The 57,671-nt window shown below is 41.4% G+C and carries 58 protein-coding genes (1 of these 58 running past the window's edge); 19 read left to right on the top strand and 39 right to left on the bottom strand.

Annotation, left to right across the window (positions count from 1 at the left end; genetic code table 11):
* Positions 1-343, bottom strand: the beginning of a protein-coding gene (locus tag DLD82_RS08530; RefSeq protein ID WP_109940696.1) for an aminotransferase-like domain-containing protein. Its footprint begins 848 nt before the window's first position; only the first 343 of its 1,191 coding nucleotides appear in the window; the start codon lies at positions 341-343; its stop codon lies beyond the left edge, outside the window.
* Positions 344-423: 80 nt separating this feature from the next.
* On the opposite strand from DLD82_RS08530, the gene DLD82_RS08525 reads away from it, so the two are divergent.
* Positions 424-1,152: a S8 family serine peptidase gene (locus DLD82_RS08525; RefSeq protein ID WP_109940695.1), complete on the top strand. Its 729-nt coding sequence runs from the start codon at positions 424-426 to the stop codon at positions 1,150-1,152.
* Between the two features lie 8 nt (positions 1,153-1,160).
* Here DLD82_RS08525 and DLD82_RS08520 read toward each other — a convergent pair whose 3' ends face one another.
* From DLD82_RS08520 to DLD82_RS08495, 6 genes are all read right to left on the bottom strand, one after another.
* Positions 1,161-2,504 carry a pyridoxal phosphate-dependent aminotransferase gene (locus tag DLD82_RS08520; RefSeq protein WP_109940694.1) on the bottom strand — a complete coding sequence of 448 codons (1,344 nt, stop codon included), beginning with the start codon at positions 2,502-2,504 and terminating at the stop codon, positions 1,161-1,163.
* 26 nt (positions 2,505-2,530) lie between these two features.
* Positions 2,531-2,830, bottom strand: a complete 300-nt coding sequence (locus DLD82_RS08515) for a DUF4389 domain-containing protein (RefSeq protein ID WP_109940693.1) — start codon at positions 2,828-2,830, stop codon at positions 2,531-2,533.
* Between the two features lie 11 nt (positions 2,831-2,841).
* On the bottom strand, positions 2,842-3,357 hold the full coding sequence (locus DLD82_RS08510) for a hypothetical protein (RefSeq protein ID WP_109940692.1): 516 nt from the start codon (positions 3,355-3,357) through the stop codon (positions 2,842-2,844).
* Between the two features lie 10 nt (positions 3,358-3,367).
* Positions 3,368-4,948, bottom strand: a complete 1,581-nt coding sequence (locus DLD82_RS08505) for a PKD domain-containing protein (RefSeq protein ID WP_109940691.1) — start codon at positions 4,946-4,948, stop codon at positions 3,368-3,370.
* Positions 4,949-5,153: 205 nt separating this feature from the next.
* On the bottom strand, positions 5,154-5,672 hold the full coding sequence (locus DLD82_RS08500; RefSeq protein ID WP_109940690.1) for a GNAT family N-acetyltransferase: 519 nt from the start codon (positions 5,670-5,672) through the stop codon (positions 5,154-5,156).
* A 22-nt stretch (positions 5,673-5,694) separates the two neighbouring features.
* Positions 5,695-6,198, bottom strand: coding sequence for a MarR family transcriptional regulator (locus DLD82_RS08495; protein WP_109940689.1), 504 nt, complete (start codon positions 6,196-6,198; stop codon positions 5,695-5,697).
* A 114-nt stretch (positions 6,199-6,312) separates the two neighbouring features.
* Here DLD82_RS08495 and DLD82_RS08490 point away from each other — a divergent pair, with 114 nt between their 5' ends.
* Together DLD82_RS08490 and DLD82_RS08485 are read left to right on the top strand one after the other, a co-directional pair.
* Positions 6,313-6,765, top strand: a complete 453-nt coding sequence (locus DLD82_RS08490) for a GNAT family N-acetyltransferase (RefSeq protein ID WP_109940688.1) — start codon at positions 6,313-6,315, stop codon at positions 6,763-6,765.
* 249 nt (positions 6,766-7,014) lie between these two features.
* A complete protein-coding gene (locus DLD82_RS08485) occupies positions 7,015-10,221 on the top strand; it encodes a tetratricopeptide repeat protein (RefSeq protein ID WP_181391338.1) in 3,207 nt (1,068 codons plus the stop codon).
* Positions 10,222-10,264: 43 nt separating this feature from the next.
* On the opposite strand, the gene DLD82_RS08480 is transcribed toward DLD82_RS08485, so the two are convergent.
* On the bottom strand, positions 10,265-10,789 hold the full coding sequence (locus tag DLD82_RS08480) for a protein-tyrosine phosphatase family protein (RefSeq protein ID WP_109940686.1): 525 nt from the start codon (positions 10,787-10,789) through the stop codon (positions 10,265-10,267).
* Positions 10,790-10,966: 177 nt separating this feature from the next.
* Here DLD82_RS08480 and DLD82_RS08470 point away from each other — a divergent pair, with 177 nt between their 5' ends.
* Positions 10,967-12,391 carry a hypothetical protein gene (locus DLD82_RS08470; RefSeq protein ID WP_146199738.1) on the top strand — a complete coding sequence of 475 codons (1,425 nt, stop codon included), beginning with the start codon at positions 10,967-10,969 and terminating at the stop codon, positions 12,389-12,391.
* A gap of 8 nt (positions 12,392-12,399) precedes the next feature.
* Here DLD82_RS08470 and DLD82_RS08465 read toward each other — a convergent pair whose 3' ends face one another.
* Positions 12,400-12,921, bottom strand: coding sequence for a zinc ribbon domain-containing protein (locus tag DLD82_RS08465; RefSeq protein ID WP_109940683.1), 522 nt, complete (start codon positions 12,919-12,921; stop codon positions 12,400-12,402).
* Between the two features lie 223 nt (positions 12,922-13,144).
* On the opposite strand from DLD82_RS08465, the gene DLD82_RS08460 reads away from it, so the two are divergent.
* On the top strand, positions 13,145-13,309 hold the full coding sequence (locus tag DLD82_RS08460; protein WP_109940748.1) for a rubredoxin: 165 nt from the start codon (positions 13,145-13,147) through the stop codon (positions 13,307-13,309).
* A 91-nt stretch (positions 13,310-13,400) separates the two neighbouring features.
* Positions 13,401-15,797 carry a sensor histidine kinase gene (locus DLD82_RS08455; protein WP_109940682.1) on the top strand — a complete coding sequence of 799 codons (2,397 nt, stop codon included), beginning with the start codon at positions 13,401-13,403 and terminating at the stop codon, positions 15,795-15,797.
* Between the two features lie 25 nt (positions 15,798-15,822).
* Here DLD82_RS08455 and DLD82_RS08450 read toward each other — a convergent pair whose 3' ends face one another.
* Both DLD82_RS08450 and DLD82_RS08445 read right to left on the bottom strand, forming a co-directional pair.
* On the bottom strand, positions 15,823-17,316 hold the full coding sequence (locus DLD82_RS08450) for a PAS domain S-box protein (protein WP_109940681.1): 1,494 nt from the start codon (positions 17,314-17,316) through the stop codon (positions 15,823-15,825).
* A 123-nt stretch (positions 17,317-17,439) separates the two neighbouring features.
* Complete coding sequence (locus tag DLD82_RS08445) at positions 17,440-17,850, bottom strand: ribonuclease HI family protein (RefSeq protein ID WP_109940680.1); 411 nt, start codon at positions 17,848-17,850, stop codon at positions 17,440-17,442.
* Positions 17,851-17,894: 44 nt separating this feature from the next.
* On the opposite strand from DLD82_RS08445, the gene DLD82_RS08440 reads away from it, so the two are divergent.
* Complete coding sequence (locus tag DLD82_RS08440) at positions 17,895-18,527, top strand: LysE family transporter (RefSeq protein WP_109940747.1); 633 nt, start codon at positions 17,895-17,897, stop codon at positions 18,525-18,527.
* Between the two features lie 227 nt (positions 18,528-18,754).
* Here DLD82_RS08440 and DLD82_RS08435 read toward each other — a convergent pair whose 3' ends face one another.
* Together DLD82_RS08435 and ppk1 are read right to left on the bottom strand one after the other, a co-directional pair.
* Entirely contained in the window at positions 18,755-19,240 is a 486-nt protein-coding gene (locus DLD82_RS08435; RefSeq protein ID WP_109940679.1) for a hypothetical protein, read from the bottom strand.
* Positions 19,241-19,424: 184 nt separating this feature from the next.
* Positions 19,425-21,557 (bottom strand): polyphosphate kinase 1, encoded by a 2,133-nt coding sequence (ppk1, locus tag DLD82_RS08430; RefSeq protein WP_109940678.1) that lies wholly within the window; start codon positions 21,555-21,557, stop codon positions 19,425-19,427.
* A 142-nt stretch (positions 21,558-21,699) separates the two neighbouring features.
* On the opposite strand from ppk1, the gene DLD82_RS08425 reads away from it, so the two are divergent.
* On the top strand, positions 21,700-22,485 hold the full coding sequence (locus DLD82_RS08425; protein WP_109940677.1) for a cache domain-containing protein: 786 nt from the start codon (positions 21,700-21,702) through the stop codon (positions 22,483-22,485).
* Positions 22,486-22,488: 3 nt separating this feature from the next.
* Here DLD82_RS08425 and DLD82_RS08420 read toward each other — a convergent pair whose 3' ends face one another.
* From DLD82_RS08420 to DLD82_RS08410, 3 genes are read right to left on the bottom strand one after another with little or no spacing between them, the layout of a single operon-like run.
* A complete protein-coding gene (locus tag DLD82_RS08420) occupies positions 22,489-23,187 on the bottom strand; it encodes an ABC transporter ATP-binding protein (protein WP_109940676.1) in 699 nt (232 codons plus the stop codon).
* Positions 23,188-24,396 (bottom strand): ABC transporter permease, encoded by a 1,209-nt coding sequence (locus DLD82_RS08415; protein ID WP_109940746.1) that lies wholly within the window; start codon positions 24,394-24,396, stop codon positions 23,188-23,190.
* A gap of 4 nt (positions 24,397-24,400) precedes the next feature.
* Entirely contained in the window at positions 24,401-25,639 is a 1,239-nt protein-coding gene (locus tag DLD82_RS08410) for a COG1361 S-layer family protein (protein ID WP_109940675.1), read from the bottom strand.
* A 631-nt stretch (positions 25,640-26,270) separates the two neighbouring features.
* Between DLD82_RS08410 and DLD82_RS08405 the strand changes: the two genes are divergently transcribed.
* Positions 26,271-29,165 carry a methyl-accepting chemotaxis protein gene (locus DLD82_RS08405; protein WP_181391337.1) on the top strand — a complete coding sequence of 965 codons (2,895 nt, stop codon included), beginning with the start codon at positions 26,271-26,273 and terminating at the stop codon, positions 29,163-29,165.
* 40 nt (positions 29,166-29,205) lie between these two features.
* Here DLD82_RS08405 and DLD82_RS08400 read toward each other — a convergent pair whose 3' ends face one another.
* The 3 genes from DLD82_RS08400 to DLD82_RS08390 all read right to left on the bottom strand — a co-directional run bounded on the left by DLD82_RS08400 (position 29,206) and on the right by DLD82_RS08390 (position 34,693).
* Positions 29,206-32,139: a PAS domain S-box protein gene (locus DLD82_RS08400; protein ID WP_109940673.1), complete on the bottom strand. Its 2,934-nt coding sequence runs from the start codon at positions 32,137-32,139 to the stop codon at positions 29,206-29,208.
* A gap of 163 nt (positions 32,140-32,302) precedes the next feature.
* A complete protein-coding gene (locus DLD82_RS08395; protein ID WP_109940672.1) occupies positions 32,303-34,243 on the bottom strand; it encodes a heavy metal translocating P-type ATPase in 1,941 nt (646 codons plus the stop codon).
* Between the two features lie 21 nt (positions 34,244-34,264).
* Positions 34,265-34,693, bottom strand: a complete 429-nt coding sequence (locus DLD82_RS08390) for a MarR family winged helix-turn-helix transcriptional regulator (protein ID WP_109940671.1) — start codon at positions 34,691-34,693, stop codon at positions 34,265-34,267.
* Positions 34,694-34,889: 196 nt separating this feature from the next.
* Between DLD82_RS08390 and DLD82_RS08385 the strand changes: the two genes are divergently transcribed.
* The 3 genes from DLD82_RS08385 to DLD82_RS18570 all read left to right on the top strand — a co-directional run bounded on the left by DLD82_RS08385 (position 34,890) and on the right by DLD82_RS18570 (position 36,705).
* Positions 34,890-36,152, top strand: coding sequence for a PAS domain-containing response regulator (locus DLD82_RS08385; protein WP_181391336.1), 1,263 nt, complete (start codon positions 34,890-34,892; stop codon positions 36,150-36,152).
* Between the two features lie 129 nt (positions 36,153-36,281).
* Entirely contained in the window at positions 36,282-36,464 is a 183-nt protein-coding gene (locus DLD82_RS08380) for a hypothetical protein (RefSeq protein WP_109940669.1), read from the top strand.
* A gap of 97 nt (positions 36,465-36,561) precedes the next feature.
* Positions 36,562-36,705 (top strand): hypothetical protein, encoded by a 144-nt coding sequence (locus DLD82_RS18570; RefSeq protein WP_181391335.1) that lies wholly within the window; start codon positions 36,562-36,564, stop codon positions 36,703-36,705.
* 308 nt (positions 36,706-37,013) lie between these two features.
* On the opposite strand, the gene DLD82_RS08375 is transcribed toward DLD82_RS18570, so the two are convergent.
* Genes DLD82_RS08375 through DLD82_RS08350 form a run of 6 tightly spaced genes read right to left on the bottom strand, consistent with a single transcriptional unit; the run spans position 37,014 to position 41,450 of the window.
* Positions 37,014-38,243: a metal-dependent transcriptional regulator gene (locus DLD82_RS08375; RefSeq protein ID WP_109940668.1), complete on the bottom strand. Its 1,230-nt coding sequence runs from the start codon at positions 38,241-38,243 to the stop codon at positions 37,014-37,016.
* Complete coding sequence (locus DLD82_RS08370; RefSeq protein ID WP_181391334.1) at positions 38,173-38,535, bottom strand: helix-turn-helix domain-containing protein; 363 nt, start codon at positions 38,533-38,535, stop codon at positions 38,173-38,175. Before DLD82_RS08370 ends, DLD82_RS08375 begins: the two co-directional genes overlap by 71 nt.
* The gene (locus tag DLD82_RS08365) at positions 38,528-38,977 is read right to left on the bottom strand and encodes a hypothetical protein (RefSeq protein WP_109940666.1); all 450 of its coding nucleotides are present in this window, start codon (positions 38,975-38,977) and stop codon (positions 38,528-38,530) included. The genes DLD82_RS08370 and DLD82_RS08365 overlap by 8 nt, the downstream gene beginning before the upstream one ends.
* 3 nt (positions 38,978-38,980) lie before the next feature.
* On the bottom strand, positions 38,981-40,969 hold the full coding sequence (gene feoB, locus DLD82_RS08360; RefSeq protein WP_109940745.1) for a ferrous iron transport protein B: 1,989 nt from the start codon (positions 40,967-40,969) through the stop codon (positions 38,981-38,983).
* A 7-nt stretch (positions 40,970-40,976) separates the two neighbouring features.
* Entirely contained in the window at positions 40,977-41,201 is a 225-nt protein-coding gene (locus DLD82_RS08355) for a FeoA family protein (RefSeq protein ID WP_109940665.1), read from the bottom strand.
* Positions 41,202-41,207: 6 nt separating this feature from the next.
* Complete coding sequence (locus tag DLD82_RS08350; RefSeq protein WP_109940664.1) at positions 41,208-41,450, bottom strand: FeoA family protein; 243 nt, start codon at positions 41,448-41,450, stop codon at positions 41,208-41,210.
* Between the two features lie 400 nt (positions 41,451-41,850).
* Between DLD82_RS08350 and DLD82_RS08345 the strand changes: the two genes are divergently transcribed.
* The 7 genes from DLD82_RS08345 (at position 41,851) to DLD82_RS08315 (ending at position 49,377) form a co-directional block, all read left to right on the top strand.
* Positions 41,851-42,465 (top strand): hypothetical protein, encoded by a 615-nt coding sequence (locus tag DLD82_RS08345; protein ID WP_146199737.1) that lies wholly within the window; start codon positions 41,851-41,853, stop codon positions 42,463-42,465.
* A gap of 224 nt (positions 42,466-42,689) precedes the next feature.
* Positions 42,690-43,427 carry a hypothetical protein gene (locus DLD82_RS08340; protein ID WP_109940662.1) on the top strand — a complete coding sequence of 246 codons (738 nt, stop codon included), beginning with the start codon at positions 42,690-42,692 and terminating at the stop codon, positions 43,425-43,427.
* A gap of 143 nt (positions 43,428-43,570) precedes the next feature.
* Positions 43,571-44,338, top strand: a complete 768-nt coding sequence (locus DLD82_RS08335) for a hypothetical protein (protein WP_181391333.1) — start codon at positions 43,571-43,573, stop codon at positions 44,336-44,338.
* A 136-nt stretch (positions 44,339-44,474) separates the two neighbouring features.
* Positions 44,475-45,242, top strand: a complete 768-nt coding sequence (locus DLD82_RS08330) for a hypothetical protein (RefSeq protein ID WP_146199736.1) — start codon at positions 44,475-44,477, stop codon at positions 45,240-45,242.
* A gap of 139 nt (positions 45,243-45,381) precedes the next feature.
* A complete protein-coding gene (locus DLD82_RS08325) occupies positions 45,382-46,143 on the top strand; it encodes a hypothetical protein (protein ID WP_109940659.1) in 762 nt (253 codons plus the stop codon).
* Between the two features lie 150 nt (positions 46,144-46,293).
* Positions 46,294-47,049, top strand: a complete 756-nt coding sequence (locus tag DLD82_RS08320; RefSeq protein WP_146199735.1) for a hypothetical protein — start codon at positions 46,294-46,296, stop codon at positions 47,047-47,049.
* Positions 47,050-48,018: 969 nt separating this feature from the next.
* A complete protein-coding gene (locus DLD82_RS08315; RefSeq protein WP_146199734.1) occupies positions 48,019-49,377 on the top strand; it encodes a thrombospondin type 3 repeat-containing protein in 1,359 nt (452 codons plus the stop codon).
* Between the two features lie 385 nt (positions 49,378-49,762).
* Here DLD82_RS08315 and DLD82_RS19555 read toward each other — a convergent pair whose 3' ends face one another.
* The 14 genes from DLD82_RS19555 to DLD82_RS08270 form a co-directional block, all read right to left on the bottom strand.
* Positions 49,763-49,903, bottom strand: coding sequence for a DUF6444 domain-containing protein (locus DLD82_RS19555; protein WP_369333091.1), 141 nt, complete (start codon positions 49,901-49,903; stop codon positions 49,763-49,765).
* A gap of 232 nt (positions 49,904-50,135) precedes the next feature.
* Positions 50,136-52,106, bottom strand: a complete 1,971-nt coding sequence (locus DLD82_RS08310) for a PEGA domain-containing protein (RefSeq protein WP_181391332.1) — start codon at positions 52,104-52,106, stop codon at positions 50,136-50,138.
* Positions 52,107-52,416: 310 nt separating this feature from the next.
* Positions 52,417-52,548, bottom strand: a complete 132-nt coding sequence (locus tag DLD82_RS19335; protein WP_281267999.1) for a hypothetical protein — start codon at positions 52,546-52,548, stop codon at positions 52,417-52,419.
* A 30-nt stretch (positions 52,549-52,578) separates the two neighbouring features.
* On the bottom strand, positions 52,579-52,752 hold the full coding sequence (locus tag DLD82_RS18565; protein ID WP_181391331.1) for a hypothetical protein: 174 nt from the start codon (positions 52,750-52,752) through the stop codon (positions 52,579-52,581).
* A 359-nt stretch (positions 52,753-53,111) separates the two neighbouring features.
* Positions 53,112-53,366 (bottom strand): type II toxin-antitoxin system MqsA family antitoxin, encoded by a 255-nt coding sequence (locus DLD82_RS08305; RefSeq protein WP_109940655.1) that lies wholly within the window; start codon positions 53,364-53,366, stop codon positions 53,112-53,114.
* Positions 53,363-53,698 (bottom strand): DUF4258 domain-containing protein, encoded by a 336-nt coding sequence (locus DLD82_RS08300; protein WP_109940654.1) that lies wholly within the window; start codon positions 53,696-53,698, stop codon positions 53,363-53,365. The genes DLD82_RS08305 and DLD82_RS08300 overlap by 4 nt, the downstream gene beginning before the upstream one ends.
* Before the next feature lie 218 nt (positions 53,699-53,916).
* Positions 53,917-54,507, bottom strand: coding sequence for a hypothetical protein (locus DLD82_RS08295; protein WP_181391330.1), 591 nt, complete (start codon positions 54,505-54,507; stop codon positions 53,917-53,919).
* Positions 54,508-54,675: 168 nt separating this feature from the next.
* Positions 54,676-55,728, bottom strand: coding sequence for an endonuclease NucS domain-containing protein (locus DLD82_RS08290; protein WP_109940653.1), 1,053 nt, complete (start codon positions 55,726-55,728; stop codon positions 54,676-54,678).
* 62 nt (positions 55,729-55,790) lie between these two features.
* Positions 55,791-56,069, bottom strand: a complete 279-nt coding sequence (locus DLD82_RS08285; RefSeq protein WP_109940652.1) for a Fic family protein — start codon at positions 56,067-56,069, stop codon at positions 55,791-55,793.
* Between the two features lie 27 nt (positions 56,070-56,096).
* On the bottom strand, positions 56,097-56,264 hold the full coding sequence (locus tag DLD82_RS18560; protein WP_181391329.1) for a hypothetical protein: 168 nt from the start codon (positions 56,262-56,264) through the stop codon (positions 56,097-56,099).
* A gap of 42 nt (positions 56,265-56,306) precedes the next feature.
* Positions 56,307-56,663, bottom strand: coding sequence for a HepT-like ribonuclease domain-containing protein (locus DLD82_RS08280; protein ID WP_109940651.1), 357 nt, complete (start codon positions 56,661-56,663; stop codon positions 56,307-56,309).
* Positions 56,650-56,961 carry a nucleotidyltransferase family protein gene (locus DLD82_RS08275; protein ID WP_109940650.1) on the bottom strand — a complete coding sequence of 104 codons (312 nt, stop codon included), beginning with the start codon at positions 56,959-56,961 and terminating at the stop codon, positions 56,650-56,652. Before DLD82_RS08275 ends, DLD82_RS08280 begins: the two co-directional genes overlap by 14 nt.
* A 156-nt stretch (positions 56,962-57,117) precedes the next feature.
* Positions 57,118-57,270 carry a hypothetical protein gene (locus DLD82_RS18555; protein ID WP_181391328.1) on the bottom strand — a complete coding sequence of 51 codons (153 nt, stop codon included), beginning with the start codon at positions 57,268-57,270 and terminating at the stop codon, positions 57,118-57,120.
* Entirely contained in the window at positions 57,260-57,571 is a 312-nt protein-coding gene (locus DLD82_RS08270) for a hypothetical protein (RefSeq protein WP_109940649.1), read from the bottom strand. Before DLD82_RS08270 ends, DLD82_RS18555 begins: the two co-directional genes overlap by 11 nt.
* Positions 57,572-57,671: the final 100 nt, after the last annotated feature.

Genomic DNA, 57,671 nt, shown 5'->3' with positions numbered 1-57,671 from the left:
CCAGGTCAAGAGATTGTTGTGATCCGTTTACAATCTGGATCTCGTCCGGATTAATGTCAAGTCCAAGCCGCCTTTTATATCGTTTGGATATTTCTTCCCTAAGAGGAAGGTATCCGTCTGTTGTTGTATACTGAAGGGCGTTTTTACCTTGTTCTTGAAATACTCTGTCGGCAGCAGCTTTTATCCCCTCCAGATCAAAAAACGATGCATCCGGAAGCCCGCCCGCGAATGAGATTAGTCCGGGAACTGCCGAGATCCTGAATAATTCATCAAGAAATGAAACCGGAAGATGGTTCATGCAGGAAGCAAACCGATAAGTTGGCTTCCCTTCCCGTAAACTCATGTTGAAAGGTTGACTTTATAGCTGGAAATTCTTTTGATGTACAACAAGCCTATTATCTCACAATCTCCAATATCCTCATTATGCACAAGTCAATTGGTCTGGTGCTGGTTTTGGGGTTTGTAATCCTCCTCGGAGTATATGTCTTTGCTGATGGCAATACTCAGGTTTCTAAGGGGGGTAACGATGTAACGGATCCAGTAGATGCGGTAAACAATACCACTATGCAGTCTGAAATTCTTGTACGATTCAACCCGGATCTCTGGAATACCACTGCGCTGCAACATGCAGCACAAGCATCCCACGAGTATATTGGCGCAACTGTTGAGATGGATTATGAGGATCTGGGTCTTGATGGTCTTCAGTTGGTATTGCTTCCTCCCGGAATGACCGTTGAGGAGGGAACAGCGTATTATGAGAGTCTTCCGTATGTCCTGTACGCCGAACCCAATGCAGTGTATACAATAGAGAGCACCAGCAATCAGACAGAAGAAAAAGAAGATGAAAAGCCGGTTTCAACGAAAGCAGTGAATAATACCGTGGAAAATCCACTCCGGCTGCTTGTCCAGTTTAATGTAAGCGCTTTTTCAGATACTGAAAAACTGAATGAATTTGCGAACACGACACATATCTCACTCAATGCAACAATGGTGAAAGATTATACTGCTGATGGTCTTTCAGGATTGCAACTTATTGAACTCCCGGATAAAATGACACTGGAGGAAGGAGTAAGTGCATATTCAAACCAGACTCCTGTGTTATTTGTTGAACCTGATTACGAGGTCAGCATTGAAAAGACGGATGAAAGTTAAGAAAAGAATCAGGGTACGGACATTTTGAATGAACCATCCCTGATATCCTGCACCCATTTTTTAAACATCTCTATGCCTTCAATCATTCGTGAACCATATTTTCTAAAGAATCTCTCCTCTTCATCCGGAGTTTTTGGAGGTTTATCCAAAAATTCCAGGAGTGCTTCCTCTCCATCATAATCGGTTACCGCGAATCTTATATAGAAATCTCCATAGGGGGCCATCATTGCCTCTCCGGTAACTGTAGCAATGTGATACGGGTGTGAAGCCATCGCCGGTGCCAGGTCATTTGAATACATGATCCCGGCATTTTGCAATTCATTGGTGAGTGGATTCATATCTACCATGAAATAAAATCCTCCCTTTGGGACAGTCACCCGTATGAACTCGCACTTACGGCATAAATCCGATAATTTTGTAGTCATTATACGATGGATAGATCTTACTGCATGGAGATACTGGTCCATCTCTTCGCCTGACTGGTATGCAGCAATACTTGCTTCCTGAACAGGCGTTGCAGAACTGGTATAGACAGTAGCAGCAATTTTTGCAATATCACGAATAACTGCAGGGTTACATCCTTTTGGCATTATGCAACTTCCAAGCCGGTACCCGCCTGCACCCATTGCAGCAGAAAGGCTGTGGATTACAAAGGTTCCTTCCGGATAGATGGTGCCCATACTGAAAAAAGAATCCTGATTGTAAGTAAGCAGGCTGTATACTTCATCGGCCAGAATGAGGGTGTTATATTTTTTACATACTTCAGCAATGTGCGTCAGTTCTTCTCTGGTATAGAGATCCCCTGTCGGATTGCCCGGGTTGTTTAATATTAATAAATGCTGGGTTTTAACCAGCCCCTTGAGCATTGCTTCAAGAGACTGCGGTTTGATTTTGAAATTATTTACACTGGAGGTATATAGACGGTAATAGGGAACATTCAGGATTCGGAGCTGCGGAAGATAACCTAACCAGCCAGGTGAGGGAATGATTACAGAACCGGTGAGAAGAGTAAAAAGAGAAAAAATCAGTCCTTTTGCACCATGGCCGGTAACAACCCGGTATGGTTCGATCTCCATGTCAAACCTGGATTTGTAAAATGATGCAACAGATTCCCGAAGTTTTTCATTTCCGATGGGATTTGCATAACCTCCTTTTCCGCTATGCAGTGAAAGCGCTTTTTGGAGTGGGGCAGGAACAGGAAAAGGAACCTGTGCAAGTCCGAATTTGAACATCGGAGCCTGGCACCCGTTTTCAGCGCAACGCTCCTTTTGTTCTTCTATTAGTCTTAAATATCGAAGGTTTTCCGGAACCTGAATCCGGTCAACCTTGGCATCGATAATAATGCCGGCCATGAGAGAGAAGTCTCACAGAGACCGGATTAATCTTTCCCTTCTTCGTAGATGGTAACAGAAACAGGTAGTATTCCGGGCCTTTCATCGGTCATGAAAGAAGTATACGAAAGGATATGGACGTAATATTCCAGATATCCCTGGATAAAATCCGAAAGGCTCTGGGATCTTCTCCCTAGGATAAGGACGACGAAAAACTGAATTATTAAACAGATACCTGCAATGAAACCATATATGGAAAGCACAATTCCGATAATAATACTGTATATTATCCGTATGAATAGTTCAATTCTGCTGGCTTTTTCTTCATATGCAAATAATTCTTTCATTTTTACCTCGTTTACTGTGATGCAGGAATTACAGGGCTTGGTCCTGCACCTGAGATGACGATGCTTGCGGTTTTACTCACCAAGTCATACCTTCCATGCCGGTCATCATCAATCATAACCGGATCGACATGCAATGTTGCATATCCGGCGGTATTGGCATGAATTGATATGGTTGCCAGTTTCTCTGATGGGATTCCGGGTTCTACCTGATTACCCAGGTCTGCACCCTGAATTAATACCGTTGAACTGTTGATGGTTACAACTCTGTTCATCGATACCCATGCTGGAAAGAGAATCTCCCCAAATGATGCGACTGATGGGTTATCAAGCGTCAGATACAGTGAATACCCGGAAATACCTGAATCAAATCCCTCCATCATGAGGTCAACTGCGGGTGTTTCTCCCGGATTTGATTCTACTACCGATGGATTGAAGAACAATAGTGAATAGGCAGAAGCCGGGGTGATTATTGCGATGCAAATTACGAGTGAGGCCAGCAGTCCAAGAATAAATTGAGTGTTTTTCATGATTAATACCTCATACCATCTGGTATAATTTCACCACATCACCATATCCGATAAAACCGCTACCATCAAAGTCAAATTGAGTGACCGGTTCTGAATTTATGGCATATGAAATCTGCTCAAACAACAGTTTCGGGTCACCATATTCAAGCCATCCGTTCCCGTTAATGTCCTCAAACAGGCCATCATCATCATCATCGGTTGGAACGGGATAAGATCCTCCCTTCTCATCCGGGAAGGCTTTTACCGGCTGGTAAGGCGGTTTTACATGTATTGTAACCGGCATTGTTACTGAAGTCAGACCCCCTCTGGTTACGGATAACGTGACATTATAATTTCCAGGTACCATGTATAAATGCCGTGGATTTTTTAGAGTAGAATACGAGTTATCTCCAAAATCCCAGTTCCAGTGTTCCGGAGCTCCGGTCGATGAACTGGTGAAATTGACAAATAAGGGGATGACTCCTGATGATTTGTCAAGAGAGAAAGATGCTGTTAATGGAACAGAAGGATCAGGCGTCTGGGTTGGAACCGGTGAATAATTTTCAAATTCAACGTCAACCACATCGAAGGTAAACTGGGCATATCTTTCTCCACCGATATTTACGTATGAATTGACATAATCAATATTCTGAGGCATTCTAAATGTTCCTCTTGTCCGGTTCCCATCTGCAGTACCCCAGCTGTTCAGAATTTCCCAGTATGGTAAAACAGTGTCATCTTCATACCCGATGATAAGCATCTCATGGCCACCAGAATTTGTCCGGTTTGCTTCCACTCCTCCCCACTGGAATAAATAATCTTCAGTATACAATGACCAGAAATTATTGAATGCAGTATATTCTTCAGAAGTAAAATATGCAGCAATATCAACTGGATATCCTGAATCGAGCATTCTTTTTATATTGATTATTGCATCTGAATTTGATGATGTAGTGTCTATTGCACCATAATTGATTGATTTTATCGGATAACTGAAATTCGTGTCAATTTCATTCAATTGTTTTTGTGATTTGCAGGTGGTTGCGTTGCGGTCATAATATTCTGCTCCCTTATTTGTCAGAGGTATGAAATACCCGATTTTTTCATATACGTCTGCAAAAACATCCATGAATCCCCCACAACATGCACCAACGGTATCAGTTCCCCCACTCTGATAATACGAATTAAAAAGTTGAACTGAGAGATCATCGGTGATACTGTTTTTTATTCCATGTTGAATTGCAGCTGAAGCGGTTCCTGACCAGACCCAGCAATTCCCACAGGTTCCCTGATCTCGCTCTTCGGGATTATACGCGTAATACTGGAGCAGGTTAACACTCCCTTTAGGTTTATACTCCGGTATCATCTGGATGGATGCCGGTAAAAAAGTGTGAGCATGTGGAGATTCAACCATCTTTTTATGGTGTTCTTCAGCTTGTTTTACCGATATGTCCATTATCGGGTGAATTGGAACACCCGGGATTGGTTTTGCGATATCCTCATAGGGGATCAACAGTTGTGAGTCATCACCCACCGATTGACCGATAATCAGAAAAGATACCAATAATATCTCTACCCCGATTAATAACAACACCTTGCCATTATATTTCATAAAAATATATCCTGCTTTTAATATCACTAAAAAAATTTATAAAATTTGCGGTATATTGACTCAAAAAAAGACCCTGATACTTGTCAAGGCAAAAAAGCATAAAAAAAATGTCTTACCAATCCTGTGGTTTTCTTTTTATCCCTTCTATCTCATCCCTCTTACTTTATTCTCCTGAAACCGCGCTTATTAATCCGCGGTTTTTGATTTACTGACAATGAATATTTTTTTGCATCCATATAGTATCAAAAGGAATCCCATTTTTTATTCCAACCTCAATAAACCTACCCTGTATCGTAAATCCATGATGTTCATGAAATCTGATACTCCCTTCATTTCTGGATGATATTTCGGCTAGAATAGTTTTTATACCCTTCTCCCTGGCCTTTGTTTCCAGAATCTGAAGGAGTTCTGTTCCAATTCCTTTGCCTGTGTATCCGGGGTCAATAAAATAGGTGATTATTACTGTTTGTTTAAATGCCGGAAGAGGATTATGTGGTCTCATCAATCCAAAACCGATGAAATTTCCATAACTCTCCCAAACCGCAACGTTTGGGTAGTGTTCAAGCAATGGCTTTAATTGTTCAAAAAATGAGATTGTGACGGAACTTTCTAAAAAGGCGGCATCAGAATTCTCGATGTAATAATTAAATATCCTGATAATTTCTTCTCCATCTTCTGTAGAAATTTGAGAATACAGAAAATCTTGAGTATCTTTTAGTGTCATCGAAAATAGTTTAGACTCTAAACTATAAAATTTTCCCGCTATCTTTCATAGGGTTATGATGATCTCTGATTCTGATGCTGTTTTTAAGAATCTGTTCGTATTTTTTTAGGATCCCGATTGCTGTGATAAGATCCTCATCCTGAAATTCAAATAATTCTTCCTGGAATTCTGCATAAATTCTGTCATGGAGGTTTGAGTGCCAGTTAAATACGATTTTTCCGGATTCAGTAAGTTCAATAAAAACTGTTTTTTTATTATCCTCACTTTTTTTTCTGTGTAAATATTGTTTTTCCTCCAGTTTTTTAACCATCTGAGAAATAGCTCCCTTTGTGACTCCCAATCTTGCTGCAATAGATTTTAAATTCTCTTCCGGAAATCTGCCTGCAATATCGATGATGTGTATTTCTGATGGAGTAAGTTTTTCCCCCTGGCCTAAATCAACAGGAATATGTTCTATCTGGACCGCCTGGTTTATTACCCTGATTAGGATATCTGTTAATTCTGCATATGTTTTTTGAGATGCCATGAATTCTGCCTTGAATTTTTAAATTTCCGGCCGTATGGTTTTTTGAGAGAATAAGTTTTCCCAATTTCTCTGACTAATGGATATTACCTTGTAAATACAAAATATTAGAGACTGATGAACATAACTATTCGTCCTGCAATTCTTCCTGACTGTCCACGACTTTTGGAACTCATCCGCGAACTTGCAGAATATGAACGGGCACTTCATGAAGTAGAGGTATCCCTTAATCATTTTGAAGAATCCGGATTTGGGGAATCTCCGGTCTGGTGGGCTTTTGTTGCAGAAACTGATGGAATGATTGTTGGATTTGCGTTATATTATATTCGATACTCAACCTGGAAAGGGAAGCGGCTATATCTGGAAGATATCGTCGTAACAAAGGAATACCGAGGCCTTGGTATTGGAAAAAAACTGTTTGATGCAGTCCTTGCTGATGCAAAAAGAAAAAATCTGAATGGGGTTCTCTGGCAGGTTCTTGACTGGAATGAGCCAGCGATCAATTTTTACCGGAAATATTCCCCGTCTTTTAACCAGGAATGGATAACCTGTTCGATAGAAAAAATTTAATTTTTCGTCTTTGGTTCCGGAAAAAAAATCTTTGAATAATTGCGATAAATTGTTGTGATAAAAACAGGATTTTTTCGAAGATCCTCCTCTTTGATACTGACGATAATGGAATAGTATATTCCTCATATGATTGATGTATCATATGCAGTATCTGGGCAGACAAAATAACCATATGCTACGTACCAGGGGATATGTCCTATAAAAGAGACAGGAATATCTGAGAAAGTTCAGAAATGGCTTTCAATGGGGATGGCGTTCCTCAAAAAAGACCAATATGACCGGGCATACTACGCATTCAAAGAAGGTCTCCGTGTCGATCCTGAAAATTCCGAACTATGGTTTCAGACTGGTTATGTCCTGGCAAAGCAGGAACGCCACCGTGATGCCATCAAGATGTACCGGAACGCTCTCAAGTATGACCCGGACAACCTGAATGCAGAACTTCGTCTTGGAATTTCCATGCATGAAGTCGGGATGTATAAAGAAGCAATCCCGGTATTAACCCGGGTTGTTGATCGTGAATCCGACAATCCACAGGGCTGGATGTACCGGGGAGCCTGTTTTCTTGCCCTGGCTAAGTTTAAAGATGCATTATCTGACCTGGATATGGCTATTGACTGGGGGGCAGACCAGGCAGAAGTATGGGTGCTGAAGGGATATTCTCATGTACAACTTGGAGAATACCAGGACGGACTGGATGCGTATTCTTTTGCCATCGAAATAAACCCTGATGATCCGGTTGCTTTTTTTGGGCTGGCAAATACCCTTGTCCATTTAGAAGAACGTGATCAGGCTATTGATGCCTTAAAAAAAGCGTTAAAAATTGATCAGGAATATGCTGATGCATGGAGGATGATTGCAGATCTCTATGCAGATTTGGGTGATATCTCTCAGGCGATTGGAGCATATGAACAGGCACTAAAAATTGAGCCCTGGGATCTTGAGACCCGGTATACTTATTCTATTCTGAAAGCGGAATGTTCTGATGACAAATCTACTGTTACTGATATATTAAACCAGATTGTAAATGAAGGTCAGGAGTCTGTTACCTTTTATAATAATCATGGTCTGACCCTTATGCACCTGAAAAAATATGATAGTGCATTACAGGCATTTAATCGTGCATTACAATTAGGTCCGGATAATTCCTCTGTATGGCACAACCATGGGGCGGCTCTGTACAAATTAAAATGGTACAAAGACTCTATGAAATCATTTCAGCAGTCATTAAAATTAAACCCCAAAAATTTTAATGCCTGGATTGGCATCGGAATGGTAGCAACAGCCCAGTATGAGTTCAGCCGGGCTGCAGCAGCATATACTCATGCAACCCAGCTAAACCCAAAGAAAGTTAACCCCTGGATAATGCTTGGCGATACTCAGACTGAACGCGGACAATACCAGGATGCTATCGCGGCATATGAAAAAGCCCTGGAACTGGATCCTGAAAATACCGTTGCCTGGAATCAGCGTGGTCTTGCTCTACGGCTTCTTGACAGCCACCCGGCAGCACTTGAGTCATTTGAACATGCTGCAGAAGCAAAAAGTTCAAGACCGGAGTCCTGGTTGAATCATGCGATCACCAGTTTTGAGCTCGGAGAATACGATCAGTCTGTAGTCTCATTTGAACGTGCCTGTAAAAGAGGTCCGATTCCTGTCGACAGCTGGCTTATTTATCTGAACGCTCTTGCCTATGAGCACGAAAATAATAAGGTAATAAAGGCATGTGAACGGTTTATTGAACTTTTCGGGCCTGATGCTGAAGTTCTGTTCCTCCTGGGTGTTGCTCAGTACGAGTTAAAACAATACGAAGCAGCTCTTCATCATTTCAGGGAAGCCTTAAAATTAGATAAGGATCACTATGACTCCTTTTTTTGGGAAGGGCTTACACTTCTTGAACTCTTTCAATTTCATGAAGCGATCACCTGTTTTGAACAGGTTGAAGATAACAATCCTGAAGATTACCAGGCATGGTTTTATCATGCAAAAGCTCTTGTATCTTTGAAAGAACTGCAAAAAGCAGAATTTATTTTAAAGCACTCTCTGGCAATCAATGACCAGTTATTTGAGGCCTGGTATCTCCTCGCAGATGTCCAGAACTCCCGGAAATCATTCTCTGATGCACTTCAATCCATTGGAAAAGCTCTTGAACTCTCTCCGTCCAATGCCGACTCTCTCATTATAAAAGCCAGAATCCAGGCATCTATTGGTTCATACCGGGGAGCATGTCAGACATATGCTCTGATAACTGAACCTCAATCTAATGATGCCATGGTTCTGTTTGGGTACGCAAGGGCTTTGTATCATACCGGCCAGTTTCGTGAGGCATATACTAAAGTAACCCGACTCTTGTCCCGCGATGAGAAGAATCCGGAATTATGGAAACTCAAAGCAGAAATCGAACGTGCTCAGGGTCTGTTTGAAGAAGCTGCCAATGCTCTTTCAGAGGCCTGTAAATATGCGCCAAATAATAAGAAATTGTTATCATTACAGGGTATTGTGCTCTATGAGGCGGAAAAGTACTCCGAAGCAATAGATATTCTTGGAAGAGTACTCTCATCTGATCCCCAGAATGGCGAGTTATGGAAACGAAAAGGCGCTGCCCATGAAGCACTTATGCAGTATGAACTGGCATCTGAATGTTATGAAAAAGCATCCGAATTCGTACAGGAGGATCCGGACCTTATCAGAAGGCTTGGTATTTCCTTATATCGGTCAGGTAAATGTGCGTTATCAATCCCACGCCTTGAGCAGTATCTCGAAGTTGTCCCGGATGATCCTGAAATCTGGGAAATGAAGGGTAAAGCTCTCTATAATCAGGGTCAGTTTTCCCCTGCATCTGCTGCATTATCACAGGCGGTTCTTTTAAAGCCGGTAGATACAGATTTGTTATTCCGGTATGCACAAAGTCTTTTTAAATCCGGAGAACTTGATTCTGCAATTCCTTCTCTTGACCAGGTGCTTGAAAAGGATCCGGATAATGCAAAAGCATGGCAACTAAAAGCTGAAATTGAGCAGTCCCTGGGTCGGGAAGAAGCTGCAGCACACGCCGTGGAGGAAGCGCTTCGTCAGATTCCGGATGATCCTGTCCTTCTGCTATCAAGAGTGAAGACACTCTATGACTCTGATACCTATTCTGAAGCACTTTCTCTTATCCGGCGTGTAATAGATAAAGCTCCGGAAAATAATGAGGCCTGGTTATTATATGCTGAATTACTCTGGATTACCGCAGATCACGATGCCGCTGCAGCAGCCCTCGAGCGTATTCTTGCTGCAGATGACTCAAACGCCCATGCATGGTTTTTAAAAGCTGATTCCCTGCAAAATGCAGGAAGGTTTGAAGAAGCAGCAGTAGCTCATGAACGGACATTTTCACTGGGTGGCGATCCATCTATTGGGCTTTTACTGTCAAGGAAGATGCGGTATCTTCAGCAGAAAAACACTCCGGCATCATAGTCTATCTGGTACCGGAACTGCAGATGTTTTTCTATTTTTTCTCTCATTTTTTCAGATCATCCATTCTTGATTCTGCCCAGCTGATGAATTCCTTTTGGGAATTTGTCTGAACCCCGGCTCCTGCTGACTGGATAGCAAATTCTGCATCTTTACGCGTAAGTCCGGATACCATGAGCAGAAGTACTCCAAATAATCCTGTCCTGCCAATGCCCATCCCACAATGGATTAATACTGCCTCTCCGGTTTTTACCTGGTCAGAAGACAATCTCGCAAGCCTTAAAAACGCTTCCGGGTCATCCGGAACACCAAAATCCGGAATCGGAAAGCATTCAATATGAAAATTGTCATGGTGCTTCTTTATCAGGGCATGATAATCAGGGGATATTCTTGATATCTCTTCTAATCCAGTAAGGCATATTATCTTCCGTATGTTTTTCTGTTCCAGTTCATTTACAAATTGAGTGATTTTTTCAAATCTGCCAGGCATCGGATGAAGATACATCCTTCCGATCATGTAATCCGGAAGAGATACTCTTCGAAAAAGCAAACCGTCCCACTGTTTTGCCATGGCTTATACCTCATAATTGTCTGCCGCTTTTTTAATAATTCCTTTCTATACATAATAATTACCGTGAATTTTGCGGGTTTTTTACCCGTGAAATAAAAACCTCTCCAAATCTCTTAAATATTTCACCGTCTACCATTCTTACAGTCATTGAGTGGATTTCTGACAGAGGGAAACCTGATGAAGGAAAGGGGTTATTCATATCAGTTGGTTTTGATTGTCTGGTTTGCTGTGGTGATCTCGTGCTTCGTGTGTCTGTGTGCCGGAGCCGGGACTGTTGTTCAACCGGTTCAGAATCAGGTCGTGGTCTTTTCGGGACAGATTCCATATGGAGATGGGAATGTTTCAATACGTGCAGATTCAGGTATCCTGTATCAGGTGCCTGCCATGTCTCCGGTGGGAATAATACAGGCTCTGGCCGGAACGGGGATGATTGGGGAATATCGTGTCGGCGATGAGTTGCTGGAAAAAAGAGGGGTATTCACGCTTGATGGTGTCAATTCGTACACTGTTTCAGAATATGATACCTGGTATATTACTGTTAATGGCGTCCAGCTTCGTGAATTCCTTCTTCCGGCAAAAGAGGGAATCAATACTTTTAAGCTTGCTGATGGGGATGATATTTTATTTGCATATGGAGATCCTACCTTGCCGGTTGGAGCTGCAAAAGCCCTGATCTGGGTCCAGATTGGTAACAAAAATGGAATGATGCAGTACCTCTCTCCTCTTCAGATGCCGGCATCTTACCAGGTTATTCAACAACCAGTTCCTGTAATTATCCCTACGATTGAGATAACAACGGTTCCAACTGCCATTCCAACCACCGCTCCTGTAGTTGAGGTAACTACGATTCCGATGGTTAATACCACTGCTACTCCGGTGGTCGAGGTTACTGCAGTTCCTACGGTTCTTCCCAGCACTGCTCCTGTAGTTGAGGTTACTGCGGTTCCTACGGTTCTTCCAACCTCTGCTCCGGTAGTTGAGGTTACTGCGGTTCCTACAGTTCTTCCCACTGCTACTCCTGTAGTTGAGGTCACTGCAGTTCCAACGGTTCTTCCCACCACTGCTCCGGTTGTCGAGGTCACAGCGGTTCCGACAGTCACACCCACAGTAACTACAGAACCTGCTATTATCAATAACACGACTGACTCTCAAATAGTAGAAAGTGAAACCCCGGTACCTGAAACCACAAATGCAACAACAGATGATAATGGTGTTCTCTATTCCGGAGTTTACACGCTTCCGGAGGGAACAGTCAATGTGACGGTGAATTCCGGCCTTGATTATGAGATCCCTGCTAAAACCCCATTGGGATTGCTTCACCTGCTTTTTAACGATAAAATATTAAATAATATCAGTATCGATGATCGTGGAATGAGAAAAGGAAAGATCCTAATTGTTGACGGGATTAATGAATATTTCTCCACGGCCAGTAAAATCTGGTTTGTAAGGGTAAATGGAAATACCCTTCGTGATTACGAAAATCCTGATGAAGGCTTGAATATATTTAATCTTCAGACAGGAGATGACGTTTCATTTTATTATGGGAATCCTGAGGAGCCCTTCCAGGATGCAGAAGTAATGATGTTTGTCACTCTTGGGTGACAGAGTCATTATTTCCATCTTGAGAGGGTGGAAGTATATATTTTTGACATCTCTTCTGCTTTTTCTAATGGCATTTCAAATTGTCCAACAAGGAATGGAGCACACTTTTTAACCATCTCTTCCTGTGTCAAATCAGGCTCGGTAAAGGCTCCATGTTGATAACAATGTAAGCAATAAAGAGAACTGGGTGTTCCGTCTTTTTCAGTTCCTGCATCCTCCGGAGAAAAGAGAGGCATACCACAACTCTGACAGGATGGAATAATCCTGCCGCTCCACCGTTTCAGAGTTTTAATCTGACTGGTCATGAAAACCCTGGCTTTTTCTATTGGCATCCCATACATCTGGGAGATCATACCTGCTCCTAGTTCAGCCATTTTTTCAACTGTACTGTCTTTATCGGTGAATTCTCCATTCTGATAACAGTATCTGCAATACAGATCTGACAGTCTTCCGTCCTGTTCTGTTCCATGATCTTCATCTTTCATGAATGGCATGGCACAACTCTGACATATTGATGAATATTCCTTCATTACAGTCCTCCTGGGTTCTACCACAACTGATAGTGTTATGGTTTTGTCTGGTGATCAGAATTTACTGATCAATTAAGCATTCCTGGTTTAACTATTTGAATCTTTAATAAGCAGGGTGAAAGTAAAATTTACATATATGATGATCATGAAAATTTTGCAGAATATATTTTTCCAATCAATTTTTCACCATGACCTTTTTTTACCGGGAAGACAGATTATCAACATGGCCAGTTGGGTATGTACGAAATGTGGCTACCTGTATGATGATCGGTTTGGAGATCCTGAACATGGGGTGAGTGCAGGAACACCATTTGAAAAAATTCCTGATCCTTGGGTATGCCCACGATGTAAAGCCGCTAAAGCTTTTTTTGCTAAACGCAACGGATGATAGTCTTTGTGTATCAGATCAATAAAAAACTAACATTAAAGACAAGGATTTTTATTGTATCAGGGAAAGAAATTTCCGGGTTAATCCCATTATGAAAGAGTGGAACCTGCTCAATACCCGGTTGTCTTTTCCTGTGCTGGTCATGGTAATGCTGACCACTATCTTCATTTTTTTTATCGGTGCTATTTCTCTTCTTTCTTATGAACAGACAAAAAACCATCTCCTTGATGAATGGGACAATGAAATCCGTTACAATGAACATCACCTGATTCATAATTTACAACTTGTAAACCAGGGGCTCCTCCTTTTTGATCATAGTTTTGATGACTCAATGAAGGAACAGTTTGTTCCATTTCTGGAGGCATATAATCAGTCCGGGCAGGATCCCTCCCGGATAAACCTGACCGTAATGAAAGAGAATCTAAATCCTTCACTCAGAAAAATAACCGATTTTTACATCATAAACGAAACCGGGGTAGTAATTGATACTACTTATATATCTGATAAAGGGCTGGATTTTAAAATCTGGCCTGCCGTATATGAAGACATCTCAAAAATCCGGATAGGTGATTCATTTCAGGCAGACCGGGCAGTATATGGATTCGCTGCCATTGGTCGTACCAGAAAATTTGCCTATCATCCAACTCCCGATAATAAGTATCTCCTCGAAATATCATACCTGATATCCGGACATTCAGAAGGGAGACATAATTTTTCTTATGCGAATGTGATGAGAGAATTCGTAAATAATACTCCTCACATCCAGTCTTTAACCCTCTATGATTCAATGTATCGTTCAATCTGGACAAACCAGTTGAACGGGAAAGTTACTGATAAAGATATCATAAAACAGGTCAAAAATAGTTACCTGGGAAAAAACAGAACTGCAATTGAGGATCCTGTAAACAATTCCGAACTTTACTATTTTTTTATTGAAATATCTGACAACAAAACAGTATCCGGAAATATGCTTGATCTTGTCGGGAGGTTGGAATATGATACTTCATCAAGGCAGGATCATATTGAGTCAATTCTCTTGTATCATTCATTAATTGCTGGTATCGGTGCAATATTGGGATTTTTTATTGCGTATATCCTTGCATATCATCTGACCAGGCCGTTAAGGAGGATTATTGATGACTTAAACCGGATTGCACATGGAGATCTCAATCATCGTGTTTCGTATTCAGGAAGCCCTGAGTTTTCCCAGCTTGAAAACAGTATAAATCTTTTGATCTCTTATGTGAATGATTTAATCTCATCTTTACAGGATCAGGAGAAACATCTTCGGGAGAGCAAAGAAAAATATCAGAATCTTGTAGAACAACTAAACGAAGGTATCTGGATTATTGATGAAAATGAAAAGACCACCTTTGTTAACAGTCGTATGGCTTCAATGCTTGAATATGATCCGGAAGAATTATTAGACACATCAATTTCAGATCTGACTCATCCGTCATGTACCATAACAATGGAGAAAAAACTTCAAAACCGGCATAACGGTATTGCTGAACGGTATGAAGTTGTATTGGTCACCAAAAATAAACACCTGCTCTATGCAGAAATATCTGCATCACCAATTTTTGATGAGAATGGATTATTTGCCGGTTCATCCGGAGTTGTTACCGATATCACCCATAGAAAGGAGAATGAACAGAAGATAAGGGAATATATGATAAAACTAGAGGAGAGAACTCATGAACTTGAAGTAGTCAGGGATCAGTTGTTCAGAATTAATGAGGATCTTGACCGGATTGTGCATGATAGGACAGAGGAAGTGATCCGCCTGCTCGAACAAAAGAATGATTTTATCATGCAACTAGGTCACGACCTCAGGACTCCTCTTACTCCAATAATCGGTCTAATTCCCGAAGTATCCCATTCCTCCGTAGAAGAACAAAAGTTGATTTTAAATATAATCGAGAGAAATGCACGGCATATTCAGACTATTGCAAATAAGTCATTAAAACTGGCCAAGTTAAATTCTGTAGATTATATTCCGGATAGTGAACCGGTCAATGTAGCAGATGCAGTCAGATCAGTGTATGATATCCACCGGACGAGCCTTCGTTACAAAGAGATTACTGCGACAACTGATATTTCTCCCGACATAATAATCCATGCTGATCCGGTTCTTTTCCATGAATTAATTGACAATCTTGTTTCGAATGCCATCAAATTCTCTAAACCAGCAGGTGGGACAATTCATATTGCCGGACAGATACAGGCAGGTTCTTTGATTCTGACTGTTGCAGATAATGGGATAGGGATTAGTTCTGATGAAAAATTAAAAATATTCGAGGAATTTTATAAATCCGACACCTCCAGACATGATAAGACATCAACGGGTCTTGGTCTTCCAATCTGCAGAAAAATTGTTGAAAAACATAACGGGCAGATCTCTGTATATAGTGATGGAGTCGGGCTAGGTTGTGTATTTACCATTACTCTCCCGGCCGGGCCACCCTTTGATGTTTTTCCAGAATAAATTTCTGGTTTATGTAATTTCTCTGTTATTTCCGGTTTGGATAGGGGTGACTTTGTATGGAATAGTGCCTGCGTAAGAAACCAAGAACTTTTTCAGATTCAATCCATCTCCGGTCAAGTTTTGTAATCATTTCGTCTATCTGCCGTACCTGAAGCATGAGTGTCTTTCGTTCATGGTCCTGTAATGATTCCATCATGGAAAGCCACCCGGTAATAACTGCGAGAGGGTTCCGGATTCCATCGTTAAGAATTGCAAATTCTCCAAGATTCCTCTCTATCTGTGAGAGGAGAGCTTGTTTTTCCTGCTCTAACATTTCATGGTATGTGATGTCACGGGATATTGAAAGAACAGACCTTACCTGACCTTTCTGATCAAACTCCGGAAAAAGACGCCAGTTTAAGATAATTTTTCCTTTGGGTGAAAAAAAGGTGATATCGGTTTCCACCGGAGACGCTGTAGTTATTACCTTCTGAATGAGACTATCCCATTTTCTACAATCCCGGGGGGGATAGAGTAGTTCAGAATAGGTTTTACCAATGAGTAACCGGGAATCAAATGGAATATATGGAGAGACTGCCGGGTTAACATAGAGATGTCTTCCATGAATGTCAAATCGCATCACAATATCTGTGTTGTTCTCAACAAGTGCCCTGAAATTCTCCCGACTCTCAACCAATTCCAATTCGTATCTTTTCTCAAGGGTAATATTACGGAATGAACCAATAAAACCTACTTTTTTCATGCTGGTATCCAGAATTGGAGATACCATTACTCTGAAATAACTATCATTTTCTTCGTTGTGGTCTGTTCGTGAGTGGAATTCCTCAATGATTATCCTGTCCTCAACTGTACTATTATAGTGCGAAAATTCTGTTCTCTCTCCATTTTTAAGGATAAATTCAATCAATTCCGCAATGATACGATTTTTAAAAAAAACTGAAGAAATATCGGGGTTTTTACCGATGATTTGTTCAGATGATATGCCTGTCAGTTTTTCCATAATCCTGTTCCAGGCAATAACATAGTGAGAATTATTTACTGCCATCGTGGCATCAGGAAGAAAATCTATCATTTCTTCAAGCAGATGGCGGGATGATGCAAGAGCCTGTTCTGATCGCCTCCTGCTGACTGCCTGGAAGATCATCTGTTTCATCTCTGTAAAAAGGACAATCGGATCTTCTCCTTTTTGCAGATAAAAGTCTGCTCCAGCATTGAGGGCTTCAATTACCACCTCATGACGGCTTTTTCCGGTGCACACCAGAAAGGGGATGGTATCTCCTCGTTCCCGGAGTATTTTGAGAAATGCAAGCCCATCCAAATCCGGCATCTCATAATCTGCTACAATAACATCAAAATCTTCTTTTTCAAGTAATTCGAGGGCGATTGACACTTCCATTGCCGGTACGACGGTGCAGCCCCCGAGTTTCTCACCAAGAAAATAATGAGCAATATCGCTCATGCTGGGTTCATCATCAACAAATAAAACCCGAATCGGTTGATTACTATCAGAATCCTGCATGAATGATTATTCCATTGTTTAACTAACCTGTTGATCCCAGATATAGGATAGCTCAACGTTCCTTATCAATATTGCTCACTTTTTCATCATCCTGAATTTTCCAAAAAATTATGAGGTAAAAGCTTAATGGAGATTGGTATGCCTGTCCAGTTCTTCATTGCAGAGTTTGTCACATTGTGAAATTCCTGGATTTTCTCTTGGCACTTCTCCCCAGGTAATAGTAAAGGGCTTACATAATGCCATGACTTCATCATAGAGAACTTTTAAGTGAGGTTTATTTATCCGGTACCTGCCGGTAATCTGTCTGATAACTAACTGACTGTCTGAAAACAACCTGATTTCTTTGTCCTGGTATTCTCCGGCTTTTTTCAATGCCCGGATTACTGCAGTATATTCTGCAACATTATTCGTATTTTTTCCGAGGAATTCTACAGACTTGTCCAGCAATTTTCCTTCGGAATTGGTAATGGTGTATGCGCAGGCAGCAGGTCCCGGGTTTCCCCGGGAGGCTCCGTCGGTGTATATTGTCAGCATTTGAGGTACACTATCTACATGCGACACACATATATGCGATGTTTATGACTCTGCCGGAACTTGCCATGATGGGCTTTTTCATCGGGCTTACCGGTGCTCTTGCACCAGGACCGACACTTATTGCAACAATTCAGTCTGCTCTTCATATCGGATGGACAAGCGGTCCACGTGTAACTCTCGGTCACATCATTGCTGAGTTTGGGATTGTTATTCTCATCGCCGCCGGTGTGTCATCAATACCCGAATCAGCAGGCCCGGTAATTGCCTGGACCGGAGGAATTGCATTGATTACCTTTGGAGCGATGACCCTGTTAGGTGCAGGGAATGCAGAAATTTCCGGAATTGGGGTAGAAAATAAAAGAACCAGGCCGGTAATTGCCGGTTTTGTAACCAGCATTTCCAATCCATATTTTTGGATCTGGTGGTTTTCTGTCGGTAGCGCCCTTCTTTTTAGTTCTCTGGCCCTGGGCACTGCAGGTCTGATTGCATTTATATGTGGTCATTGGATGGCCGACCTGGGCTGGTTTACTCTTGTATCGGTGGGAATTCACCGAAGCAGGACTGTTCTTAGTGTCCGGTTTTACCGGAGTATTCTGGTTCTTTGTGGAATTTCACTTGTTATTTTTGGTCTTTGGTTTGTTATTCAGATCAATCTCCCCTCATTGCTTCATGTTTGATCGATGCAGGTATTGCTATTCCACTGCAAAATCATAATAATAAATGTTGTCATTCCAGAACATTTTTTACTATTTACCTGAAAAAAGTAATTTCTCCAGTAGAAGCAAAGGGGTCATAAAGCCTTCCAGGCGCATCGGTTCATTTGCATGATCCTTTATATACATTGAGTGCACGCCACTCATCAGGTACGCAATAAAATAAAAAAAATCCGGTTCTTTTTCTAATATCATCCGGACAGGGTACTAATAATGAGGTATATGATGAGGAGGCTGGCTATTATCCCTATTATAATCAGTGGAATGTGATTTTCAAATGGGCTGTGCCGGCAGTTTTCTATTTTCTCTCTGATATTTTTTATCTCATCTGAATATGATGATACATCCTGCTTTATCGGAGTAAGGAGCGTCTCAAAATCATTTTTTTCAGCATTATTTACAACAATGTTTTCAGCAAGTTTTGAAAGGCCGGCATTAAGGGCATGTAGTTCGTTTCGTAAATATGTTACTTCATCATCCTTGATTGCAATCTGCCGGTTGAGCTCTTTTATCTGATATTTTAACTGCTCATTTTCAGATTCATGTTTAATGCTGATGACAGAACGAACCAGTTTTGAAACCGCCTCCTGACGGGTAATGGACCCGGCTGCTGCTTCTTCATCAATAACTGAGAGAATATCTTCCGGTAATTTTTTATTCAGTTTTTCAAATCTCATAAATATCACTAACAGTTTGCAATTTTCCTGTACAATTTGGAGAAAAAATTTTCATAAGTGGCAATTGAACTTTGGTATATAAAGATAATACATTCATATGTGTCATTTCCTTATTTATGATGTGCATTTTAAGTGCAGGCGTTCAATTCCTCCGTTTATTTTGATTACCCGAAAAATCCCACACTTAGTTCTGGATATATCTATTCCATATGCCCTGTTTTTCTAAAAGCCAGTTTTGTGCCTGGATTGGGTTTTCCGGATCAGGAGGGATCCGGTCATATGACCCATCCGGTTTCAGGATTCTGGTCTTCACGGTATCATGCAGATGAATGGGAAGGATGGTTTTTATAATTTCATCTCTGATTCCGGGATCCAGAACCGGGAAGAGGACTTCAATCCGGCGTTTCAGATTCCGTGGCATAAGATCAGAACTGCCCATCAGTACTAATGGATCACCCCCGTTATGGAAGTAAAAAATCCTGGTATGTTCCAAAAACCGGCCAACTATCGTTGTCACGGTGATATTGTCAGAGATTCCTGCGAGTCCGGGACGAAGACAACAAATACCTCTCACCTGCAGGTGAATGATAACTCCTTCCTGTGATGCCCGATATAATGCCCTGATAACCTCTGCATCCTGGAGAGCATTTAATTTTAGAATGATCTTTCCGTCTCCATGCGATTTCTGCCGGTCCATCTCTTTTTCAATAAGAGATATGATACCTTTTTTTATTCCGCCTGGAGCCACAAGCAGGTGATGGTATGAACTATATTGTGAAAACCCGGTAAGCACGTTAAAAAGGTGAGAAACATCCGAAGATATCTCTTCATTCGCAGTAAAAAGTCCGATATCGGTATATATTTTCGCGGTGGCTGCATTATAGTTGCCCGAACTCATATGGACATACCTGACAATTCCACTTTTTTCTTTTCTGACGACAAGACAGAGTTTTGCATGGACTTTAAGGCCCATTATTCCAAATACTACATGTGCACCGGCACGTTCAAGGGCTTTTGCCCATCCGATATTATTTTCTTCATCAAATCGGGCTTTCAGTTCCACCAGCACCGAAACTGCTTTTCCCTGTTCCCGGGCATCAAGCAATGCCTGTACTATCGGCGAATTTGTTCCGGTCCGGTATAATGTCATCTTGATTGCAAGAACATCCGGATCATGTGCTGCAGTATTTAAAAAATTGATGACCGGCTGAAAGCTTTCGTACGGGTGAAACAGCATGAGATCGCGTTGTCTGATGACGTGAAAAATATCTGGATCTACCTCAATTCGTTCGGGTATTGCCGGAGCGAAGGGAGGGTCTTTCAAATCAGGTCTGTCCAGGTTTAACAGGCAGAAGAAATCAGCCATTCCCACCGGACCATTCACCCGGTAGAACATGTGAGGATATTTCGCAAGCTTTGTTCCCATCATGTCAGAAATTGCCGGTAACATATCCATTGACGTCTCAATTCTGACCGGAGTTCCAATCCATCGCTTACTGATTGACTGCTCCACAGCACTTAATAAATCGTCCGCCTCATCCTCTTCTATTTCGATATCTGCATCCCTTGTAACCCGGAAGGGATAAGATGCTACTATCTCCATGCCCGGAAATAAGAGATCCAGGTTATCTGCAATTAAATCCTCAAGAAAAATGAATTCACTTGTTTTATGTACATCATTATCAGTAGTGGCCGGAATTTCAATAAGACGGGGGAATAGTTTATTTGGTATTTTAATCCGTGCAAACAGGTCGTCTGAAGAACCGGGCCTTCTTAATATGACTGCGAGATTTAGAGCAAGATTGGAGATGAAAGGAAACGGGTGTGATTTATCAAAAGCAAGCGGAGTTAAGACCGGAAATATTTCCCGGTAAAAATAATTCCTGAGTATTTTTCGCTTTTTATCACCGATAGTTCCCCGGTTATGAATAAGGATCCCCTGTTCTGCAAGTTCAGGGATAAGTATATCATTCCAGACTCGTGTTTGTTCGTCAAGAAGTGGTGTTAAATCATGATTTATCCGTTCAAGTTGCTCTAATGTGGTAAGACCGTCCGGAGGCAGTTTTAATACTCCTTCTGCAAGCTGATGGTGGAGTCCGGAAACCCGTACCATGAAAAATTCATCCAGGTTGTTTGCAAAAATGGCAAGGAATTTTATTCGTTCCAGGAGTGGATGGGACGAGTCTTTTGCTTCATCAAGAACATGCTGATTAAATCGGATCCATGACAATTCCCGATTAATATAGAGAGAAGGATCAGATAACATTAAAGAAGCATCTTGTTCTTTTAACTGTATAGACCCCTCAGACTGGTTCATACTACATCAGTTTCATCCTAATGTAATAAAGGTTGACTATAGTTTCTCAATATTTTCATCTCTGTCATCGGGTAAAAAAAGGGGACGGTGAGTGCTTTTTCGCAGGATAACTTTTTATAATCTGCACAGGTGATATGATGCTATGAGGTTTTTATTGATATTCATCATTTCCTGCCTGATTATGGGAGTTACAGTAACCGGAGATATGAGTGGAAATCATTCTCTGTCTGATACCTGTCTACAACTCAGAGACAGTATATCTGATTCACTACAGGAACTCGATGCACAATCCTCAACTGTATCGCTTTGCCTTGCTGATCCTCACATTACTGCAGAGGAGGAGCAGGAACTGATATCGTCTCTTTATGTTCCGGACTCTTTTATTCGCTCAATTGCTCTGGTAGGAGAGAATGGGACAATAATTCGCCATTATCCGGATTCTTCAGCATTTTTGGACAAAAGATATTCCTTGATTCCAATGGATGGTCAAAGCATCAAAAAACCCTTTGTAAATCGTTCATTTCTCTATGCAGGAGATATGAATGAGGATGATCTGTTTTTTACTCAGGATATTATCATGCCGGTGAGGATGAGAAATGCTGAGCAGTATCTCGTGCTTTCAGTTGACTGCAAAAAAATTGCAGAAGATGCGGTAAAAATCTCCGATTTATCTCCGGATATGTTTGCTGTACTGATGAATAACGACGGTGACATCTTATGGTGTTCAGATCTCAATGAACTAAATACAATTCCTCCTGAAAATGTTTTGACTGAATTTCCCACCTTCCGGGAAGCAAAAGAATTAGCCTGTTATTTCTGGTCCGGCAGAACCGTCTATGATGTATGGGACAAAAATATTGTCAGGTCCGGTGTCTGGTCTTCAATCCCTGTCTATAATGATGCTTTTAAAGTCTTTGTAGCAGAATGATCTTTAATTTTTATTTTCACGCATTTTGCAGGCTTTTTCTCCGTCAATCAGGCCATCTTTCATGTAAAGCACCCGGCACATGAACTCCTCATGCCATTCCTCGTGGGTGACCATGATGATCGTTTGCCCGTATTTTTCATTTAATTCCCTGAAGAGGTTAAGAATCGTCCGGGATGTGTTTGAATCAAGATTGGCACAGGGTTCATCAGCGAACAAAATTCCCGGCCGGTTTATGAGAGCTCGTGCTATCGCCACCCGTTGCTGTTCTCCTCCGGATAACTCATACTGCCGGTGATCAATCCGGTGACCGAGACCAACCTGCCTCAGGATCTCTTCACTTTCTTTCAGATAGGTATCCGGAGGAGCACCCCGTGCCATTGCAGGAAGTACAACATTTTCCCGGACTGATAGTTCAGGGACAAGAGCATAGTCCTGAAATACATAGCCAAGATGATTTAGTCTGAATTCACTTTTTTCCTGCTCTTTTAAGAGTCCGACATCGGTCCCGTCTATAGTCACCGTTCCGGATGTCGGGCTGTCTAAAAGACCGAGGATGTGAAGAAGTGTTGATTTTCCACTTCCGGAAGGCCCCATGATTCCGACAAACTCTCCCTGCTGAATTGAGCATCTGACTCCTCGTAATGCCTGAACTTCAACCAGCCCCATCTGGTATACCCGGGTGACATCCAAAACCTCTATCATCTAATTCCCCCGGATAGCATCAAGAATTGGTTCATTTGCTGTTTTCCACGAGGGAATGAATCCTGAAATGAGAGAAACCAGGGCCAGACTCATGATGCTTCTGATAATTGAACCGGCTTCTACAACCGGCAGAACCGCACCACCCGGAAACATGAGAGGTTTATAGGTCAGATAGAGGACAAGACCTGAACTGAAAAGAAGGCCGAGCAGGATCCCGCAACTGGCGATGATAAAGACCTGAATTATGTACGAATATACGATGATGTTTTTATTAATTCCGATTGCTTTCAGGATTCCAATCTGTCTTCTTTTATTGATGGTATTGATAAAAATGACGATAAAGATTACAACGATGGCAATAACAAGGCTTACCATTGTTGAGATAGCATTGATGATTTCAAAGCTCCTGATTGCGTCATTAACAAATCCGAGTCCTTTCTCCTGGTATGTCCGTATTCTTTCAGCAATGCCGTATTCCATGAGAATTCTTTTGTACTTGTCTTCCTGTCCGTCTCCGTCAAGTTTTACGAGAAGTATAGTAGCCGTATCTGATAAACCATAAACAGATTCAATCTCTTTTAAGGTAATAAAAGCGGTTCTGTCAACGCTGTACACGCCCGATTCAATGATTCCCTTGACCCGGAGTGTTCTTCTCACCCCGTTACTGAAGGTGACATCAATTGAATCACCAGTTGTAACGCCCCCCAGTGAATCAACCTGGTCAAGTCGTTCATCAATGTTTCCTGCAAGGGATGTACCCAAAACAATGCTATCTGTGTCCCCTTCGGCGAGGAAATCACCATCCTTCATTTTTGTATGGATGAGTGTGACCTCCTGTTCATACCGGGGATTAAATCCGGTTATCTGCCCGGACAATTGGTTATCATGATAATGATAGGTAGCTCCTGCAGAAAACCGGGGAGAAGATCCAGATATCCCCGGAATTTGTGAAATTTTTTGCTTAACTTCTGATACACCGGAAATATACACTTCATTTTCACGTGGTTCTATTACCAGGTTGCCATAATTATAGTTGATTGACTGACTGTTAAAATTGACAACGACTCCGGATATAATGGACGGGAGAAAGACAAGGTTTACAAAAACCAGTCCCATTATCATGACCGTAAGGAAAAACGTAAACCGGTTCCCTCTTTGAATTGACCGGATCGCCAGGAATAGTGCTACAGAAAAATGCTGGGATGGCATAATTTCAGGAGTAGCTTTTTCTCCAGTATAATAGTCCGGCAATTATCAGAACGACAGCCAGAATGAAGATTATGATTCCGGTTCCGTTCTTCTCTTGAGCGAAAATATGCAGCGGAATTGTTTCTTCATGAATACCGAAATCATCCTGATATTCTATCTTCATGGTGTAGGATATATCCCCGGATTTTGTTGCTTTCAGGGTAAATACTGCCGGAGCATCATTGTCCGGTCTGATTGTTCCGACAAATGCTTCCTTAGTCCCTTCAAAGGGGATGTCCAGAGTGGCACGAACGGTTTTGGCCTTATCTGTTCCGGTATTTTCAATTCTGCAGACCAGATTGAACATATCCCCTTCTGCTATTTGTTCAGGGTCCAGAGTCTGTTTAGAGATTCCAAGATCTGCAGTGCCCTGAATAACAATACCGATTCTTTCTCTTTGTTCCAGCTCAGTTCCGTCAGCATTCATGTAAGATATCCTGACAGGAATTTGCCTGATTCCAATCGGGATATCATTGTCTGTCTGGAAGGAGAGGTTGATTTTTTTTGTCTGTCCCGGCTCTAGCATCTGGATAAATTGTCTTTCCGGACTTTTTGAAGAGAGAGAAGTATTCGGTGTCTCTATTGCAATAATAAGGTCATGTGCTCCGGAAAGTCCTTCATTGGTAAGTCCGAGTTCGATATCAAAGGCACTTCCCGGAATGATATTGGTGGGAGTTGATCTTGATAGACGTATTGATGGTTGTTTAATCAGGGTATGCCGGGTATTGATATTTACCGGAATCGGATACTTGACACTCTCTGCACCCCTGACCCGGATCCATACTTCCGGGAAATATAATCCCTCTTTGATTGGTGCCTGAACAAGAAATGTCAGAGTGGTTGACTGTCCCGGACCTATTTCCCCGATGTCTTCATACCATCCGGATAAAATTTGAAAATCTTTCGTTTTCAGAATTGCAGATTCAATAAATGCATTGACCGGGAGGGTTACTGATTGTGATACCGAGTCTGGCTCCGTTCCTGATATCTCCGATGCCGTTTTGGATGCCTGTGAAGCAGTATTTGCAATGGTAACTTCTATTGTTCCAATCTCTCCGGGAAGTATCACGTTTGGTGATATGGAATAACTGGTGATTATCACTCCTGGTTCTTGTGATATTGCTGCAAGTCCGCTTGTTGGAAGAATCAACGCAAACATCAGGAAGATAAGCAAAAAATGGAATTTTGAGTGCAATATCAGCATATACGTCTTATGCAACCATCATGTACTTAAACCTTCCCTAAATTAATAGTTCTAATACCTGGATTATTGTAGAAGGATTTTGTTGGAAAAACAAGGCCCGGATTATCGGGTTTTTCCAGACCTTTTCTCAATCTCTTCAAATCGGTCGTATTTTCATGAGTATTTTTCAACGGGTTTATATTCTTTATAATATGGTCGTATTTTTCAATTTTGGGGGTATTTTCAATCCCATATAACGCTCGTCAAGTCCCCACATTCCCTTGCAAAATCCAGGAGGTCCATACCCTCAGACAATAATAAAAAATGCAATAGCATCATTCTATGGGGCTCTAATTTTTGGCTAATTTTTGGTCTATTTTTTTAAATTATTGCATATTTGATGTTTTTTTATATTTTGGGATGTTCACTGCCATTCTTTTAGTTCTGAAGTTATTTCCGAAATGCTATACCTCATGAAAGCCAACAATTCTCCTTTAGGGTTTTCATGATGAAATCCAGGTTATGATAAATATCCTGATGCAGCAACCTGTTCATAAGGAATTGAATTGCCTGCTTCGGATAAAATATCGGTAAAGAACAGTTAATGGGTTTTCCTGTTTCACATGATTCTTATATATGGGATTTGATAATCTTGACGTATACTATATGCACCAGCGATCCAGGCACGTTAAAAAATATTCTCGATGGAATTTCTGCATCCGTTCAGATTGTTGGTCCGGATGGAAAATTTCTGGACTGCAATGCTGCAACACTCAGACAGTTCAGGGTAGGAAGTGTTCATGACATTATCGGTCATCTTCCGTCTGAATTTTCTCCGGAAAAGCAAAATGACGGGACTGACTCCGGATTTGCATCACAAAAATTTGTTGAACAAGCACTCAATGGTGAACTGGTATCATTTGAATGGGATCATCGGCGATCCGATGGGACTGTCTTTCCCTGCCAGGTTACTCTGAATAAGATTGAGTATGAGAAAAAGATCTGCCTCTTATCTACAACGGTTGAGATAACTGAGATAGTATCTCTTCGGAAGAAATCTGAGTTTATTGTTCAGAATGCCCCGACTCCGATTATGGATATTAATCCGGACCTCTCCATCAGGACCGGAAATAATGCCTTTGGTGCTCTTGTTGATTTAAGTTTCGAAGAGCTTAAAAATATAAAACTCACTGATTTTGATATCAGAAGCCGGGTTGGTGGATCGCTTTCAGAAGGTCTTGCATTAAAACAGGACGTATCTGGTGAGATGGAAGCGGTTGTTCCAGCAGGCACGGTGTATCTGCAGTATTACTATAAACCGTTCTATAGCGATGATGGAAACCTTGTTTCAATAATTGCTTATTATATCAATAAAACTGAAGAAAAAACAGCAGTGAAAGATATCCTTGCTCTCACCGACCGGTGTCAGGCAGGACATCTTGATGCAAGACTTGATGTTGCCAGGTATCATGGTGAAATCCGGAATCTTACCGAAGGAATCAACAAAACCCTTGATAGTATCATCGGCCCATTGAATGTCGCAGCGGAGTATGTTGACCGGATTTCAAAGGGAGATCTTCCCCAGAAGATTACTGATGATTATTCCGGTGATTTTAACGAGATTAAAAACAACCTGAACACCTGTATTGACAGCCTGAAGACTCTTATTGGGGATACCAATGAGATGTATAAAGCTCAAAAGGCTGGAGATATTGAAGCTTTCATACCGTTAGATAAATACCCGGGATTTTACCGGGACATTGTTTCTGGATACAATGATGTTGCTGCATTACATGTCTCCTCGGTTCTGAAAATTCTCTCTGTTCTGGCATCTTATGCAGAAGGTAACTTTGAGCCGGTTCTGGAAAGACTTCCGGGAAAACAGACATTAGCCAACGAAAAGCTTGATCTGCTCCGGAATAATATTTTAAATCTTATTGCTGATTGTAACCTGCTTATCCAGTCTTCTCTGGAAGGAAATCTGGAAAAACGGGCAGACGGGTCGAAACACCTGGGTGATTACCGGAAGATTATCGAAGGAATCAATGCAACTCTTGATGCAATTGTCCGGCCAATGCAGGATGCGGCAGTAATCCTTGAACGGATGGCAGTTAATGATCATTCAACCGGCATGGACGAATCTGCATATAAAGGAAGTTTCGCAGATTTTGCCAGAAGTATTAACCTGGTGAGAACCCGGGTAAATCATATTGCCGATTCTATTATTAAGATTGCAGATGGTGATATGAGTGATTTGGAGGAATACCGGCAGATAGGAAGAAGATCTGAAAAAGATCGCGTAGTCCCCGGATTAATCAAGGCTTTTTCAAATCTTCAGGCACTGACTGATGAAACACTTTACCTTGTCAAGGCGGCCTCTGAAGGGAATTTTAATGTCAGGGTTGATGTGGCAAACCACGAGGGTGAATACCGCCGGATTATCGTGGGAGTAAATGAAATTCTTGACAGTGTGATAACTCCGGTGAAAGAAGCAATCCGTGTCTGCCAGGAATATGCAAACTCTAACTTTTTTGTCCGGGTTGATTCTGGTCTTCAGGTTGCAGGTGAATGGATAGGATTTAAAAATGCTCTGGATAACATCGGAATTCATGTATGCGATGCTATTTTGAAGATTCAGATGCAGGTCCAGGATCTAGCTACATATGCTGAAGAAGCAACGGCAAGTACCGAGGAAGTTTCCTCTGGAGCACAGCAGATTGCGAAAAATGCCGGAGGTGTCAGTGCAAATGCTGAGCAGGGAGAAGATGGCATCGAACAGGTCTTAAAAGCAATGGAAGATCTGACCATCACGGTCGGTGAAGTATCCCAGCGTGCAGAACTGGTTTCAGTCTCTGCCTCCGAAGCGAATACTATCTCTAAAAACGGGATTGGTCTTGCAAAAAAATCCGAATCTGCCATGACCGGAATTATGGATTCAACCCGCGAAGTTGATGAGATTGTAAAGGATATCAACCGGCAGATGGACGAAATTGGTAAAATCGTCCGGTTAATTACTGATATATCCAACCAGACAAATCTTCTTGCTCTGAATGCTGCAATAGAAGCTGCACGGGCAGGAGAAGCAGGGAGGGGATTTGCGGTTGTTGCAGCCGAAGTAAAATCACTTGCACAGGATTCACGGGCATCTGCAGAGAATATTGCCGAGATGATCTCGGCACTACAGTCTAAGGCAAGTAAAGCTAACGATGCCATAAAAACTGCCGGAAATGTGGTAGTTGAAGGGAGCGATGCGCTTAAAGAAACTCTTGGTGCGTTCACAAAAATTGCAGATTCTGTTGAAGACATCACAAAAAATGCAATGGACGTTGCATCTGCATCTGAAGAACAGGCAGCATCAGTTGAAGAAATCACTGCAAGTGTTAATGAAGTGTCCGGACTCATCCAGAATACCTCAAAAGAAGCAGGAAACGCTGCAGCGGCAACCGAAGAAGCATCTGCATCTCTGGAACAGATTAGTAAAGTTATCTCTAATGTAAGTTCTATTGCCGAGTCAATCTCACGGGAAATGGCTCAGTTTAAGGTCTAATATCTGGAAGTTGGTAGAAAAGAAAAAGCTATGCTTTTTTTTAATTTTTTGATATCCGCCATTTTCCTGCCTGAATCAGCATTTCAAATGTAACACCTTTTCCATAGGTTCCGGTTTCAGATATTTGAATTCCGGTAATAGACAGGATCTCACGTATCAGAAATAATCCCATCCCGGTATTTTTTCCAAACCCCCTCTCAAAAATCTTCGTTTTTTCATTTTCTACAATCCCGCCACCATCATCTTCATACACAAGAATACAGTCATTTTCTTTGATGTGATATGAAAATCTGATGAATGTGAGGTTTTTTCCATGACGAACCGAATTATCCACGAGATTATACAATACTTTTTCCAGCATAAGATCTGCATAAATCTCAAGGTTATCAAGGTCTGATTGTAGGGTAATGTTCTGTAAAAGTCCAAGAATTGTCTCGCTTTGAATCAGGTCTGGAACCCGTTGCCATATCGGGGCACTCGTTCCCAGCTCCTGGTATTCTTTTGTCATGTTGATAAGACGGGCGATATAAGATGAGTTTTCGGTAATAGTATCAAGGTATTTTTTGAGTTTTTCATCGGTTACACTCTCTCGCATCTCTTCACTATAGAGAGATGTAATCATTACTTTGTTTAACACGTCATGCCTGGTAATACTGGAGAGAATGCTCAGTTTATTGTTTGCTGATTTGACCGCATCATGTGCCCGTTTTATCTCATTAATGTCATGAATCTGGAGAAGACTTGCTGCCTGGTTTTGAATATTTATTCGCGAAATAGCGACTTCAGCATAAAAGGGGATGTTATTCTTATTGGTGAACTCAATTTCAGTCCTGGTTATCTGTCCGCTTTTATCATCTGAAATAAGCAGGTTCATCTCCCTCACTTTATCCTGAAATATACCAATATTTTTCAGATTCTTTCCGGTAATTTCGGTATTTTTCTTTCCAAATATCTCTTCAAATCCTTTGTTTACTTCAAGGATAATGCCCTTTGTATCAATAATTAAGATGGGATCCGGGGTCTGGTTGAAAATTGTGATAAATTTTTGTTCACTTTCCTTTAATGCCCGTTCTGCTGCTCTTCGTTTTGTAATATCTCTGCTTATCCCAAGAAATCCAATGATGTTGTCATTTTTATCATACAACGATCTTGCAACAACTTCGGTCCAGACAGTGGATCCATCCTTGCAGGGTTGTTCAACCTCGAAAAACTCAGGTTCCGGCCTTAAACCTGCTTTTACCTTCTCATGGGTGTTATTCATGATCTGCATTGCAAGGCCCACAGATCCCGGAGAAATTGCATCAACTACAGGTTTTTCAATCACTTCTTCCGGGGTATACCCTCTTAAATGATACACTGAGGGGCTTACAAAAGTGAACCAGCCCTCAAGATTCATGGTCCAGATAACGTCTGTTGAATTATCTGTTATGAACCGGTATCTCTCCTCACTCTTTTTTAATTCTTTCTCGGCAATTTTTCGGTCTGTGATGTTATGGTGAGCTGAGAGAATGCATTTTTCACCCTTAAAAGAGATAAAAATGCCAAAAAGAATGATCCAGATTCGTTTCCCTGATGGCAAAAAAAATTCGACTTCATAATCTGTGACGATATTGTCTGTCTTCAGTCTCTTTACCCAGTCTTTCCGTTCATCGGGGTTGGCCCAAAAATCATTGACCGTGATTGATGAAATTTCATTACTCTTGTCAAGTTCAAAAAGTTTTACGGCCTGTGGATTAGCGTAAAGGAGGTTTCCCTTCAGAGTAACTATTGTTATGGAAACCGGGAAATTATCGATGATCTGCTGAAACTGTGTTTCATATTCTATCAGGGCACAGGATGTCTTTTTTAGTTCGGTGATATCCTGGTTTACTCCGAAAACCCTGACCGGACTACCCTCACTGTCGATTTCCAGCTCCCCTATTGTGGTAATATATCGTTCCTCTCCGGTTTCCGGCAGAATAATACGCATCTCTGTATTGTAGGGTCTGCCGGTTTTAACAGCCTGGTTGAATAGTTCCCTCATTTTAGGCCGGTCATCCGGATGAATCATCTCGGCTATCTGTTCATAGCTGACCTCGGTTCCCGGAGGAAAACCAAACATGTGATATATTTCATCTGAAGCAGAATATTTCCGGGTATTAATATCAAGACTCCAGTTACCTACCCGTGCAATCCTTTGCGTTTTCCCCAGATTTTCAAGGGTTTGGCGCATTTTCTCTTCTGCATAACTTCTTTCGGTAATATCAATTGCCTGGACAAGCAGGATGTCTTCACCGGATGATGAAATGACATCTATCGAGACCAGAACATGTAATGATTCCTTGTTCTTCGTGTAAAATTTCGTCTCATAGTTGTGGAGATATCCATTTTCCTGAAAAGATTGGAAGATAGAAGTTTGTGTTTCTTCGGTGATTATCCCCAATTCGATGGGATTTTTCCCGATGACCTCATTACGGGTAAAAGAAAGGCGGCTCAAAAAAGCTTCGTTTACATCTACAAAACGACTTGAATGTAGTTCAGATAATCCTGCAATGGTAGGATTCGCCTGGAAAACCTGTGTGAATCGGTTTTCAGAATTAACCAGTTCTTTTTCCGCCTTTCTTCGTTTGACTGCCTGTGCAACTTTGTGCCCCAGTTCAGCAAACTGTGCCTTCGGATCTCCTCCTTTCTGGAGGTAAAAATCAGCGCCGTAATTGATGGCTTCAATTACTACTTCTTCACGTCCTCTTCCGGTAAACAGGACAAAGGGAATATCCGGGAATTTTTTGCGAATCTCTTTTAAGAAAGCGATCCCATCCATCTCCGGCATCATGTAGTCGGATATAATTGCATCATACGATGAGATAGTCCCGGATTCAATAATCTCCACTGCAGAAAGTGCGGTATCTACAGAAAACTCCCTATTCTTTTCCAAAAATATTTTTGCAAGGTCAAGGAGGACTTCTTCATCATCAACATAAAGGATATGGATCATTTTTACATTTCCATTATCTGTCTCCCCTCATTTTAAGGGGCAATAAAACCCGGATTTAGATGCCGGAAATGAGAAAATCCCTGTGTGATTGCAATTTTATTACGAGGAGTCAGGGATGTATTACATCAATATCCCTTTATCCCTATAAAAAGTCTTCTTTGCCTCACACCCCTGCTCGACAGGATGAAAGCCTGATAGAATTAAGCAGGACTGCTATTGTTGCTACCTGGTGGCCTATTGCTCCCATTACTGGTGATATACTCCCGGTTCCAGCGAAAATTATGAGGATAAGATTGAGGGCCATTGCAAGAATAATATTTATTTTAATTGTCCTGCTGGTCAGATTTCCAAGGGATAGGAAAGATGGGAGAGAACTTAGTCCCTCCTGCATGAGGATCACCCCTGAACTCTCCAGTGCCAGGGTATTTTCCCGGCTTCCCATCCCTATTCCAAGATCAGCTCTTACAAGTGCCGGCCCGTCATTAGTTCCGTCACCGACAAAACAGACAACTTCTCCGTTATCCTGGAGTTTAGCAATATATTCCTCCTTCTGTCCGGGAAGAAACCCCGCAAAAGTCATAGATTCAGGAATGTCCAGTTCTTTTGCAATAGTCCCGGCAACATTTTGGTTATCTCCGGTAATCATTGCAATTTTATTATATCCCAGTTTCCGGAGAGAAACCAGTGCATTTTTTGTATCATGGCGCAGGGTATCTGCAACCATTATTTTTCCGATATACTGTCCATCTCTTGCAACCATGACTTCGGTTTCATAGTGGTTGATATTGGATTTTGAATCCAAAGCAGCATCTGGTATTGAAATTGAATTTTCATGTAAAAAATCCCTGTTTCCTACAATAACTGGACTTCCCTGTATGGTGTCCAAAGCTCCTTTGCCTGGAATGTGTCGTCCGGTTACAGGACCGGAATATACTATCCCGTGATTATTTGCTTCTTTTATGATTGCTTTTGCAATCGGGTGGGGAGATTTTCTTTCTGCAGCGGTGGCAACAGAGAGGAGTTCTTCTTCTGAAATCCCCTTTTCCGGAATTATTGAGGATATATTCATCTCTCCGGAGGTCAGGGTTCCGGTTTTATCAAATACAATGACCGAAATATTTTTACAGATTTCAAGATATCTTCCACTCTTGATCAGTATTCCTTTTTTTGCAGCTGGTCCGATTGCTGCCAGAACTGCAGAAGGAGTTGCCAGGAGGAGAGCACAGGGACAGGCGACGATGAGAATGGTAATCCCCCTGATTAGATCGGTTGTAAGGAGAACCACTCCTCCGGCAATGAGCAGGATGAACGGAGTATAATATTTTGCAAACCGGTCAATCATCGGATGTGAAGGGGGTCTTCGTGTCCCTGCTTCTTTCACCAGTTCGACAACTTTTGCATAGGATGACTGGTCTGCCGGGCGGGCTACTGTATAGACAACCACCCCATCCAGGTTCACGCTTCCTGAATAGACCATGTCACCCGGATTTTTCAGGATTGGGAGGCTTTCACCGGTAAGAAAGGATTCATCAACATCTGAATGCCCTTCATTTACCTCTCCATCCACCGGAAAAACGTCTCCAGGCCTGATTATGATCCGGTCACCTGCACGTATCTCTTCTATTGGTACATCTATTGTTTCTTCATCCCTGATTATCCTGGCTTTTGTGGGAAAATCTGAAAGCAGGGCCTTAATTTCTTTTCCGGTCCTTGAATAGAGGTAGTCTTCAACAAGCTCTCCGATAGTCAGAATGAGTGCAATTTCTGCTGCTGCGGTAAATTCTCCGATTAATACTGCAGCAACAAGAGCAAGTGCTGCCAGTTCGCAAACATCCCATCTTCGATTGATAAGCCCTTGGACGGCTTCTTTTAATATGGGAAAAGCGGTGAGGACTAACGCTGCAAGAGCAGCCGGAGTCTCAATTTCTTTTACCGGAATTATCGAATATTCTGTTAAAACTGCAATTACTACCAGAATACCGGCAAAGACAAGTATGATAATCTCTCTCATGAGGGATTTTCCGGCATTTTCATGATCATGAGCACACCCACACCCATGATCCTGGCATCCTTCTAAATCGCAGTGAACATGTTCGGCTGACATTATCTACCCACTGCTCCGGATTCAGATCCTTTCGTTTATCTTTTTTAGTAAAACAATCAGGGTCCGGGTTTCCTCATCTCCAAGTAACTCTGCAATTTCAGCAGCCAGGTTCAGGTGGTGCCGGTGGTGTTCCTCATAAGCCTGGGTTCCTTCTTCAGTAAGTTCAATAATATAGGATCGTCTGTCATGTTCTGCTCTGACTCTCTGGGCAAATCCCCCTTTTTCAAGCCGGTCAACGGTAATTGTTGTTGTGCCAGTGGTGATTCCGAGTCTTCCTGCAAGATCTTTCATATTCATCCTGCCGTAATGCCCGAGAATCTCAATGGCATGTGCATCAGATATTTTCAGGTTTGAGGATTCTATGACTGATGATTCCCAGGAAGTGAAACGATCAAAAAATTCAACGAGATTTTCATTAAGTTCTTCTTTTAAGGTACTATGATCTTCCATTGTTGCTTTCTCCTATTATCTATATTTCATATTGTTAGATCATCAAACTATTTGAATTATTGACATTCTTATTTCCCTATTCTCAGATCTATCATGGTTTTTTATTTCCGATAGTCCGAAAAAAATTTGGGCATTTTCTAAATTTACCAAATAATAAAGAGATTACTCCATGCTTTCAACGATTCATTTAGATCGGATGTCACAGCATATTATATCTGAGTCAACTCTCTCTTTTCCCTCCTCCTTAATATCTGCCCCTGATAGTTCGGAGACAATAAAAAAGAGAAAACATCGTATTCTGATAGTTGATGATGAACCTGCACTACTTGAGATTGCCCGGTTATTTCTTGAGAAATCCGGAAACATTGAAGCAATATGCTGCTCATCTGCACTTGAAGGTCTTTCTCTCCTGTTATCAGAGTCTTTTGATGCCATTGTATCAGATTTTGATATGCCTGATGTGAATGGTATTGAATTTCTCTCCTGTCTGCGGAGTAACGGGTATAATATCCCTTTTATTCTCTTTACTGGAAGAGGACGGGAAGAAGTTGTAATTGAGGCATTAAACCGTGGTGCATCGTATTATATCCGAAAAGGCGGTAGTCCCAAAGCACAATTTACAGAACTATCTCATGTCATTCATCAGGCTGTCATAAAGAACAGGTATGAAGAAAAAATTCGTGAATCAGAACGGCTTATTTATTCTATCTTTCATCATCTTCCTGACCCGGCTTATGCCATAGATACCAGAGGGTGTGTCCTTGCATGGAATCATGGCATGGAAGAACTGACCGGGGTAAATTCCGGAAATATTATCGGAAAATCAGATTATTCTGAAAAAATTCCGTTTTATGCCTCATCAAAAATAGCAGTTGCAGATACCCTTATTCATTCCGGAGTGACACCTCCTGACTCATGGACGATTCTTGAAGAGAGGGAGGGTATGATCATTGCAGAGGTAAACAATCCGGATTCATGTCTTCCTCTGCCGGTTACCTTCAGGGTAAAGTCCACTCATCTGTATGATCCTGAGGGATGCATCATCGGGGCAATCGAATCTTTTCGTGATGTATCCAGGGAAAAACAAATTCAGGCTGATTTATCTCAGGTGAATCACTATCACCGGACTCTCATTGAAACTCATATCGATCCCCTGGTTACAATTTCTCATGATCTTACTATTTGGGATGTGAATGCTGCCACAGAAAATATGATTGGATTTTCGCGAACGTTTCTCATCGGAACCGATATTAGCAGATGGTTTTTGGATCCTGATGAAATCAGGACTATCTGCAATGAACTGCTCTATGGTGAGAACCATGTAAGCGGATATCCGTTAATTCTGAAATGTAAGGGTAAGAATCAGAAAATTTTTTTGTATGCCACTTCATGTCCTGGTCTGGATGGAAAAGTTTCCCGGATCTTTGCTGAACTTCATGAACCTATTCCATTTTCATAGGAAATCAGAGTGAGTTTATCCGGAGTTGAACTTTTTTCCCTATATCAAAAAAATTTTAGGTCACCTCTCATCACTACCAAAATATAAAAATTGGTATGCGGGAGGTACAATCCCGCGTTTGGAGCGTTAATGAGTGAAAAATCCGATCTAATAACACATTTAAAAGAAGAACTCAATCATGTTCATGGTGACATTGAGCATGTTCAGCGTGATTTAGAGGCACTTATCAGTCATATAAAAAACCTTGATGAGCACATGCATCATCTCATGGGTGAAACTGAAGGGTCTGTAATAAATCCCGATCCGCTCTAATCGAGATGTACAGTCATCTTGTATGTCCGGGGCCTAATAGTAATCCGATCCAAGGGTTCCGGCATACATGGTGAAACACGGTTAAAAAGGAGGTAAAATGGGTTGTCATGCGTCAATCAGAGGAGTGATGGCTTTGGAACTTGTCCCTGAATTCTTATGGAAATACATGGATGCTCCAATAGAAAACACTACCCGGTTGACAGGTAATCAGAAGATAGAGAAGGCAGATAATCAATCATAATCAGTCATGCAGGTTGTCATTATTGTCTGGCTTTTCCTGGTAACATTTGTTATTGTTTGCAGTCATTGGAAAACAGGACAATCAGGATCGTATAATCGCCACACCTGAATAAACCAGAGCAGATTGCCTTTCCTTCGTTCGATAATCAGTATCTGTTATGGTGAAATTCAGTGATTATTCGATCTCTCCCGGGTTCTGTTCTGTTTATCCGGAATTATCGCTGTTTTAAAAATATTAGCGTCACTACCATAACTGGAAACAAAATGATACACACTAAAACAAAAAAAGATATAGTATCTGGCTCTTAGTTATTGAGCCTGAGAAAAGCAGGTTTTATTTACAGATACGGAATTATCTGAATAAATAGGTTTCAATCCGGTTTCTTCTTTTTCCTTCATCCGGTAAAGTCCGTTCGGTACCGTAATTTCAAACCTGGCTCCAACTCCGATTTGTCCACATTCCCTGATTTGCATTCCACTTGCACTCAGGATCTGGTATGCAAGATACAGTCCGGACCTTGTATTATTCTGTGACGGTCTGAATAATGCCTGTTTTTCATCTTCTGGTATTCCGCTTCCGTCATCCTGAATATATACAATCAATCCCTGTTCAACATGTGAAAATCCACAGACAACTCGTGATACATTTCTACCATGTCTGATTGCATTATCCAGAAGATTAAATACTACTTTTTCAAGCAAAGAATCTCCGAATAATTCAATAGAGCCCAGATTATATTCAATAACAATAGATCCTGTGTCTAACATGGCTGTTGCATTTGACACCATACCTCCAAGATTCATCCATTTCTGTCCTGAAAGTCCTGGAATAAGTTGGTCTGAACTGGTTGAAATTTGTCTGTTAATTGCCTGAATCGTTGATTCTATCCTTGAAACAACCAGGTTCATCTCTTCTCCGGTAGACATGGATTTTAGTAGGTCAAGATATCGGTGAAGTGCAGTTATGGTATTGAGGAGGTCATGACGGGTGATAACCGATAGGATATCATGATTTGCCTGTGATTTAATGGCTGATTTAATAACCATTTCATTAAATGCAGGCTCCTGGATAGTGCTGGAATGTTCCCAGGGAAGCCCGGAATCCTGAATCTTTAAAAAGAGTTCAAGTGCAGAAATCGTTTGTGAACCTGCCGGGGTGTTTAAAAAACTGACCAGATTTCCAATTGCCGAGGTGGTTATCGGAGAGAGTTCATGTTCGATGATACATGCTTCTTTGTTTGCAACATCCGGGGCAACTCCGATGAATTCAAAAAATTGTCGCAGTGTTTGATGACGGATGTGGATTACTTCTCCTCTCATCCTGCCTTCAGGAGATAGAAAAACACCTTCATACCGTCTCCATTCAGCATATCCAAGTCTGGATATTTTTCCTACCATTTCAACAACGGAAGAGGGCGATACATTAAGAGAGCGGGCAATTTCACCAGTTCTGGCGTACCCTTTGTTTTTACTGAGAACATAGATTGTTTCCAGGTAATCTTCCATTGCCTGAGATAACTTCTGATCCGGTTTTTTCATCCCATTTCCTCCTGATGAGTGCGAGTCCGCGTTTTGTGAGTTCCACTCTGCTTTCGTTAGTTTTAATCTGGTTTTCGCAGGAACAATTGCAGCATGAGCATTTCATCCCGTTTTTTTTGCAGGAAAAATCTACTGATTCTCCCAAATCTTTTTTAAGATATCCAGTGCTGCATAGCATTGATACCCAGGATGAGACCGAACTTGTAGGAATTCCAAGTTCAAGAGCCAGTTCGGAGAGCAGGCATCCTTTCCTTGAATGGATAAGGTGAAGGATTTCAAGACCTTCACTCACAGCAATCACTCCTGTATGAACACTTGTACATGAGTTTTGATACTCCAATGTACAAGGGGATTGCAATGATTCCTGCCCAAATAAATGCCGGGCTAAGAATCGAGATGAGGTTTACTTCTTCTTCTCCTTCCATTATTGCGGTGAGAAGGTTTCCCCCTTCAACCAGAATGGAACATCCTGCAAATGCCAGAAGGAGGAGACTTGCAACATATGAAAAACTGATCCATCCCGGACGGTCAGATCTGCCTTTCAGAACCGCAGTTCCAAATATGAGTGATAGCAGTACCAGGATACATCCTCCCGGAATATCCGGTAAGATGGAGAGCCCGAATGCAATTCCTGCTCCTTCAAGTATTGATAAGAGGCCGGCGATGAAGGTGGAAAGAGCTACAATTCCTGTCCACCCATAGAGGTATTTATGAGGGTATGTTGTGTTTGACATTGTTTATGCTCCAATGAAGAGTGATCCTACATGCAGGGTGATGAATGCAACGATGTATGCAACAAGAATTCCCCAGCCTACTGCTATGCATGTCCATTTCCAATTGCCCAATTCCTGCCTGATAACTCCAAATGCAGCTACACAGGGGAAGTAGAGGAGTACGAATACCATGTATGCAAGGGCGATGACCGGACTTAATGTCGGGTCGGCAGCGAGGGATGATTCAAGCATCTCTTCTCCGCCGTAGAGAGTTCCAAGAGATCCGACTACAACCTCTTTTGCAACGAATCCGAAGATGAGACCTACGACCAGTTGCCAGTTAAATCCAAGTGGTGCGAACAATGGCTGGAAAACCTGACCAAGGATTCCTGCAAGACTGTCTACCGATCCATATTCCACACCGACTGGAAAGGTTGCAAGAGCCCAGACTACAAGAACTCCTCCAAAGATGACAATACCTGCACGCTTGAGATATTCCTTGCCTTTATACCACATGTGAACTGCTGCTGCCAATCCGCTTGGTTTCCGATAGGGTGGCAGTTCCATGATGAAGGGGGACGGTTCGTCCCTGAATACGAAGCGACGGAATATCATGGCTGATATGATGGCTACAGCAATTCCCAGGACATACAGGAAGAATATTACATTTCCTGCTGCAGCTCCAAAGAATACTCCTGCAAACAGGACGTATACCGGGAGCCGTGCTGCACATGACATGAACGGAATGGTGATGATGGTGATTATCCGGTCAGCTTTGCTTTGGAGTGTACGGGTTGCCATGATGGCCGGAACATTACATCCAAATCCTATCAGGAACGGAATGAATGATTTACCATGCAATCCTACCGAATGCATGAACCGGTCCATGACAAACGCAGCCCGTGCAAGGTATCCGGTATCTTCCAGGATTGAAAGGAGGATAAACATGACAAAAATACTTGGAACAAATACGAGGACAGAACCAACACCTCCGATTACTCCGTCAGCCAGGAATGATCTGATAAATGGATCCATCTCGACACCATTCATCATTTCGGTAAAAATTCCGAATAGATACTCAATCCCCACAAGGAACGGATTGGATGCACTGAAGGTAATCTGGAAGGCAAACCACATGCATGAAAGGAAAATTGGGATTCCGAACAATCGATGTGTCAATACCTGATCAATAAGATCGGCAGGCATTACGGCTCCCATGGAGCATTTTACTGCACAGGTTGTTACCTCTTCCGAAGTCCGGTACCGGGCAAGAAGAATGTCTTCTGCAATACCGTCACGTTCAGCAGGATCACATTTGTCGATGAATGGAATAACGAGTCCCTGATCATGGAGCATTTTTTCCAGGTGTTCATCTCCTTCCATCAGGCGTATTGCGGCATAATGGGGTGATAACTTACCAAGGAGAGATACATGCGAACTCAGATAATTGCCGATTTCTGCGATGTGCGTTGTAACAGAATGAGGGTACTCAATTTTTTTGTAATCTACAGGTGTCTTTTTCTCTGTAACCCGGATGATTGTATCAACTAATTTTTCTATCCCTTCTCCATTTCGTGCAACTATCCTGACCACCGGGATTTTCAGGTTCTTTTCCAGACATTCAGCGTCAATGGTAATCTTCTGCTCGTCTGCAAGGTCGCTCATATTCAGAGCGATTACCATTGGAAGGCCTATCTCCATCAACTGAGTTGTGAGAAAGAGGTTTCTCTCAATGTTTGTTGCATCAACAATCTGCACAACCGCATCCGGATTGGATGTCAGGAGTGCATCACGGGCCACCTGTTCATCCGGGGTGAATGCTGAAAGGCTGTACGTTCCAGGAAGGTCGGATACAAAAAGGGAATGATCATTTATCTGACGTTTTCCTTCCTTGATTTCAACAGTGACTCCCGGATAGTTTCCGGTGTGTTGGTGGACACCGCACAGGCTGTTGAACAGGGTCGTTTTACCCACATTTGGGTTACCTGCTAGTAATATGCGAATATCTTTCATAAGATCATCAAATTTGTGGTTCAACCAGAACCATACTGGCTGCTCCGGCTCCAAGAGCGTATCTGCTCTCACCGATACGGACAATTACGGATTCTTTGGCTTTTTGGATAATGGTTAGTTCAATTCCGATAATGATACCAAGTTGGCCGAGGGTTTTTGCAAGGTGTCCGGTTCCCTGGATGGCCCTGACTACAACCTTGTCGCCGGTTTTCATCAGACTGAGAGGAACCACCGTGTCTCACTCCCCCTTTTTTGTATCAACCGTTATCAATGCTGCCTCTGCACGACGAAGAGACAGTTTGTAACCGCGGATCTGGCATTCAGCGGGATCTCCGAGGGGGGCCCATTTTACCAGTGTCAGTTTGGAGCCGGGTAATATTCCCATTTCCATTAATCTACGACGAATTGCCGTTTCTCCCTGAATTTCAGATACAATTCCTGAAGATCCGGGGGGGAGTTGTTCGACTGTGATGATGGACATGATTCACCTAATAATTTTAGTCTCATCTAAACTTTTACGTCTACCTATATTAAATTAGCCGTAACGAATAATGAAAATGAAAATTCAGAAATCCATAGTTCCTACTGATAATCACAAAATAATTAGATACAGAAATTCTTTTTAAAAAAAATTTAGGTAATTGGTTTTATTAATCCGGGTTTTTCTAACTGTTAAAATATTACAGAAATTGTGAGAATTCAAGGATTATTTCGTGTTATATTGAGGATCATACGAAAGTTGTAGTTATGGAACGCGGGAGATTTCATGTATTGATAACATTCATCAGTATTTTTTGGGTTAATCAGGTTTATTTAAAATAATGGCATGTCTGTATTTTCACACCAGAAAATTCATTATCGTTAGAACCGTACGTTGTGATATGGATCTATTTCGATTAAGCAGTTTTATGTGTATCCTGATGGTAGCAGTAATGCTCCCTGTCACTGCTGAAAATTCCGGAGATTATGCCAATCAGACTATTAACGCCGAATTTGTGGTAAAATTGCCTTCCGACTGGTCAAATTTTGCAATGAGTTCATATGCAGGTCCGGCAACCGGAGTTATGGATAATAATGACATTACAAATGTTATTGCTATCCATATCTATCAGAATACTAACTGTTCAACTATCATTGAAGAAAATCTGAAGGTAAACTTAGAACAGTTTAATTCTAAAGCAGGTATTGCAAATCTCACCGAGCCGGTTTATGGTGTGGATAATGTCACTGAGTTTGGTAAATATGCTGATGGAAAGGTTTCAAATCTATTTATCAGATTAATTGACGGGAATGTTGTTGCAGTGACCGGTACTTATGATACTATTGAAGATGCAGAAGGTAAGGAAGAACAATTTATTAAAATCGCTGAATCTGTTATTCCTCTCCACTCTCCGGAGATTGATGTCTGTGCAACAGAAGAAAAAACGCCAACTCCGGTTCCAACAACAACCTATAAACCTCGTCCGGTCCCAACTCCGGCATATAATTCTACTTAATCCTTTTTTTATCTCAATAATACCGGACTTTCTGAAATTGTCTACTGATCAGTTTCTGTGAATGATTATGGTATGTCTATAAAAATCGTATTTTCTCTATTTTGAGGATAAATTTGATATTATCGCCTGATATTTTGTTTGTTTTTGCGAAGTAAATAATTATGCCAGAAGGCAATATATTTATATAATTTCACTGCTATCTGGTCATGATAAGGGTGCATTATATGAGATGTCACAGGCTTCTGGTATTACTGATTATAACCTGTCTATTACTGGGGATTATCTCTTTTTCTTCTGTAACAGCATTAGAACTAAAAACATCCAAATCTCCTGCAACGCAGGTAATAAAAAAGGATGTAGGTACAAAATTATTTGATGGGAGGGAGATAATTCAGAGTCCAACTGTGATATCTAAAGCATTGAAACAGTTTGAGAGTGTTACAGATTCAGGCGATGAAGAGGCTGCAACAGATAGTCAACCATCTGATGAAGAGGTATTTTACTGGATCTGGAATCTTTCACAATTCGCCGATTATCTCGCATCAAATACCTCAAATACTCTTCTCTATTCTCTTGTGAGAACTGATGGAGATTATTTTACATCATCTCATGGGGTCCTTGGATATAGTCCGCATAACAGAGAAATAATCGGAGATAAGCAAGATGTATATCGCTTATCCTATGGTGTGAGTGGTGTTCCTGATCACGAATTTATGGGTTACCCCTATCAATGGCGTGTCATAATTATGCCGGATGATAACAAACTGATAATTCAGAACTATGACTCGGATAGTTCATCCCCAACCCCGATATTTGAAGATGAATATCCTCTTTCTGCTATAGCCACGAGTTATGGCTCCAGCAATGGCAAAACTACATCTTTTTATGGCGCCAGGGACTATGGGGTCCCGGTTACTACTCTGGCAATATGGCCATACCCGATTCCGACCTCAGCTCCCTGAATATTGGGAGATTTTCTTTTTTTATTAAATTTACACTCGTTCGAAAGGTATCCGGGTGTATTTCTGCGGCCCCCTAAAATGTCCGTTCCCCGCCAGTAAATATATATAGATTCACTACCTTTTGGTCATATTGAGGGTGTGTTATGAAGTTACGAGCAATTCTGGTTTTGCTGATCATAACAGGATTATTACTATGTATGATCTCTGTTACTTCTGTCACGGCACTTGAACCAAAAATTTCCAAGTCTCTTACTTCGTTAGAGAAAAAAAATCTCTCCCCCACATCTTATGTTCTCACAAAAGCAGTGGGGACCAAATTATTTGATGGGACAGAGATTATTCAGGATTCAACCGTATTATCTGATTCATATAAATTGCTGAAGAGTGCTCAGGTCTTGAGTAGTGAGGAAGAGGTACCTGATAGTTCGCCATCTGATGAACAGGTTCACTATTGGGATTGGACTCTTCGCCAGTTTGCCGATTATCTTGCATCAAATACTTCGAATACTCTCCTTTATTCAATTGAAACCACAGCTGGATCGTTGACCTCAGTATCAAATGGTGTCCTTGGATATAGTGTGGTTCGGGATGAGATTACAGGAGATAAATTTGATGTTTATGGCACTAGAATTGAGAATGTTGCAAACGATGGAGTATTTCGGAAACATTCTAGTCAATGGCGCATCACGATTTTACCCGATGAAAATCAATTGGTATTACAAAATTATGTGGAAGGTAATCCAACCCCTATCTCGGAAGAATTAATAGGTCTCAGTATGACTCCCAGCGGTCCTAATGTAATCTCTTTTTTGGGCAGAGCGAGACCTTTTTATGGTATCGTAAGTGAGGTTCGTCCGGTTGTGATTCTATCATTGTGGCCAAATCCACTTCCTGAATCAGAATTTTTATAACATTGCTCTTTTTTTATTGAATGATGCACCGGTACGAAAATTATTCATTTATATTTCTACAGCTCCCTAAATTGTCCGGGCCTCACCAGCAAATATATATGTGTTTATTGTAATCTGGTCATGTTGAGGGTGTACTATGAAGTATAGTAATTGTATGATATTTTTGATGATAGCAGGATTATTGCTCTGTATAATCTCTGTTTCTTCTGTAACGGCACTTGAACCAAAAATTTCCAAATCCGTTGCTTCATTGGAGAAAAAAAATCTCTCCCCGACTTCTTATACTCTCACAAAAGGAGTGGGCACCAGATTATTTGACGGGACAGAGATAATTCAGAGTCCGGAGGTTATATCCACTGCACTTAAAAATATGAAGAGTGGTGTGTTCCTAAACGATGGTGATGAAGAACCTGAAGATCAGGGAGGACCTCATGGAGAACCATACTGGGATTGGACTCTTCGTCAGTTTGCGGATTATCTTGAAGCGAATTCTTCACGGACTATTCAATATTCACTCATGAGAACGAATGGAGATTATATTTTGATTTCTGAAGGAGTTCTGGGGTACAGCCCGAGTATAGATCTCATCACCGGAGATAAATATGCCAAGTATTATTTTTCTTGTCCTGTTTACCCTGATTGCGGTTTATGGAGGCACGGAACAGGTCATTATCGGCTAATAATTGATCCAGAATTAAATCAGTTGATAATTCAGGAATTTTATTCATCAAGTTCATCCCCGTCCCCGGATTGGGAAGAAACAATTATGATTGAACATATTCATAGTCAAATTGCCTCTAACAATGCCTTCCCAAATCACTTTTACGGAAGAACGTATAGTGATCCCCCAATCGTTCTCCTAACTCTGTGGCCATATCCACTTCCTGAATCAACAACTGAATAACCAGGGCTCTTCTTTTTTAATTGAAATTTCACCCGTTCGAAAAGTATTCACTTGCATTTTAGTAGTTTCCTAAAATGTCCATTCTTCACCCGCAAATATATATATTTTCATCACTCTTTTGCTCATATTAGGGTGTGTTATGAAGTATCGAAAAACTCTGCTATTTCTGATGATAACAGTATTATTGCTCTGTATAATCTCTGTTTCTTCTGTAACGGCACTTGAACCAAAAATTTCCAAATCACTTATTCCGATGGAGAAAAAAAACCTCTCTGTAAATACTCATGTTATCGCAAAAGCTGTGGGGACCAGATTATTTGACGGGACAGAGATAATTCAGAGTCCGGAGGTTATATCCACTGCATTAAAAAAAATGAAGAGTGGTGTCTATCTATACGAAGTTGATGGAGAACCTGTAGATATGGCAAGATCTCTTCCTCTTCAGGAACCATACTGGGATTGGACTCTTCGTCAGTTTGCAGATTATCTTGAAGCGAATTCTTCACGGACGATTCTATATTCACTTACGAGAACGAATGGAGATTACACTAAGACAACTCGTGGAGTTCTGGGATACAACCCGAGTGTGGATCTTATCATTGGAGATAAATATGACCAATATGTGTTATCTTGTTCTGTTTACCCTGAATGCAATTTAGATCTGTGGGATTTTAGTCAGTTGCGGTTAATGATTGATCCAGATTCAAACCAGTTGATAATTCAGGAATTTTATAGATTTAGATCATCCCTGTCCCCGGATGAGGAAGAAACAATTCTGATAGAACCTTATTATAGTCGGCTTTGGTCTCCAAATGGCATCTCTAATACTTTTTTCGGGAAATCGAATCATTACCAACAGATCCATGTCATATCGCTGTGGCCATATCCACTTCCAGAATAAGAATATTAATAATATTACTCTTTTTTTATTGAATGAAATATCAGTTAGATACGTATTCACTTCTATTTCTGCAGATTTTAATAAAATTCCAATCTCATAAGGAAAATTTTTATATGTCCACAACGATCTTGCTCATTTAGAGGGTGTGTTATGAAGTATCGAATGATTCTGATATTGCTGATGATTACCGGATTATTTCTTTGTCTCATCTCGGTTTCTTCTGTAGCGGCTATTGAACTAAAACCTATCAAACCTCTGGTTACGTTAGAGAAAAACAACATCTCCCCGACTGATGGGATAAGCACAATAGAAAAGGGGACTACATTATTTGACGGAAAACAAATCATTCAGAGTCCGGAAGTTATATCCAATGCTCTGATACAATTAAAGAGTGGATCGCTTCCATTCAATGTGATAGATGAAGAATATTTTTCTGCACCTCTCAAGACAGAACCCTACTCGGAGTGGACACTTCGTCAGTTTGCAGATTATCTGGCAGATAACTCTTCACGATACATTATCTATTCCCTTGTGAAAACGGATGGGAATCATCTTTTAGTCTCTTCTGGTGTTCTTGGTTACAGCAGGGATGCAGATCTTATAATTGGCGATAAATATGACTGTTACATGTTAAGGGGTGGTGTCAGTGATGTCCCTGATAATGAGTTTTATATAAAGAGACAGGATCGGCTCATTATCGATCCAGATGAAAACCACCTGATTCTGCAGACGTTTGATCCGTCAAGTTCTTCACCTTCTCCTAGTGCGGAAAACACAATTTCACTTGAAACGGTGAAAGGAAACTTTGATATAACTAGAGGCTATGCAGCAAATTATTACGGGAAATCGCACGAGGGAATTCCTTCCAATACCATTGCAATGTGGCCATTTCCTCTTCCTGAATAAGCAGGTATTACCCAAACTCTTTTTTCATTCAATCTAAATCATACCCCCTGAAGCTGACAAAGAGCCTGTTTTTACTATTAAGATTTAGTCGGGATTCTAATTCTCTAACTCTTGCTTCTAATTTCTCAATTCGTTCTTAAAGAAATACGATGTATGTAATTACTTCAGGAGGACATTCAAGTATTTTAGATTTAAGTTCTTCTGGAAAGTCCATTTGATAAAAAAACGCTTTATTTCATTATAAAAAGATCTTTTGGTAGAAATCTTTTTTTAGAGACGAAAGAAGATATTTGGGAAGATTTTAGGGTGATTCCGAGGAGAGCGCTCAGGCCACCTGAATAGTTACATTATATAAATTATTTGTGAGGTGCACATATTTTTGGTATTAGAAGATTGATCCTTTCATTAGTACATTGTTTTGAAGGAAAAAGAGGTAGAATTAGAACTTTTTTTCGAAACTAATTAGACTGGTAAAAAGAGTGAAAGAGTGTGTTTTGAGATTCATGAATAATCCCCTCGTTCCATATGACAAAAATCAAACCGAAATAGATCTTTGTACGATGAAGGTGAATCTGAATATCTGGTCGAGAAGTATTGAAACAGCTGGAGTGATACCTCCGGTTGGGATTTAGATCTCTACGATTGTGTACATCTCCCTATGCACATCATTGTTTTCATGGAATGAGGTTGTTCACCTGTTTTCATGTGGCACGTCACCGGTTGTTTGACCTCTAAACTTCCTCAGGATATTAGAAATATCAGATAAAAAAAAGACAGAGAAAAAATTCGTTTACCTGTCCGGATGTTCATTTTACCAGCGCAATATTTTAAACCTGAAACCGGTCCTGTTTTGTTTCCTGATGGAAATTGTATCGTTCTCCGGATTTCTACAATCCACAGATTGTTTTTTTTGTGTTTGCTCCAACAAATCTTATATATACCCTGATTGATTTCCATTCAGGTGGTTTAATGAAAACCGGATGGATTGTGTTGGGATTTTTGGTTGTGCTTCTACTGGCAGGAATATCCATTGCGATTCAATGTCCTGATGGCTGTACCTGTCTTACCGCGTTGCAGGCAAAAGAGAAACACATGGTACCGTGTGAAGAAGATATGCTCTCCTGTGGAAAAGCGAAAAATGGAGATCCTCTCTTTTGTTTCAGACCGAATATCTCTCCTGTTGTTGTCAGTCCTAAAATCCTTGGGACTTCGTTCAGCAAAATTACCCCTGCTAATACCGGAGGTCAGGAGACAACACCATGTAATGGAACATGTATTTGCCTGACAGAGAACCAGGCAAAAGAAAAGAAAATGATCTCCTGTTCGAAAGATAAAATATTGTGTGGACAGTCTGATGCCGGAGACCCGATGTACTGTTTCAGGGAGAAACCCCCCCAGTCGGAGGGAGTTCCAATGGTATCGCCGATACCAGTCAGTTCCAAGAAAATTTCTGATCAGGTGGCCACAATTATTGCCCCGACTCCGCGTCCAAGTCTGACAATCCATGATAGTGGCACGATTACCGGTTCGCAATCTATTCTTAGTGGGGATTCAGACGGAGATGGAATCGGAAACCTCTTCGATGTCTGCCCGGATGTTTCTGATCCCGCTCAGGGAGATATTGATCATGACGGGGTTGGAGATCTCTGTGATGCTTGTTCTCTCCCGCTGGTCAGTGGCGAGGTATACTGCTGCCCTGAGATTGAACGGTTGACCGGTGTTTCGTGCCTGGAATTATCGCAGTATTCAGCATCAGAAGGGAGGGATGTTTACTATTGGGAGACACTGTACGGCAAGGTATCCGGAAATGGATGCGGGTGTAGAGATTCTGACGGGCTTGATCCCTTAATCCCCAGTCTGGTGTATACTGAACACTGTACCAAGGAGGTATCAACCCCGTCAGGACCGCCAGGTTCAACAACTACTGTGGTAAGGGGAGAATCCCGTTGTTCATATAATGTATCAGAACGCTGTTCTGAAGACGGTACCCATGTTATTGAGTACATCTGTGGAGAAAACGGACCTCAGGCCATAGAGATTGAATGCCCGAACGGATGTATCAACGGCTACTGCTTGTGCGATACAGAAATAGTGTTAGATCCGGAAAATCCTGGTCCGATTCAAATAAACAAGGATATCTGCCTGGATGAGGACACCTCGAGAGAGTATTATTGTGAATATGTGTATTCACCTGACGATCCTTCAGGAGGTTCGTTCGTAGAAAAGTATAGAGACAGGGATTGTGAATACGGGTGTTCAGGCGGACACTGTTGCCCCAACGAGGAATGTGCGTATGATATTTGGGAGCCACCTGAATATACCTATTAATTTTTTCAGGTGCTGAATGAAGATGATTTGAATAGATCATTTTTTTTACATGTTATTTTGAACAACCATCTCTTTTGTGTTGCTGTAATCCGGATGCATCTTGTACCGGAGAATAATCGCCAGAATTACAATTACAATTCCAATGATAAAGGTCATAAAAAAGGTAAGAAAAAACCTGCAACAAGAACCTGTAATTGTATTGATTTTGGTGACTGAAGGGTAACAGAATAGGATTTCTGTGTCCCTTCTATTCTGGATGATATGGCGGCTTTTTGAGTGAAAAGCATGGAGCGATAAGTCCGGCGGGTTGCTGCAGAGGAATGAATGTAATCATATGTATCCGATTGAGTACTTCAGATGAGCACTTAGTTTGAGGGCATTTCCTTTATGCCCGGGATAGTCTCATGGCTTTTTTGATTTCCTTCTCATTAACGATTTTTTTCAGGGCATACCCATCTGATGAGGGAGGTTTCCCGCCATTCGTACTATTGGGATTAAGGCTGGATTCAAGTTCTTTGACTCTTATCTCAAGTTTTATGGTTTTTCATGATGGCAAATATTATATTCGATAACATCAGATGGAATCCACTTTAATTTCAATTAAAATTCTTCTGGAAAATTCATTTGAAAATTTCACTCAAATTGTCATCTTAAATGATTTTCGGTATTTCTTTTAAAAACGGAACATGATTAATTTGTGGAATTTTATGGGTGATTTGAAAATTGGGTGATGAGACCGGCTGAATCGGTGCATTTTATTACAATGGGCTCATACTTCGTGTCACAGTTTTCATGCTGGATCCAGAAACAGTAACTGTAAATTCAGTATCCTGGTATCCTTCTTTCTCAAATCGGATAGAATATGTTCCTGGACTCAGTTCTTCCTGGCTAACTGGTGTTTTTCCAATATGTTGATTATTAATGAAAACGTCTGCCCCGGATGGTAAAGATTGGAGGGTCAGGTATGAACCACTTCCAAATCCACTACCTCCGGATGAAAATGATCCGGCACTATAATCATCTGATTCTGAATAACCAAACGGTGAATTATCCCCTGAGTGATATGTTCCAGAACCATAATTGGAATATCCGGAATATCCAAATTGAGAAGTTCCCCCTGGTTTAAAGAGAAATGATACTTCAGACGTGAATCCTTCTTCAACCTGTATCTGAATAGAACCGGTTTTAATTCCATCGAGTTCTCCAAACGCCTTGTGAATTCCTCTGGGAATATTAGATTTTGTAAAGGGAGTTACCTTATTGGGAATTTCTTCTCCGTCAAGAAATACTGTTGCTCCATCAGGAGTAGAACTAAATGATATACTTCCTGTTCTGGATTCGGTACTACCTTCTCCAGTAGGTTCAAGATTGAAACTCACTGAGGTAACTTCTCCTGCAGTCACCGCTGCCTGTTTTTCTGCAGTCTTATATCCATCCAACGATACACTGATCACGTATGAACCAGGATCAGCATCAAATTCAGATGGTGTTTTTGCATCCAGATTACTGCCATCAGCAAAAATAGATGCTCCACTTGGTGTAGATTTCACGGAGAGGGTTCCAATGCCTCCCGATTCCCCGGTGTTCTCATCTATGCCTGCCTGCCCTTCTCCAGCAAGTTCAAGATAAAAATTAGCTGTCGCAATTTCCCCTGAAGTAACCGTAACCTGTTTTTCTGCAGTCTTATATCCATCCAGCGATACCCTGATCACGTAGGAACCAGGATCAGCATCAAATTCAGATGGTGTTTTTGCATCCAGATTACTGCCATCAGCAAAAATTGATGCTCCACTTGGTGTAGATTTCACGGAGAGGGTTCCTATACCTCCCGATTCCCCGGTGTTCTCATCTATGCCTGCCTGCCCTTCTCCAGCAAGTTCAAGATAAAAATTAGCTGTCGCAATTTCCCCTGAAGTAACCGTAACCTGTTTTTCTGCAGTCTTATAACCCTCCAACGATACACTGATCACGTAGGAACCAGGATCAGCATCAAATTCAGATGGTGTTTTTGCATCCAGATTACTGCCATCAGCAAAAATTGATGCTCCATCCGGCGTGGATGTTATGGTGAGGGTTCCGGTTTCATCTGAACTACCACCACTTTTTTCCGTTCCCGGCTTTTCTTCACCTACAGATTCCAGGGTGAAGTGTAAAGAAGTAATTTCACCCGAAGTTATTGTCCCTGTTTTCTCTACTGTCTTATATCCGTTTAGAGACAGACTAATGGTATATGTTCCTGGAGGACCTGTAATGTCAGATGGTGTCTTTCCATCCATATCAGTTCCATCCACGAATATCTCTGCACCTGACGGTGTGGAAGTAACACTTATGGTACCTTCATTCTCCTGATTATTTGATGAGGTATCCAATTGACCTGAAAGTGGTTTGCCATATAGACTTCCCCCTTGGTTTGAACCAGATGTAAACGGTTGATATATTCCCACTAATTTATAAAGAGAAATATTGCCTACTTTTAACAAATTTCCCTTTTTAATGGTAATATTTGGTATTGGATCAATAATTTTTCCTGATATCGGGCCTGTAATAGAAGAATCAATGGAACTGGAAATTTTATGCAGAGTCAGATTATTATTCTTAAGTAAAAGTGAGGGTTTAGAAATTAAATTCACATTTTTATTCAAATCTCCACTTGTAATTCCTGTTACTATTATAGTTACCAGCAATACTGCCAGAAGAATACTAAGTGCCTGAATAGATCTTTTTTGCATACCCATTACTCCCTGATGCCCATATTCTAAATAGCGGAAATTAAAGATATGCCATGCAATAGAATACCTGGGCTATGAAAAAAACCAAAGGAAAGTGTTCACCAAATATATCTTAAGCAGCTAACAGGGGAGCAAGGAGAAGTTTTTCTTTACATCGTTCCAACAATGTGATATATTCTCAATGGTGAATGCATGTATAGACATGGTACCAATATCACCAAAAATTGAGCAGGAAATACTTTGTCTTCCTGTTTATTAGATCCACAATGAAAAAAGTATCAAGAAAGAGTATATCCGGGTTTCCATGAAATTACTCATTCAGTTCCATTATTCGTTGTTCTTTCAGGGCAGCCATATAGATAATGGTCAAGGTTTTCTGACCAGTCATCAGGTCTTTGACCTTTGAATATACAATACCCATATTGCGACGGTCCCAACACAATTCATCACCGAAATCCCAAACAAAACCAGTTCAACTAACATCGCCAAGCACCATCCTCTCAGTCACATTCATCACTCCGGAAACATCAGAACCAAACTTTACCGTCCGGTTTCCGTCATCTGACACTGCCCTTGACAGAAACAGCCCGGACCCGTTTACACCATGCTCTGCCAAAAGAGCATCCCGTACCGACCGGGAAGACACGAACTTCCCCCCGGACAAAAGACCGGACGTGAGAATCTCACTCTTCCGGACCTATATTACCCGTTTGTGAATTCAGCTATTTTGATCAAGGTGGAATATTCAAATAAAAGCGGAGATAATTTTTCCAACTCTTCCATGAAGTCAGAACGATATTTCTGAAAAATCATAATCCTGACATGGACTACATGATAATTTGGTCTGATATCAATGTATAATCAGTATTATTTACGTTTTCAAAAAGCGGTTTAAATTTACCTTTTACTTAAAAAGTGATACTATTATCCGGAGACTAATGAGTGAAAATGAGATATTTTTCGGATAATCCCGGAACCGATATTAAAGTATACCAGAAATGAGTATTATCCTTCAGCTCCACAAACCGGATCATTCTGATATTGATATTTCCGGACATCAAGTAGTGTCCCCTGGTTCTGCATCCTCTCTGCCAGATGATAAAGATCCTTTGCAATCTTTCCATCAATATAGTCTTCTCCACAAATTTCACAAATTTCTGCCGGAACTTCCCGCATAACAAGGGTAAAATCACCCCGGGTAAGCAAGACTGAGGTAACACCTGGCTTTGTTTCACCCCGCTTGCACATAGCACACTTCATAATCTCCTCCTCTTTATTCCTGATTCAAAATGTATCTCATCCGGCTCATAAGTAGTAATTACAATTATCTCATCTTCATCCCTGTTAAATGCAGCGACTACATGTAGTGATCGGTTTTTTAAATAACCACAAATGAGAGCACTTGGAAATGGATAATCATCAGGATAACTTTCAATGATCTTTCCAATACGAATAATTTCTTCTACCTCTTCTTCAGAAATTCTCCTGGAATACATTTGCTCAAAAGCATGACGACGTATCACAATCCGTGTTTCTTGGTGTATCCATGAAATATCTATAGAAAAATTGGTGTCTTTGGAGCAATCATCCATTGTTAAACTCGTCAATATTTAGTTTCTCAAATATTAGTATCGTATGGATCGGGAATCGTAATCTTCTGTATCATAGACTGATTTTCACTGAAGAAAATAATTTTAAAAATTGAAATGTCTAGAGATACTGTGGTTCAACCGTTATATAAGAACTGTAACGATATCTCTTTTTATTACTCCATGAACTGAAATTACCCGAAAAAACTTCTCTCTCTCCCCTACCTCATCCCCTTCACCTCCACATCCCCCTCTTCACACACCCGGACCAATTGCACTACACCCCGGAATTCCCGGACATACCGGAGCCAAATCCCAACGGTCCCGACACAATTCATCACCGAAATCCCAAGAGCCACCCCGGGAAAAAATAACTCAGTACCAATCACTCCGGAAACATCAGAACCAAACCTCATCGTCCGGTTCCTGTCATCCGACACTGCGCTCGTCAGAAACAGCCAGGACCCGTTCACAACATACTCTGCGAGAAGAGCATCCCGTACCGACCGGGAAGACACGAACTTGCCCCCGGACAAAAGACCGGACGTGAGAATCTCACTCCTCCGGACTGTTACATTTCCCGGAAGAGAAAACAGGCATCCGGAAGAGTCCCCCGAATCTTCGGATTCCTGCTCTGTATACTCATCAATTCCCATCGGTCCGGACGACTCTCCGGAGGTAAGCACCTTCAGGGAGTCCTCAAGCTTCAGGTTTCTCACGAGCGAAGCAAGGTCGGTCGTGAAAAAACTGCTAGCGTACGCTGAATCTGGTCCGAGGACGGACGAAGAGACCCATGTTGCACCGTCACACACAATCGACGATGAGATCTCGTCTGCACATCCGGCCCCGAAGATGAGAAGAAGGATGTTGAAACCATTTCATTGCATCATGACAAAATCCTTCAAATTTCATACCTTATAACAAAATAGCTCAGGAAAGGATTAATCTGATATATCCGGATCAACCTCTTTTCTACTGTCTCATACCTTCTTCTTCATCCTGCGAACGCCATCCAAAAATAACCGGACCACATCCTCATTCTCAAAAAATCCCTGGTAACCACTCCATTCAGGACTTGGGTCATTATTATAATGAAATATATCTCTGCTCTTTGGCAGGATCTTCTCAATCTCATCAATTGTCGTATGAAAATACTCTGCAAGTCTGGTGAGATAGAGTTCATATCTGATCCCTTTTTCCTTTGAACTTTTCAAGGGAATTAATGAAAACGTCACTGGGGTTTTAGTTCCTACCACATTCTTTCCAATAAAACCGATAGATGTCCGGGTTGTTTTTACCCCATCAAAGCAGGGAAGAAGACCCTCAAATAATGACTGATAAAGGCCACCAACTCCGTTATTGGTAGCAATCTCCTGTAGTTCCTCTTTTGAAAGATTCTTAGGGCGTTTCCCACTACTAACCCGATCAGTATTCGATTCTGCCTCATCAGGATCAATCAGAAACACCCGTGACAGGAATTCAACTCCCGAATTATCTTTGAAATACTGAAATTCAAGGACATTGAGCGGGACACCATGTTCCTCTGAAAGATATGACACAATCCGTTCGGTGCTCTCATCTATAACCGAAGCAACAATCAGCATAGAATGGCTGACATTCAATTCATTAGGAATAGCAGTACCAAACTTTTTGAAGAACGCCTCTTCAAATGTTTCGGCTCCCGTTTTTGAAAAATACTCTTCAGCAATCCCGATTATCTGTTCGGCGGTTAGTTTTTTGACCCAGGAAGCATAGTCAAGAGTCTGGGCCACAACATCACGTGGCGTTTTATCTCGTTTTAATTCAAGGATAACAAGATCCCCCGCCTGGTCCATTGCCAGAAGATCCACATAGGTACCAAATGACGTCTCAACTTGCCTGCCTATGATCTGGTATCCGGAAGAAATAATGGAAATATCCTCTTCAATCCATCGTTCCAACCGCTCTTCAAGATTCAATCGCGATTTATAAATCTCCTGAATCTCTTTACCGTCAGATGGAGACACTTTCCAGAGACGAACATCATGAGACATTTAGATCCTCCGGATATTTGTTCGGGGTTCATTACTTCTTGGTATTTCTCTCTCATTCTTCATCATGTATCTTCCTTTCTGGATCTCGTCCGGACGGCTTGCTTTGGAGACCGGGGATTATCTGGTATGGTAAGCTCAAGAACCCTATCCCGGATCATTGGTTTTAGATAGTTATGATAGCTCCATTTCAGTGTCTGACAAAGAAGGTCTGCGAATTCAGTTAGAGAATATGGCCTGATATCACATAACTCAGCAATCAATGTCTGAACATCAGAAGGAATTCCCCTCATCCCAACCTTGTGAATTGCTTTTTCAAGGTGAGGAGGGAGAGGTTGTGACATGGTAGGTAAGGAGTATAAGCCCCCTTCTTAATCCGCAAGCTTGGTTGTTAAGGGGCTAAGCATGGTAGGTAAGAGTCCTTCTCCCTCAAAAGTGGAGTGGGTTGGCTGGATACCCTGGAGAGAGACATAGGGCTCTTCTTTTTCAAAATCGGGTGACTCCGGATGTAATAACTGATAATCCGTGTCTGTATTCAACTATTCGAATCAAAGATACATTCAAAAATTAGTTTACTAAATTCAGCGGTTTTCCTCGTACTGATCACATAACTGATTAACCTTTTTACAGAATAAGGGGAGAGATTTTTTGATAATTCCCCAGATTATATCATCTGATATGGTTCTGTAAGCATGAGTGAGACGATTTCTAAATGCGATTATCCGTGGGGCATAAGGATAATGTTCTTTTTCTTGAGGAAAGTGAATAAGCATCTGGTTTAATGCTTCCCCAATAAGAATAAACTGGCGTTCTACAGCAGATTTTCTCATGGGATCAGAAATATATGTCTCGAAATTACACCCTTCTATAAATGAATGAATAAGTTCACATGAATGTTTAAGATCGTGGAGATATACTCGTATATCAGGTGATTGCATACAAAGATTCCTGTGATGATAAGAACGATTCCCGAAGGTATGGATTGGAAATTGCACTCATTTCAATAAGATCAACCTGATACCCAAGTAAACTCTCCAGTTCTTCAACCATACCAAAGTAGCAATCAGCATGTTCTTCTGGGCTAAGCGACTGGAATTCAATAATTAAGTCAATATCACTATGAAGGGGATCCCAGGTACCTGAAAAACCTGATCCGGTAAGGCTGAGTGTTTTCACCTTATATTTCATGCAAATCCGCTTAATCTCATCTCCCTTATCAAGAATAAGCTGAATCATGCACTATTTTCCGTCGTTATACCTGATAATTATACCGCTTTCACTGCTAATAGAGTATAGTGATTGCCCAAAAAAACATAATGTGATATCCAGAATACAAGAATTTAAACGAATCCTCATTATTCCCTCAAAAAAAAGAAATTCCCCTATCTCCTTCTACCTCAATCCCTTCACCTCCACATCCCCCTCTTCACTCACCCGGACCATTTGCACTACTCCCCGGAATTCCCGGACATACCGGAGCCAAATCCCGACGGTCCCGACACAATTCATCACCGAAATCCCAAGTAAAACCAGTTCAATCCACATCGCCAAGCACCATCCTCTCAGTCACATTCATCACTCCGGAAACATCAGAACCAAACCTCATCGTCCGGTTTCCGTCATCTGACACTGCCCTTGACAGAAACAGCCCGGACCCGTTCACAAAATACTCTGCGAGAAGAGCATCCCGGATCGACCGGGAAGACACGAACTTGCCCCCGGACAAAAGACCGGACGTGAGAATCTCGCTCTTCCGGACTGTTACATTTCCCGGAAGAGAAAACAGGCATCCGGAAGAGTCCCCCGAATCTTCGGATTCCTGCTCTGCATACTCATCAATTCCCATCGGTCCGGACGACTCTCCGGAGGTAAGCACCTTCAGGGCCTAAGTTTATGAATTTATAACTTACAAATGACTAATTCGCTTTTCTTCAAACAATTTTTTG

Source organism: Methanospirillum stamsii (genome assembly GCF_003173335.1).
In the GTDB taxonomy this organism is placed as follows: domain Archaea; phylum Halobacteriota; class Methanomicrobia; order Methanomicrobiales; family Methanospirillaceae; genus Methanospirillum; species Methanospirillum stamsii.
This window is presented reverse-complemented; position numbering and strand designations above follow the sequence as displayed.

Excerpts from the sequence above, each read along its gene's own strand:
- DLD82_RS08425 (WP_109940677.1), top strand. The coding sequence starts at position 21,700 with ATGAGGTTTTTATTGATATTCATCATTTCCTGCCTGATTATGGGAGTT.
- DLD82_RS08450 (WP_109940681.1), bottom strand. The coding sequence starts at position 17,316 with ATGCAGGATTCTGATAGTAATCAACCGATTCGGGTTTTATTTGTTGAT.
- DLD82_RS08490 (WP_109940688.1), top strand. The coding sequence starts at position 6,313 with ATGAACATAACTATTCGTCCTGCAATTCTTCCTGACTGTCCACGACTT.
- DLD82_RS08290 (WP_109940653.1), bottom strand. The coding sequence starts at position 55,728 with ATGTCTCATGATGTTCGTCTCTGGAAAGTGTCTCCATCTGACGGTAAA.
- ppk1 (WP_109940678.1), bottom strand. The coding sequence starts at position 21,557 with ATGAACCAGTCTGAGGGGTCTATACAGTTAAAAGAACAAGATGCTTCT.
- DLD82_RS08325 (WP_109940659.1), top strand. The coding sequence starts at position 45,382 with ATGAAGTATCGAAAAACTCTGCTATTTCTGATGATAACAGTATTATTG.
- DLD82_RS08495 (WP_109940689.1), bottom strand. The coding sequence starts at position 6,198 with ATGGCATCTCAAAAAACATATGCAGAATTAACAGATATCCTAATCAGG.
- DLD82_RS08460 (WP_109940748.1), top strand. The coding sequence starts at position 13,145 with ATGGCCAGTTGGGTATGTACGAAATGTGGCTACCTGTATGATGATCGG.
- DLD82_RS08465 (WP_109940683.1), bottom strand. The coding sequence starts at position 12,921 with ATGAAGGAATATTCATCAATATGTCAGAGTTGTGCCATGCCATTCATG.
- DLD82_RS08435 (WP_109940679.1), bottom strand. The coding sequence starts at position 19,240 with ATGAGATTTGAAAAACTGAATAAAAAATTACCGGAAGATATTCTCTCA.
- DLD82_RS08440 (WP_109940747.1), top strand. The coding sequence starts at position 17,895 with ATGACTCTGCCGGAACTTGCCATGATGGGCTTTTTCATCGGGCTTACC.
- DLD82_RS08445 (WP_109940680.1), bottom strand. The coding sequence starts at position 17,850 with ATGCTGACAATATACACCGACGGAGCCTCCCGGGGAAACCCGGGACCT.
- DLD82_RS08310 (WP_181391332.1), bottom strand. The coding sequence starts at position 52,106 with ATGCAAAAAAGATCTATTCAGGCACTTAGTATTCTTCTGGCAGTATTG.
- DLD82_RS08420 (WP_109940676.1), bottom strand. The coding sequence starts at position 23,187 with ATGATAGAGGTTTTGGATGTCACCCGGGTATACCAGATGGGGCTGGTT.
- DLD82_RS08375 (WP_109940668.1), bottom strand. The coding sequence starts at position 38,243 with ATGAAAAAACCGGATCAGAAGTTATCTCAGGCAATGGAAGATTACCTG.
- DLD82_RS08275 (WP_109940650.1), bottom strand. The coding sequence starts at position 56,961 with ATGATTCAGCTTATTCTTGATAAGGGAGATGAGATTAAGCGGATTTGC.
- DLD82_RS08525 (WP_109940695.1), top strand. The coding sequence starts at position 424 with ATGCACAAGTCAATTGGTCTGGTGCTGGTTTTGGGGTTTGTAATCCTC.
- DLD82_RS08280 (WP_109940651.1), bottom strand. The coding sequence starts at position 56,663 with ATGCAATCACCTGATATACGAGTATATCTCCACGATCTTAAACATTCA.
- DLD82_RS08270 (WP_109940649.1), bottom strand. The coding sequence starts at position 57,571 with ATGGGAATTGATGAGTATGCAGAGCAGGAATCCGAAGATTCGGGGGAC.
- DLD82_RS08470 (WP_146199738.1), top strand. The coding sequence starts at position 10,967 with ATGAAGGAAAGGGGTTATTCATATCAGTTGGTTTTGATTGTCTGGTTT.
- feoB (WP_109940745.1), bottom strand. The coding sequence starts at position 40,969 with ATGAAAGATATTCGCATATTACTAGCAGGTAACCCAAATGTGGGTAAA.
- DLD82_RS08400 (WP_109940673.1), bottom strand. The coding sequence starts at position 32,139 with ATGATCCATATCCTTTATGTTGATGATGAAGAAGTCCTCCTTGACCTT.
- DLD82_RS08505 (WP_109940691.1), bottom strand. The coding sequence starts at position 4,948 with ATGAAATATAATGGCAAGGTGTTGTTATTAATCGGGGTAGAGATATTA.
- DLD82_RS08520 (WP_109940694.1), bottom strand. The coding sequence starts at position 2,504 with ATGGCCGGCATTATTATCGATGCCAAGGTTGACCGGATTCAGGTTCCG.
- DLD82_RS08395 (WP_109940672.1), bottom strand. The coding sequence starts at position 34,243 with ATGTCAGCCGAACATGTTCACTGCGATTTAGAAGGATGCCAGGATCAT.
- DLD82_RS08480 (WP_109940686.1), bottom strand. The coding sequence starts at position 10,789 with ATGGCAAAACAGTGGGACGGTTTGCTTTTTCGAAGAGTATCTCTTCCG.
- DLD82_RS08515 (WP_109940693.1), bottom strand. The coding sequence starts at position 2,830 with ATGAAAGAATTATTTGCATATGAAGAAAAAGCCAGCAGAATTGAACTA.
- DLD82_RS08390 (WP_109940671.1), bottom strand. The coding sequence starts at position 34,693 with ATGGAAGATCATAGTACCTTAAAAGAAGAACTTAATGAAAATCTCGTT.
- DLD82_RS08335 (WP_181391333.1), top strand. The coding sequence starts at position 43,571 with ATGAAGTTACGAGCAATTCTGGTTTTGCTGATCATAACAGGATTATTA.
- DLD82_RS08365 (WP_109940666.1), bottom strand. The coding sequence starts at position 38,977 with ATGTCAAACACAACATACCCTCATAAATACCTCTATGGGTGGACAGGA.
- DLD82_RS08385 (WP_181391336.1), top strand. The coding sequence starts at position 34,890 with ATGTCACAGCATATTATATCTGAGTCAACTCTCTCTTTTCCCTCCTCC.
- DLD82_RS08320 (WP_146199735.1), top strand. The coding sequence starts at position 46,294 with ATGAAGTATCGAATGATTCTGATATTGCTGATGATTACCGGATTATTT.
- DLD82_RS08510 (WP_109940692.1), bottom strand. The coding sequence starts at position 3,357 with ATGAAAAACACTCAATTTATTCTTGGACTGCTGGCCTCACTCGTAATT.
- DLD82_RS08305 (WP_109940655.1), bottom strand. The coding sequence starts at position 53,366 with ATGAAGTGTGCTATGTGCAAGCGGGGTGAAACAAAGCCAGGTGTTACC.
- DLD82_RS08455 (WP_109940682.1), top strand. The coding sequence starts at position 13,401 with ATGAAAGAGTGGAACCTGCTCAATACCCGGTTGTCTTTTCCTGTGCTG.
- DLD82_RS08380 (WP_109940669.1), top strand. The coding sequence starts at position 36,282 with ATGAGTGAAAAATCCGATCTAATAACACATTTAAAAGAAGAACTCAAT.
- DLD82_RS08340 (WP_109940662.1), top strand. The coding sequence starts at position 42,690 with ATGAGATGTCACAGGCTTCTGGTATTACTGATTATAACCTGTCTATTA.
- DLD82_RS08410 (WP_109940675.1), bottom strand. The coding sequence starts at position 25,639 with ATGCTGATATTGCACTCAAAATTCCATTTTTTGCTTATCTTCCTGATG.
- DLD82_RS08315 (WP_146199734.1), top strand. The coding sequence starts at position 48,019 with ATGAAAACCGGATGGATTGTGTTGGGATTTTTGGTTGTGCTTCTACTG.
- DLD82_RS18570 (WP_181391335.1), top strand. The coding sequence starts at position 36,562 with ATGGGTTGTCATGCGTCAATCAGAGGAGTGATGGCTTTGGAACTTGTC.
- DLD82_RS18555 (WP_181391328.1), bottom strand. The coding sequence starts at position 57,270 with ATGTGGATTGAACTGGTTTTACTTGGGATTTCGGTGATGAATTGTGTC.
- DLD82_RS08350 (WP_109940664.1), bottom strand. The coding sequence starts at position 41,450 with ATGTCCATCATCACAGTCGAACAACTCCCCCCCGGATCTTCAGGAATT.
- DLD82_RS08500 (WP_109940690.1), bottom strand. The coding sequence starts at position 5,672 with ATGACACTAAAAGATACTCAAGATTTTCTGTATTCTCAAATTTCTACA.
- DLD82_RS08345 (WP_146199737.1), top strand. The coding sequence starts at position 41,851 with ATGGATCTATTTCGATTAAGCAGTTTTATGTGTATCCTGATGGTAGCA.
- DLD82_RS08330 (WP_146199736.1), top strand. The coding sequence starts at position 44,475 with ATGAAGTATAGTAATTGTATGATATTTTTGATGATAGCAGGATTATTG.
- DLD82_RS08415 (WP_109940746.1), bottom strand. The coding sequence starts at position 24,396 with ATGCCATCCCAGCATTTTTCTGTAGCACTATTCCTGGCGATCCGGTCA.
- DLD82_RS08285 (WP_109940652.1), bottom strand. The coding sequence starts at position 56,069 with ATGTCACAACCTCTCCCTCCTCACCTTGAAAAAGCAATTCACAAGGTT.
- DLD82_RS08300 (WP_109940654.1), bottom strand. The coding sequence starts at position 53,698 with ATGGATGATTGCTCCAAAGACACCAATTTTTCTATAGATATTTCATGG.
- DLD82_RS08485 (WP_181391338.1), top strand. The coding sequence starts at position 7,015 with ATGGCGTTCCTCAAAAAAGACCAATATGACCGGGCATACTACGCATTC.